The sequence below is a fragment of the Halomonas sp. AOP7-B1-5 genome, from assembly GCF_052353045.1.
Lineage (GTDB): Bacteria > Pseudomonadota > Gammaproteobacteria > Pseudomonadales > Halomonadaceae > Vreelandella > Vreelandella colorata.
Genome location: NZ_JBQTDC010000022.1, coordinates 1 through 57,671, shown reverse-complemented (window position 1 = coordinate 57,671; position 57,671 = coordinate 1). Strand labels below are relative to the sequence as shown.

Annotated in this window: 52 protein-coding genes (1 of these 52 running past the window's edge); 18 read left to right on the top strand and 34 right to left on the bottom strand. The window is 53.8% G+C overall.

The genetic code is table 11. From position 1 onward, the window contains the following. The 26 genes from wecB to ACT3XD_RS11930 form a co-directional block, all read right to left on the bottom strand. A protein-coding gene (wecB, locus tag ACT3XD_RS12055; protein WP_192538906.1) for a non-hydrolyzing UDP-N-acetylglucosamine 2-epimerase crosses the window boundary here: on the bottom strand, positions 1-504 show its beginning. Its footprint begins 615 nt before the window's first position; only the first 504 of its 1,119 coding nucleotides appear in the window; it begins with the start codon at positions 502-504; its stop codon lies off the left edge, out of view. Positions 505-587: 83 nt separating this feature from the next. Next, positions 588-878: a hypothetical protein gene (locus ACT3XD_RS12050; RefSeq protein ID WP_192538907.1), complete on the bottom strand. Its 291-nt coding sequence runs from the start codon at positions 876-878 to the stop codon at positions 588-590. 56 nt (positions 879-934) lie between these two features. Further along, complete coding sequence (locus ACT3XD_RS12045) at positions 935-2,725, bottom strand: hypothetical protein (RefSeq protein WP_192538908.1); 1,791 nt, start codon at positions 2,723-2,725, stop codon at positions 935-937. Next, a complete protein-coding gene (locus tag ACT3XD_RS12040) occupies positions 2,722-4,509 on the bottom strand; it encodes a hypothetical protein (protein WP_263974122.1) in 1,788 nt (595 codons plus the stop codon). Before ACT3XD_RS12040 ends, ACT3XD_RS12045 begins: the two co-directional genes overlap by 4 nt. Before the next feature lie 199 nt (positions 4,510-4,708). Then, positions 4,709-6,031, bottom strand: coding sequence for a UDP-glucose dehydrogenase family protein (locus ACT3XD_RS12035; protein WP_192538909.1), 1,323 nt, complete (start codon positions 6,029-6,031; stop codon positions 4,709-4,711). A 67-nt stretch (positions 6,032-6,098) separates the two neighbouring features. Then, positions 6,099-6,641, bottom strand: a complete 543-nt coding sequence (gene rfbC / locus ACT3XD_RS12030) for a dTDP-4-dehydrorhamnose 3,5-epimerase (protein WP_192538910.1) — start codon at positions 6,639-6,641, stop codon at positions 6,099-6,101. A 105-nt stretch (positions 6,642-6,746) separates the two neighbouring features. Continuing rightward, positions 6,747-7,661, bottom strand: a complete 915-nt coding sequence (rfbA, locus tag ACT3XD_RS12025; protein WP_192538911.1) for a glucose-1-phosphate thymidylyltransferase RfbA — start codon at positions 7,659-7,661, stop codon at positions 6,747-6,749. A 78-nt stretch (positions 7,662-7,739) separates the two neighbouring features. Continuing rightward, complete coding sequence (rfbD, locus tag ACT3XD_RS12020; RefSeq protein ID WP_192538912.1) at positions 7,740-8,654, bottom strand: dTDP-4-dehydrorhamnose reductase; 915 nt, start codon at positions 8,652-8,654, stop codon at positions 7,740-7,742. Positions 8,655-8,876: 222 nt separating this feature from the next. Beyond that, entirely contained in the window at positions 8,877-10,046 is a 1,170-nt protein-coding gene (gene rfbB, locus ACT3XD_RS12015; RefSeq protein WP_192538913.1) for a dTDP-glucose 4,6-dehydratase, read from the bottom strand. Positions 10,047-10,095: 49 nt separating this feature from the next. Further along, on the bottom strand, positions 10,096-11,010 hold the full coding sequence (locus ACT3XD_RS12010) for an ABC transporter ATP-binding protein (protein WP_192538914.1): 915 nt from the start codon (positions 11,008-11,010) through the stop codon (positions 10,096-10,098). 82 nt (positions 11,011-11,092) lie between these two features. Beyond that, entirely contained in the window at positions 11,093-11,443 is a 351-nt protein-coding gene (locus ACT3XD_RS12005) for a four helix bundle protein (RefSeq protein ID WP_192538915.1), read from the bottom strand. A 39-nt stretch (positions 11,444-11,482) separates the two neighbouring features. Continuing rightward, complete coding sequence (locus ACT3XD_RS12000; RefSeq protein ID WP_192538916.1) at positions 11,483-12,880, bottom strand: MBL fold metallo-hydrolase; 1,398 nt, start codon at positions 12,878-12,880, stop codon at positions 11,483-11,485. A 230-nt stretch (positions 12,881-13,110) separates the two neighbouring features. After that, complete coding sequence (locus tag ACT3XD_RS11995; protein WP_192538917.1) at positions 13,111-13,302, bottom strand: DUF2283 domain-containing protein; 192 nt, start codon at positions 13,300-13,302, stop codon at positions 13,111-13,113. After that, on the bottom strand, positions 13,302-13,559 hold the full coding sequence (locus tag ACT3XD_RS11990; RefSeq protein ID WP_192538918.1) for a DUF4258 domain-containing protein: 258 nt from the start codon (positions 13,557-13,559) through the stop codon (positions 13,302-13,304). Before ACT3XD_RS11990 ends, ACT3XD_RS11995 begins: the two co-directional genes overlap by 1 nt. 264 nt (positions 13,560-13,823) lie before the next feature. After that, positions 13,824-14,924, bottom strand: a complete 1,101-nt coding sequence (locus tag ACT3XD_RS11985; RefSeq protein ID WP_192538919.1) for a chain-length determining protein — start codon at positions 14,922-14,924, stop codon at positions 13,824-13,826. A gap of 3 nt (positions 14,925-14,927) precedes the next feature. Beyond that, complete coding sequence (locus ACT3XD_RS11980; RefSeq protein WP_192538920.1) at positions 14,928-15,737, bottom strand: ABC transporter permease; 810 nt, start codon at positions 15,735-15,737, stop codon at positions 14,928-14,930. Between the two features lie 149 nt (positions 15,738-15,886). Further along, on the bottom strand, positions 15,887-17,611 hold the full coding sequence (locus tag ACT3XD_RS11975; protein WP_192538921.1) for a polysaccharide biosynthesis/export family protein: 1,725 nt from the start codon (positions 17,609-17,611) through the stop codon (positions 15,887-15,889). After that, positions 17,611-18,021, bottom strand: coding sequence for a DVU3141 family protein (locus ACT3XD_RS11970; RefSeq protein WP_192538922.1), 411 nt, complete (start codon positions 18,019-18,021; stop codon positions 17,611-17,613). The genes ACT3XD_RS11975 and ACT3XD_RS11970 overlap by 1 nt, the downstream gene beginning before the upstream one ends. A gap of 419 nt (positions 18,022-18,440) precedes the next feature. Then, entirely contained in the window at positions 18,441-19,472 is a 1,032-nt protein-coding gene (locus tag ACT3XD_RS11965; RefSeq protein ID WP_192538923.1) for a porin, read from the bottom strand. Positions 19,473-19,794: 322 nt separating this feature from the next. Next, positions 19,795-20,886: a porin gene (locus ACT3XD_RS11960; protein ID WP_192538924.1), complete on the bottom strand. Its 1,092-nt coding sequence runs from the start codon at positions 20,884-20,886 to the stop codon at positions 19,795-19,797. A gap of 268 nt (positions 20,887-21,154) precedes the next feature. Next, positions 21,155-21,946 (bottom strand): ProQ/FINO family protein, encoded by a 792-nt coding sequence (locus tag ACT3XD_RS11955; RefSeq protein WP_192538925.1) that lies wholly within the window; start codon positions 21,944-21,946, stop codon positions 21,155-21,157. A 20-nt stretch (positions 21,947-21,966) separates the two neighbouring features. Then, positions 21,967-22,530 carry a dihydrofolate reductase gene (locus ACT3XD_RS11950; RefSeq protein ID WP_192538926.1) on the bottom strand — a complete coding sequence of 188 codons (564 nt, stop codon included), beginning with the start codon at positions 22,528-22,530 and terminating at the stop codon, positions 21,967-21,969. Further along, positions 22,527-23,354 (bottom strand): thymidylate synthase, encoded by an 828-nt coding sequence (locus tag ACT3XD_RS11945; RefSeq protein ID WP_412767949.1) that lies wholly within the window; start codon positions 23,352-23,354, stop codon positions 22,527-22,529. The genes ACT3XD_RS11950 and ACT3XD_RS11945 overlap by 4 nt, the downstream gene beginning before the upstream one ends. A gap of 457 nt (positions 23,355-23,811) precedes the next feature. Next, entirely contained in the window at positions 23,812-24,600 is a 789-nt protein-coding gene (gene lgt, locus ACT3XD_RS11940) for a prolipoprotein diacylglyceryl transferase (RefSeq protein WP_192538927.1), read from the bottom strand. A 54-nt stretch (positions 24,601-24,654) separates the two neighbouring features. Next, positions 24,655-25,452 (bottom strand): sulfite exporter TauE/SafE family protein, encoded by a 798-nt coding sequence (locus ACT3XD_RS11935; protein ID WP_192538928.1) that lies wholly within the window; start codon positions 25,450-25,452, stop codon positions 24,655-24,657. After that, entirely contained in the window at positions 25,449-26,645 is a 1,197-nt protein-coding gene (locus tag ACT3XD_RS11930) for a response regulator (RefSeq protein ID WP_192538929.1), read from the bottom strand. Before ACT3XD_RS11930 ends, ACT3XD_RS11935 begins: the two co-directional genes overlap by 4 nt. 171 nt (positions 26,646-26,816) lie before the next feature. On the opposite strand from ACT3XD_RS11930, the gene ACT3XD_RS11925 reads away from it, so the two are divergent. Continuing rightward, on the top strand, positions 26,817-27,575 hold the full coding sequence (locus tag ACT3XD_RS11925; RefSeq protein WP_192538930.1) for an NRDE family protein: 759 nt from the start codon (positions 26,817-26,819) through the stop codon (positions 27,573-27,575). 17 nt (positions 27,576-27,592) lie between these two features. Here ACT3XD_RS11925 and ptsP read toward each other — a convergent pair whose 3' ends face one another. Together ptsP and ACT3XD_RS11915 are read right to left on the bottom strand one after the other, a co-directional pair. Beyond that, positions 27,593-29,854 carry a phosphoenolpyruvate--protein phosphotransferase gene (gene ptsP, locus ACT3XD_RS11920; RefSeq protein WP_192538934.1) on the bottom strand — a complete coding sequence of 754 codons (2,262 nt, stop codon included), beginning with the start codon at positions 29,852-29,854 and terminating at the stop codon, positions 27,593-27,595. A gap of 86 nt (positions 29,855-29,940) precedes the next feature. After that, a complete protein-coding gene (locus ACT3XD_RS11915) occupies positions 29,941-30,435 on the bottom strand; it encodes an RNA pyrophosphohydrolase (RefSeq protein ID WP_018915529.1) in 495 nt (164 codons plus the stop codon). Between the two features lie 228 nt (positions 30,436-30,663). On the opposite strand from ACT3XD_RS11915, the gene ACT3XD_RS11910 reads away from it, so the two are divergent. Both ACT3XD_RS11910 and ACT3XD_RS11905 read left to right on the top strand, forming a co-directional pair. Then, positions 30,664-31,323, top strand: coding sequence for an HAD family hydrolase (locus ACT3XD_RS11910; protein WP_192538931.1), 660 nt, complete (start codon positions 30,664-30,666; stop codon positions 31,321-31,323). Between the two features lie 56 nt (positions 31,324-31,379). Beyond that, entirely contained in the window at positions 31,380-31,505 is a 126-nt protein-coding gene (locus tag ACT3XD_RS11905) for a hypothetical protein (RefSeq protein ID WP_263974123.1), read from the top strand. A gap of 591 nt (positions 31,506-32,096) precedes the next feature. Here ACT3XD_RS11905 and ACT3XD_RS11900 read toward each other — a convergent pair. Next, complete coding sequence (locus tag ACT3XD_RS11900; RefSeq protein ID WP_018915525.1) at positions 32,097-33,071, bottom strand: malate dehydrogenase; 975 nt, start codon at positions 33,069-33,071, stop codon at positions 32,097-32,099. 204 nt (positions 33,072-33,275) lie between these two features. Here ACT3XD_RS11900 and ACT3XD_RS11895 point away from each other — a divergent pair, with 204 nt between their 5' ends. Both ACT3XD_RS11895 and ACT3XD_RS11890 read left to right on the top strand, forming a co-directional pair. Beyond that, entirely contained in the window at positions 33,276-34,403 is a 1,128-nt protein-coding gene (locus ACT3XD_RS11895) for an efflux RND transporter periplasmic adaptor subunit (protein ID WP_192539850.1), read from the top strand. Then, positions 34,387-37,464 (top strand): efflux RND transporter permease subunit, encoded by a 3,078-nt coding sequence (locus ACT3XD_RS11890; protein WP_192539851.1) that lies wholly within the window; start codon positions 34,387-34,389, stop codon positions 37,462-37,464. Before ACT3XD_RS11895 ends, ACT3XD_RS11890 begins: the two co-directional genes overlap by 17 nt. Positions 37,465-38,186: 722 nt before the next feature. Here ACT3XD_RS11890 and rsd read toward each other — a convergent pair. Further along, complete coding sequence (gene rsd, locus ACT3XD_RS11885) at positions 38,187-38,675, bottom strand: sigma D regulator (RefSeq protein ID WP_192539561.1); 489 nt, start codon at positions 38,673-38,675, stop codon at positions 38,187-38,189. A gap of 329 nt (positions 38,676-39,004) precedes the next feature. On the opposite strand from rsd, the gene ACT3XD_RS11880 reads away from it, so the two are divergent. The 13 genes from ACT3XD_RS11880 (at position 39,005) to ACT3XD_RS11820 (ending at position 51,942) form a co-directional block, all read left to right on the top strand. Next, complete coding sequence (locus ACT3XD_RS11880; RefSeq protein ID WP_192539560.1) at positions 39,005-41,290, top strand: bifunctional salicylyl-CoA 5-hydroxylase/oxidoreductase; 2,286 nt, start codon at positions 39,005-39,007, stop codon at positions 41,288-41,290. Further along, complete coding sequence (locus ACT3XD_RS11875; RefSeq protein WP_225736317.1) at positions 41,287-42,087, top strand: SDR family NAD(P)-dependent oxidoreductase; 801 nt, start codon at positions 41,287-41,289, stop codon at positions 42,085-42,087. Before ACT3XD_RS11880 ends, ACT3XD_RS11875 begins: the two co-directional genes overlap by 4 nt. Continuing rightward, positions 42,084-42,536, top strand: a complete 453-nt coding sequence (locus tag ACT3XD_RS11870) for a MarR family winged helix-turn-helix transcriptional regulator (RefSeq protein WP_192539559.1) — start codon at positions 42,084-42,086, stop codon at positions 42,534-42,536. The genes ACT3XD_RS11875 and ACT3XD_RS11870 overlap by 4 nt, the downstream gene beginning before the upstream one ends. Positions 42,537-42,593: 57 nt before the next feature. Continuing rightward, positions 42,594-43,397, top strand: coding sequence for an enoyl-CoA hydratase family protein (locus ACT3XD_RS11865; protein ID WP_412767952.1), 804 nt, complete (start codon positions 42,594-42,596; stop codon positions 43,395-43,397). Beyond that, positions 43,397-44,533, top strand: a complete 1,137-nt coding sequence (locus tag ACT3XD_RS11860) for an acyl-CoA dehydrogenase family protein (RefSeq protein ID WP_192539557.1) — start codon at positions 43,397-43,399, stop codon at positions 44,531-44,533. Before ACT3XD_RS11865 ends, ACT3XD_RS11860 begins: the two co-directional genes overlap by 1 nt. 186 nt (positions 44,534-44,719) lie before the next feature. Further along, positions 44,720-46,384 (top strand): benzoate-CoA ligase family protein, encoded by a 1,665-nt coding sequence (locus ACT3XD_RS11855; RefSeq protein WP_192539556.1) that lies wholly within the window; start codon positions 44,720-44,722, stop codon positions 46,382-46,384. Positions 46,385-46,417: 33 nt separating this feature from the next. Then, entirely contained in the window at positions 46,418-47,560 is a 1,143-nt protein-coding gene (locus tag ACT3XD_RS11850) for an ABC transporter substrate-binding protein (protein WP_192539555.1), read from the top strand. A gap of 77 nt (positions 47,561-47,637) precedes the next feature. Then, the gene (locus ACT3XD_RS11845; RefSeq protein WP_018915514.1) at positions 47,638-48,558 is read left to right on the top strand and encodes a branched-chain amino acid ABC transporter permease; all 921 of its coding nucleotides are present in this window, start codon (positions 47,638-47,640) and stop codon (positions 48,556-48,558) included. After that, positions 48,551-49,621 (top strand): branched-chain amino acid ABC transporter permease, encoded by a 1,071-nt coding sequence (locus tag ACT3XD_RS11840; protein ID WP_225736316.1) that lies wholly within the window; start codon positions 48,551-48,553, stop codon positions 49,619-49,621. Before ACT3XD_RS11845 ends, ACT3XD_RS11840 begins: the two co-directional genes overlap by 8 nt. After that, complete coding sequence (locus ACT3XD_RS11835; RefSeq protein ID WP_192539554.1) at positions 49,614-50,366, top strand: ABC transporter ATP-binding protein; 753 nt, start codon at positions 49,614-49,616, stop codon at positions 50,364-50,366. The genes ACT3XD_RS11840 and ACT3XD_RS11835 overlap by 8 nt, the downstream gene beginning before the upstream one ends. Continuing rightward, positions 50,359-51,039: an ABC transporter ATP-binding protein gene (locus ACT3XD_RS11830; RefSeq protein ID WP_192539553.1), complete on the top strand. Its 681-nt coding sequence runs from the start codon at positions 50,359-50,361 to the stop codon at positions 51,037-51,039. Before ACT3XD_RS11835 ends, ACT3XD_RS11830 begins: the two co-directional genes overlap by 8 nt. Positions 51,040-51,109: 70 nt before the next feature. Next, positions 51,110-51,517, top strand: a complete 408-nt coding sequence (locus ACT3XD_RS11825) for an acyl-CoA thioesterase (protein WP_018915510.1) — start codon at positions 51,110-51,112, stop codon at positions 51,515-51,517. A gap of 11 nt (positions 51,518-51,528) precedes the next feature. Further along, entirely contained in the window at positions 51,529-51,942 is a 414-nt protein-coding gene (locus ACT3XD_RS11820; protein WP_192539552.1) for a RidA family protein, read from the top strand. Positions 51,943-51,972: 30 nt separating this feature from the next. Here ACT3XD_RS11820 and ACT3XD_RS11815 read toward each other — a convergent pair whose 3' ends face one another. The 4 genes from ACT3XD_RS11815 to ACT3XD_RS11800 form a co-directional block, all read right to left on the bottom strand. Further along, the gene (locus tag ACT3XD_RS11815) at positions 51,973-52,824 is read right to left on the bottom strand and encodes an alpha/beta hydrolase (protein WP_192539551.1); all 852 of its coding nucleotides are present in this window, start codon (positions 52,822-52,824) and stop codon (positions 51,973-51,975) included. A 49-nt stretch (positions 52,825-52,873) separates the two neighbouring features. Continuing rightward, positions 52,874-53,374 carry a disulfide bond formation protein B gene (locus tag ACT3XD_RS11810; protein ID WP_192539550.1) on the bottom strand — a complete coding sequence of 167 codons (501 nt, stop codon included), beginning with the start codon at positions 53,372-53,374 and terminating at the stop codon, positions 52,874-52,876. Further along, positions 53,371-55,011, bottom strand: a complete 1,641-nt coding sequence (gene gshA / locus ACT3XD_RS11805) for a glutamate--cysteine ligase (RefSeq protein ID WP_192539549.1) — start codon at positions 55,009-55,011, stop codon at positions 53,371-53,373. Before gshA ends, ACT3XD_RS11810 begins: the two co-directional genes overlap by 4 nt. A gap of 151 nt (positions 55,012-55,162) precedes the next feature. Continuing rightward, positions 55,163-57,511 (bottom strand): Tex family protein, encoded by a 2,349-nt coding sequence (locus tag ACT3XD_RS11800; RefSeq protein WP_192539548.1) that lies wholly within the window; start codon positions 57,509-57,511, stop codon positions 55,163-55,165. Between the last annotated feature and the right edge of the window lie 160 nt (positions 57,512-57,671).

Below are 57,671 nucleotides of genomic sequence, written 5' to 3'. Positions count from 1 at the left end.
AACATGAATAGTCGTCGGATCAATGCCTTCATTGAGCAAATTTTGCTGCGAGGTAGAGGTGGGGGCAAAGTGAACCGCAGCCAGGGCGCCGGTGAGTTTACGATTGCCCTCTTCGGGCCATGGGGAATAAAGATTGCCGGTACGCAGGCCTGCTTCTACATGCCCTACCGGGATTTGCTGGTAGTAACAAGCTAACGTGGTGGCAAAAGTGGTGGCGGTGTCGCCATGCACTAGAACGATATCGGGTTTGAAGTCTTCCAGCACCGATTTGAGGCCCTGCAAAATACCGCAGGTAACATCGTTCAGATCCTGCCCCGGCTTCATAATATTTAAATCGTATTCGGGTGTCAGCTCAAAAAGGTCAAGCACTTGATCTAACATTTCGCGATGCTGGGCGGTAACGCAAACACGTGCCTCAAAACGCTCATCTATTGCTAACTGCAATGCAAGCGGTGCCATTTTAATGGCTTCTGGACGTGTACCGAATACAGTAAGTACTTTCATTTCTTGCCTTCTTTTTTAATCGGTGCAATGTATGGCTTAAATGCCGCACGTTGACAGCTTCGTAATTCACTAGGCTTGCCGTTTTAGCCTTCATCTTGCAGGCGATATTCCAGTTCCTGGCAGCGCCGATAGTAATGCTCTAAAAGCTCTTGCGTTTCGGCTAGCTGCTGAATGATAGGAATCGATTCAGGGCTTTTAGGGGCGCTACTGATGACTTGATTTGGCTTTTGTAACCGTTGCTCACAGATATTTATATTAACATCGAATAGATGCTGCCCGTATTGGTAAGCCGCCTGCTGATAAAGTGCTATGGCGTTTTGGTAGTCACCTTGGTTAAAGGCGCCATGTGCACGCTTAACAAGATCTTTTTCCATGATGTTGGCTCGTAAAGAATGAGTGGTCAGTTTGCAGGAGGTTGCGAATTGTCTTGTTACTCAAGCCTGAGGCTGTAAGTGTTGGCCAGTTTTAGCCACTGGGCAGTGCGTTGCCGGGTTTCAAGTAAAGCTTCCCAACGGTTGATCAAGTCTCTTTCCTGCGGGCAATGGTTACCTTCTAAAATGATATCCAGTTGCTGAGTAGGCAGCTGTTGCAGCAGTAACGGTAAGGCAATTTCTCGGCTGTGGCCTGCCGTGGCCAGGGTATCTCCGACAATCACCAGTATGCGGGCATTTTCCGGCAGCCATTGATTAAGGCGTTGCAGCGTAGCTTCTGCTGCGTAAAACAGTGCCGTCTGACCATTGGCCTGGCACTCTATCCAGGGAGCGTATACCACATTCACAGCATGACTAAGCTGCTTGTTATCCAAGCGCTTTTTAAGCTCATCGCTAGCTGTCTTCTGATGCTGAACACTGACAATCGTTTGCGGCAAGTCATCATGGGAAAGCGTCACTCCATTGTGTGCTTCCTGATGCTGACTGTTTTGCTGGGTTAGCCGCGGCTGGTCTGATCGGGAGTTGATAATGCTTTGCGCTAGTAGCTCTGTGGTGTCCTGGCTGCCGAAAATCACCACTACATCATGGTGTTGGTTATCATAATGCTCTAATAGAGCCATAGCATAGCCAGGTGCAAGATGTGGGCTAACGGGGCGTTGGCCATGTTGCAAATAATGCGTCAGCGCCTGCTCATCACGTTGTTGCCGAGCGCTACGGGTAACGTGTTGGCCCAAGGCGCTGGTGGTTTGCTGAATGTAGCCTCGCTGTTCACCAAACAGCGATTCCAATTTGCTTTCCAACTGTTCAAAACGCTCAGTACTTTGCTGTAACGCGGCTAGCTGTTCACTGAGGCGGGTAATGGTCGTGTCTTTTTCACTAAGCATTTGCTGTGCGTCGGCCAGCTTTTTTTCTGCTTCCTCATGCTGTTTTTTGCGGTTCGTAAAGTAACGCTGGTAGTTATCGCGTTCTTCGTCGCTAGACGCGAGCTTTTCTTGAAGATTTGCTGCCTGAGCTTGCTGAGCTTCTAAATCCACTCGCAGAGTCTTAATTTGCTCGGCGCTCTCTTCAACCTGCTGCTGGCTAGCTTTGGTCGCCTGGTTAAGCTGCTTCTTCAGTGCGTCGCGCTCTGCAGTTAGCTGGTTGAACTGAGTGTTAAGTGTAGCCAATTGTGTCTGGGTATCTTTCAAACGGCTATATAACGGGCTACGGGTAAAGCCGAGAAGGAAGAAATCGGGATCATCCACATGACCTGCCATTACTTCAAAACCATGCTGCTCACACCATTGAGACAGTTCGTCGTTTGTAGTCATGCCGTCATAAAGTACCAGCGGGCTAGTACGTATCCAAAGATGGGTCAACTTCTCAAGCAAAGCGTTTTGCTCGAATGACTGCAGCAGGCTAAGGGCAATTTCCGGCTGTTCGATAACCAGATGGGTTAATACAGCCTGGCTTAGCCCAGCCTGTTCCAACGCTTGTGGTAACGTTTGGGTATCAATGGGCTGTTGGCAAGCTTCGTTAAGCCCTGGATAAAGGCTAGTTAGCTCATTAGCAGGGGCCAGGCTATTAAAGTCTTTAAGATTATAGGTGTAACATATCGCCTCGCCACCGGCTGGCGTTATCGATTGGTCTGCAGCATGTAAAGCGGGTACGGATTGAGATACTGATTGTTGGCGCGCAGGCATAGGTGAAAGTAATGCCAGTAGCGTGGTCCGTTTGACATCTTTAATTAATGTTTCGCTCTCTTCACGTAGCGGACCAATATGCACTAGCAGGCCGATATCTTGACTCATACGTCAGCCCCCTTTGCTGGTGCGGGTAACTGATGTTGTAACAGATGCGTTTGGCGCTGTTCTGCCATACCGTAGTGCAGATAATGCAGTAAGGGGTGCTGACCGGATGCAGCGACATCCTCATAGTGAGTAAGATAAAACGCAGTGCTGAATAAAGGGCCTGCATGACGGCCATCTATAGCGCCGAACTTGATAAAGTGTTCTGCGGGATTAATTCCCGATTGGGCAACGTCCGGGTAGCTTTCGAGGTACCACTCAGCGTCAAAGAATGGACTGGCTTCTAGCATGGCGACCTGTCTGGGAAGTGCCTTTTTATAACTGCGGCTGTTACGATAAGCTGCTGCTGCATGGCGTTGAGCGTGCACTCGCAGCCACTGTACCAGGCGTTCGAGATGTTGAATGTGTTGTTGGCTATCTGTACGCAATACGTTTAGCTCTTTTTGGCGCTTTTCGTTTTGCCTACGCCAATGCGCTTCATCAAGAGTGCTTTTCTCTAGCTGCTTACGCAAAGCAGTTTGATCAAGGGTGCTCTTATCTAATTGCTCTTGTACCTTGTGTAATTCAGCTACGCGTCGTTCGAGCTTGGTAATGATATTGTCAAGATTCTGTTGCTGGGCATCTATCAAGCGCTGCTGCTGGGAAATCTCGCTGTTTTTACGCTGACCAAGCGCTTGGTATTCTTGGTCCAATACTTCATATGCCTGTTGAGCTTGCTGCAAGGTATCCAACAGCCAAGCGTTTTCTTTTTGTGCTTTGGCCAGTGCCTGGTGGTTTACTTGCTGCGTACCCTGCTCTGCTTTCAAGGCTTTGTCGAGAGTTTCTTTTTCTTGCTGTAGTGTTAGCTGAGCTTTTTTGGCAGCGGCGTAGTCTTGCTCCAACTTAGAGTACCGTTGCTTGTCAGCCTCACTTTGCGTAACCATCTGAGCATTTTCTTTCTGCAGCTTTTCAGCATTCTGTTTCGCCTGCTCAAGGCTTTTTGCGCTTTCTGCACTAAACTTTTCGTTGTGCGCTTTTTGCTCATCAACACGCTCGCTCAGTGCTTCCTGCGCACTCTGAAGCTGTTGAATTACTAAGGCGTACTCTTCACGCGCTGCTGTTAGCTCTCCTTTCAAACGGGCAATATCGTGCTGCTGACGATCAAGGCCAGCATTAGCATGTTGTAACTGCTCACGGTGTTGACGGCTACCCATCTGTGCCGATTGTAGCGTGCAATAATTTTCAAGAACCGCTGCCACTAATGACACGGTACTTTGCTGCTCGGTAGAGCTTACCTGACTGCTAGCCCTAAGATAGTCATAGACTTCATTCACGGTAAGATTTTGACTTATCAATTGAGCAGCCGCTAGTTGGTATACCGGCGGCAGGCGGTCAGTAACTTCCGACATCGTCAATTTTTCTAGCGTGCTGCCTGGCGCATAGCTAACTAAACTAAGCTGGCGTCGTACTGAACGGAAAAGACTCAGGAGCGTTTTGCCTTGTTGCTGCCATTCATCTAATGCTTGCTCGGGATCAGCCCCCTGCGCTAAACGAGCCGCTAACCACATTTGAGGATGCGGCCAGGCAATCGTCAGTTCACGCTGGGTATCCTGCCCCAACCATTGGCGAAGAATGTTTTGGCTTCCCTGGTCTATCTCAGGCAGCAGTATCGGCCCAGTATGATCTAGCGCTGTGCTTTCTTCGCTTGCTGGAAGTGTGTCCAATGCCAGCGGGTTTTCCGCAGATGGAAATAACTGATGCGGCTCGTGCGCGAAGGCTTGCAAGCCCAGATAAATTACCTGCGGCATAAAATGAAAACTCCTTGCTTAAATTTTAATGACATTTTTGCAGACTATTAACGACAGACACCCACGCAATTTTCAAAAACAAAACCTGCACATTGCTATGATGGTGTTTTCCGCGACTATTTAGCCATTTGAATGTTCTTAACGTGTTTCATAGTTTGAGAGAGTTTCGCTAAAAAAGTGCGCTCCCCAACGGCTCTTGTCACATACGACCTACCGAGATGTAGCGTAGATTTACTGCTTTGGCATCTTTGGGGCTGTAAAGATTGCGCCCGTCAATGACTACGCCGCCTTTTAGTTGACTGGCTATCCACGCTAGGTTAACTGCCCTAAACTGTTTCCATTCAGTGCAAATCACCAAGGCATCAGCGCCCGCAACAGCGTCTTCCATGCGCTCACATAACTTTAAATCATCACGATTGCCATAAATATGGCGTGTTTCAGTCATGGCTTCAGGGTCGTAGGCATACACTTGTGCACCAGCTTCCCACAACGATTCCATTAACACTCGGCTAGGCGCTTCGCGCATATCGTCAGTATTCGGTTTGAAGGCTAAGCCCCATACGCCAATTTTTTTCCCTTTAAGCTCGCCATTAAATGCTTTGCTCAGTTTTTCAAACAAGGTGTGTTTCTGCCGTTCATTAATAGCTTCTACGGCTTCTAACATCTCAGCCCTGTAGCCTACTTGCTGAGCGGTACGGCTTAAGGCTTGTACATCCTTAGGAAAGCAGGAACCGCCATAGCCGCAGCCTGGGTAAATAAAGTGATACCCAATACGGGGGTCAGAGCCAATGCCTTGGCGCACCTGCTCAATATCCGCCCCTAAGCGCTCGGCTAAATTGGCCATTTCGTTCATAAAACTGATTTTGGTGGCTAACATGGCGTTAGCGGCGTATTTAGTTAACTCAGCGCTGCGTACATCCATAACCATGATCTTTTCACGGTTACGGTTGTAGGGGGCATAGCATTCACGCATTAGCTTGATGGCTTTTTCACTGTGGGTACCCACCACAATGCGGGCGCCACGCGTAAAGTCTTCAATGGCAGCCCCTTCCTTAAGAAACTCAGGGTTGGAGCAAACATCGTAATCCAGCTCGATCCCTCGCTCTTGAAGGGTTTTCGCTATCTTGGCTTGCACTTTTTCAGCCGTGCCTACAGGGACTGTCGATTTGTTAATGATGACCTTGTAGTCATCCATGTGATGGCCGATGGTTTCAGCTACCTGCAGCACATATTGCAAGTCGGCACTGCCATCTTCCCCGGGCGGTGTACCCACAGCAATAAACTGAAGCGTTCCAAAACGTACTGCTTCCTCGCTTTGTGTGGTGAAAGACAAGCGAGCGCTTTCTACATTCTGACGTACCATCTGTTCCAGGCCCGGCTCGAAGATGGGGATAATACCTTCGTTAAGCCGGTCGATTTTGGCTTTATCGACATCGACACACATGACATGATGCCCCGCATCCGCTAAGCACGTGCCCGTTACCAAGCCAACGTAGCCGGTTCCAAAAATCGTAATATTCATTGTCTTGAGTTACCACTCTTCACGCGCTTGCTCTACGCAAAAGCAAGCTGGAAAATTGCCGAATTTACTAGTTAAAGGTGGGTGCATCAGTGAACGCAACGCCTTGCTGGTCTTTTCCAGAAAGCTGGGGCGCTTGATTAATCGGCCAATTGATATCCAGTTCGGGGTCGTCCCAGCGAAGCGAAACCTCGTCACCTGGAGCGTAATAGTCGGTGCATTTATATTGGAACTCGGCTTCGTCACTCGTAACGTAGAAGCCATGTGCAAAACCGGGAGGCACCCAAAGCATCTGCTTGTTTTCTTCACTTAGCGTGACGCCTACCCACTGACCAAAGGTGGACGAGCTTTTACGCATATCTACCGCTACATCGAACACTTCGCCACGCGTAACGCGCACCAATTTGCCCTGGGGCTGGCTTAACTGGTAATGCAGGCCGCGCAAAATGCCCTGGGCCGATTTGCTGTGGTTATCCTGCACAAATTGGTAGTTACCGCAGTGGTCTTCAAATTCATTTTGGCGGAAGGTTTCCATGAAGAAGCCGCGCTCATCACCAAAGACTTTTGGAGTGAGAAGCACGACATCGGGAATGGCGAGTTGCTGATAGTGCATTGTTATTCCTTTTCGCCACGGACACTCACTGAAAGCACGGAAAAAAACAAATGGTTGGTCCGTGTTTTCTGTGACTTCCGTGGCCCGTTAATTTGCTTATCAAACCTACTTTTTAGGTTTCTGCTTAAGCAGCCGCTGGAGATATTGGCCGTATTGGGTCTTGGCTAGCGGCTTGGCGAGCGTTGCCAATCGCTCATCGCTGATCCAGCCATTTTGCCAGGCGATTTCTTCCAGGCAGGCGATCTTGAGGCCTTGGCGGTGTTCTATGGTTTGCACGTATTGGCTGGCTTCCAGCAGGCTATCGTGGGTGCCGGTATCCAGCCAGGCGAAGCCTCGGCCCAGGCGTTCAACACGCAAATTATCCTGTTGAAGATAAGCGTTGTTAACGCTGGTGATTTCCAGCTCCCCCCGCTCGGAGGGTTCAACCGCTTTAGCTATTTTAACGACATCGTTATCGTAGAAATAAAGGCCTGTGACGGCATAGGCTGACTTGGGCTTTTTAGGTTTCTCTTCGATCGAGATGGCCTTACCCGCTTCATTAAATTCCACGACGCCGAAGCGTTCTGGGTCTTTAACCAAATAGCCAAACACCGTGGCACCGCTGGGCTGTTCACTGGCGCGTTTTAGCTGCTCAGAAAAGTGCTGGCCGTGAAAGATATTATCGCCTAGTACTAAACAAACTGGGCTATTGCCTATAAATTCTTCACCAATGATGAATGCTTGTGCCAAGCCATCGGGGGTGGGTTGTTCGGCATATTCAAAATGCAGGCCGAAGTCTTCACCACTACCCAGCAGGTTTTGATATTGAGGCAGGTCTTCTGGCGTAGAGATAATCAGAATTTCGCGGATGCCAGCTAACATTAATACCGAGATCGGATAATAGATCATCGGTTTGTCGTAAACGGGTAACAGCTGTTTGGATACACCGCGGGTAATGGGGTGCAGGCGCGTGCCGGAACCGCCGGCCAGGATGATGCCCTTTCTTTGTGAAGGGTTAGCTGTGAAGTGTGAGGAGTTCATATTAGTCATCCGTGAGTATTTCTGTGTAAAGCGTTAGTAGTGAGGCGTAAGGGCATCGACACCCTACTCATTTATCCTTCACTCTTCACAGTATTCGCGTAGCGTTAGTGCTAGCTGTTGTTGCCAAGTGGGTAGTATGACCCCGAGAGCCGCTTCAAGTTTCACCAGGCACATACGTGAATTGAGCGGACGCGTTGCAGGTGTTGGATACTCTATGGTGGGTATGCCAACAGTATTATCTGTTGTGATCGCTAGCTGTTCGTTAGCCTCACTGGCCTGTTTGAAAATTTCACATGCAAAGCCGTGCCAGCTGGTTTCACCCTGCGGCGCCAAGTGGTAGATGCCTTGTGGTATGTGAGTGGTGAATCGTGAGTGGTGAGTGGTGAGTGGTGAATTGTGGTGTGTAAATGCTAAAGCGGTTACTTGGGCGATTAGGCGTGCTGGGGTGGGCGCGCCTATTTGGTCATTTACGATGCTTAATGCTTCGCGCTCGCGGCCCAGGCGTAGCATGGTTTTCATGAAGTTATTGCCGCGTGCGGCGTATACCCAGCTGGTACGAAAAATCAGGTGGTTGGCGCCGCTTTCAGTGATGGCGTTATCCCCTTCCAGCTTGGTTTGGCCATAGATGCTTAGTGGGCCAGTGGGGCTGTCTTCTTGCCATGGCGTTTCGCCGTTGCCGGGGTATACGTAGTCGCTTGAGTAATGCACCAGGGTAATATCTTGCTGGGCGGCGTATTGGGCCAATTGCGCGGGTAGCTCTGCGTTTAGGCGCCTTGCCTGCTCGGGTTCGCTTTCGGCTTTATCGACGGCTGTGTAGGCAGCGGCGTTGAGGATTAACGCTGGCTTGTGCTTGGCAAGGTATGTATCGACGGCTTGGGAATCGTTGAGATCAAGCTCATGACGCGTGGGTGCCAGAATGTTGCCGAATAGTGAAAATTGGCGTTGAAGCTCGAAGCCTACCTGGCCGTTGCCACCAGTGATGAAGATATTCATGGGTAAATCCTTTTTGGTGCCCCGCTTCAAGCTATCCCGCGGGTGCGCTAACGCTTACGCCGCGCTACAAAACCTGATATGTGCCTTTTCGTAGCGCGGTGTAACGTAAGCGCGAGGAACGAGCGGTGGAGGCACCCGCGGGGGCGGCGCCAGCCGCCTGGGTTTTGCCACAGGCGGGTATGGTGCGCCAGCTCCATACAGCCTTCCGCATACGTTACTGGTTTATAGGCTGCCTAAGCGTTGGCCTTGGTAGCTGCCGTCTTGTACGCGTTTCCACCAGGTTTCGTTGACTAGGTACCACTGCACGGTTTTGCGTAGGCCGGTCTCAAACGTTTCTTGTGGCACCCAGCCGAGTTCGTGTTCGATCTTGCTAGCGTCGATGGCGTAGCGTACGTCGTGCCCTGGGCGGTCGGTAACGAAGGTTATTAGTTGTTTGTAAGTGGTGAATGGTGAATGGTGAATGGTGGGCGATGAAGCTTGAACGTCCTCGTCTGCTTTTAGGGGCACCAGTTCGTCCAGGATTTCACAGATGGTTTCCACTACGTGCAAATTCGTTTGCTCGTTGTGGCCGCCGATGTTGTAGGTTTCGCCTACTTTACCTTCCGTGGCTACTTTAATAAGCGCGCGGGCGTGGTCTTCAACAAAAAGCCAATCGCGGATTTGCTGGCCGTCGCCGTATACCGGCAGGGGCTTGCCTGCCAGGGCATTGAGGATCATCAGCGGGATGAGCTTTTCAGGGAAGTGGTACGGGCCGTAGTTGTTGGAGCAGTTAGTCACTAATGTGGGCAGGCCGTAGGTGCGCTGCCATGCGCGTACTAAATGGTCAGAGCTGGCTTTACTTGCTGAGTAAGGTGAACTGGGCGCGTAAGGGGTTTGTTCGGTGAATAGTGAATGGTGAGTAGTAAGTGGTGAGGCGTTTTCCTGACTTTTTACTACTAGCGCTTCATTCTCAGCCAGGTCGCCATACACTTCATCGGTACTGATATGATGGAAGCGGAACGCTTCGGCTTTTGGGGCATCTTGCTGCTGAAGGCTTTTCCAGTAAGCGCGGGCGGCTTCCAGCAGCACGGCGGTGCCTACCACGTTGGTTTGGATAAACTCGGCGGGGCCATCGATAGAGCGGTCTACATGGCTTTCTGCTGCCAAGTGCATCACAACATCAGGCTGATACGTCTCAAATAGCCGCTGCATGGCCTGCGCATCGCAAATATCAGCTTGCTCGAAGGTATAGCGGTCACTGTTTTCAACACTGGCAAGCGATTCCAAATTACCGGCATAGGTAAGCTTATCTATATTGATAACATTGTGTTGAGTATTTTGAATCAGTTCACGCACCACTGCAGAGCCAATAAAACCAGCGCCGCCGGTGATTAAAAAAGTTTTTATATCCATATTTTTCATTTACTTCGCGCTTATTAAACAGTGGCGTTCGGTGTGTGGCTTAAGCTGGCTTCTGCTTGGCGTTGCGCTGTTTTTCTTCCAACGCCTCTATGTGCAGGCGTGCTTCTTTTGCGGCGGCGCCAGCAGTGTGTACTTCCTGCCTGGCGGCTTTAATTTGTTCCTTGGGCGCGTCCTCTTCCACCAAGTCGTTCAAGGTAGCTTGGGCGCCTTTCAAAATCTGATGGCATTCCGCCAGGTAGCGCCGTGCACCATTTACATCACTGGGTAAGTCGCTTTCACCGGCTTTTTTCTTGGCATCGACATCGGCGTGATAGGCAGCTATCGCTTCGTTGATATCGTCATACCAGTAAGCACTGCCCTCCTTGAGATACAAACCAGCCTGGCAAAGATCTTTTAAGATGCCTTCCGAGTGAGACACCATAATTAAAGAGGCTTTGCCAATTTTAGATTCAAAAAGCGCTTTGGCTTTCGCTTTAAACGCGCGGTCGCCAACAGCAGTGGCTTCATCGGAAATATAGACATCAAAATCGAATGCCAGCGATAAGCCAAAAGATATGCGCGAGCGCATACCCGAGGAATAAGTACGAATAGGTTCGTCGAAGGCTTGACCTATTTCAGCGAAATCCTCTACAAAATTAATAACACGCTGAACTTCTTTAGGGCTACTACCCTGTACGCGAGCTACAAACTTAGCATTTTGGCGACCTGTCATATTACTCTGCATACCGCCGGAAAGACCAATGGGCCATGAGACGCGGCTATGACGAATAACCTCACCACGCTCGGGCGAATCCATACCCGCGATTAGACGCAAAAGTGTAGATTTACCGGCGCCGTTGGCACCGATCAAGCCTACCCCTACCCCGGTTGGAATAGTGACGTTGATATCTTTAAGCACCCAGTCGCTGCCATGGTGGTTGTGGTAGCGCTTGTAGAGGTTCTTGATTTCGATCATTTGGGGTTCGTGAGTGGTGAATGGTGAGTGGTGAATAGTGAGTGGTAAATGGTGAATAGACGTTTTGTGTAATAGATCATTATCACCGACTCTTTAAATGTTTGATCAGGCCGCCTAGCTGGGCTGAGGCTTGGTTAATTGCTGATAACGTGACTGATATATTTTCTAAATATTTAAGGCGCTGAGCGATAAGTAATTGGGTTTCTAGTTCACTGAAAGAGCCTTGAGATATATAGAGAAAACGAATGAATTCTTGTGTGCTTCCTCTAGCTGCACCTTCTGCAATATTGCTGGGAACAGAAACAGCGCAGCGGCGCATTTGGCTGATGAGCCCATAGCGCTCGTCGTCTGGGAATAGTTTGGTTATACCGTAGACCTGTTCAACCAGATCCATCACCTGCTGCCATACACGCAACTCTTGATGCTTCCTCATCCCCCCTCCACTCACCATTCACTACTCACTACTCACTACTCACCATTCACTACTAACCACTTCCACGTCTTTGCCTTTACGTGCATATAGCGCTTCTAGCTCACTCTTGAGCGCTTCACGAGCACCTTGATCGCCGTGTACCAAGCGTATGGTGTGGGGCCAGCGGTGCATGCGTTTTACAAAGTTGAGTAAATCTTGCTGATCGGCATGGGCGGAGTAACCGCTAACGGAGGTAACTCCGGCTTTAATGTCTATGCGTTCGCCGTCGATTTCCACCCAGCCGCCTTTTGGGCCGTATTGCTGAATATCGCGACCTGGGGTGCCTGCGCCTTGGTAACCTACAAACAGCACTTGATGGCGGGCGTCGCTTAGCATGGCTTTTAGGTAGTTCATAATGCGCCCGCCTGCACACATACCGCTGGCGGCAATGACAATGGCGGGCCTGCCCGTTTTGGCTAAGTACTCAACCGTTTGCTCATGCTCTACGTGGCTATCTACTGTGTAGAGATTGGCGAAGTTGAGCGGGTGGCGACCGCTACGTAGGCGGGCCTGGGCTTCTTTATCCCAGTAAGGTTTTAGCTCGCGGTAAACCTTGGTAAAGCGTGCGGCTAGCGGTGAATCGACAATAATTTCTAGGTCTTTCCACTGGCTTCTTTTAGCACCGGCAATAATACCTTCAAGCTCGTAAAGCAATTCTTGGGTACGGCCAATGCTAAATGCGGGCACCATCACGGTGCCGCCATTAGCGAGCGCTTGTTCTATCGCATTCTTTAATACTGATTGGCGCTGGCGGCGGTCAGGGTGAGTGCGATTACCGTAAGTGCTTTCCAGCACTAGCTGATCGCAACCATATGGCGATTGTGGTGCAGGTAACAGTGGTGCATGAGGGGCACCCAGGTCGCCAGAAAATACTACACGCTCTTTTTCACGGGTTGCGGCATCCTGATAAGCCACTTCAACGTAGCAAGAACCTAAAATGTGCCCTGCCCGCTTAAGTTTTATGTGTGTTGTGCCGATAGGATCATTAACAACGCTGTGCCATTTGCCATAGGGCACGCTAACAATCTGCGATTCAAGTTGGGCCTGGAAACGGTTTATAAGATCAGCATTGCGGGTAAAGCCAATTTTAAGCGCGTCTTCAATGACCAGCGGCAGTAGTTTGGCAGAAGGCTCGGAGCAAATAATCGGCCCTTTAAAACCCGCCGCCAGCAAATACGGTAACCGCCCTACGTGGTCAATATGCACGTGGGTGATGACCAGGGCTTTAACCGTTGCGATATCAAATTCGATTTGTAGCTGTTCGAAGCTGTCTTTGGCGGCGTCTTCGCCTTGGAAAAGGCCGCAATCGATAAGGAGTGAATGCTCGCTGTTGAGTATCAGCTGGTGACAGCTGCCTGTAACACCGGTAGCGCCGCCATGGTGGAGAATATTGAGCATGAAGCTCCTTCGTTTTGATCAGTTACGTGGCCGTATCTGGAAGCCGCTGCGCGTCTTCTCCCGCGGGTGCCTCATTCGCTCGTTCCTCGCAAATTCGTTACCACGCGCTACAAGTACACAGACCCAATCGTTTGTGTGAATAATTTCGTAGCGCGGCGTAAGTCCAGTCTTATGATAAGAGACTTAACTACTACGGACACCCCGCGCGATAGCAGCGCGTAAGGATTGAGTTACGCGGCATAGCTTTTCAAAAGCGGCCATGCTCCTTGCTTAGAAGCTTCAAGAATGACGATCTCTGTAATCGTGCCGTCTTCAGCGTAACTAATATGCGTATTCCAGTCTTGGGAAACCTCTTTCACGGTCCGTTTTTCTGATAGGTGCAGAACGAGAATGTCATCTGCTTCATCATAAGTAGTTCGCATTACTCATTCTCCCACTCAAAGTGATGCATAACAGTTTTGACTACTAATTTTTCTTCTAGAACTGCTGCGACAGATAAAAGGTTGTCTTGACGATTTTCGAAATGTCTTGCTATCCAAAACCGGATATCGTCTTTGTACTTTTCTGTACCCTGTTCTATCAATTCTAGCAGCTCGCTTTCTGTAATGTTTCTACTAGCCATACGCTCTCTGGCATGACGGGTAATATGAATATCTATATTGAAGCGGTGGCTGTACATATTTCAGGCTACATCGTTAGTTTGGATGGTCATTCGTCTAGGGCTAAGCATGTAGCTGGCTTGAGTTAAGCGGTACAGCGTGTCATACCGCGTTGGGCGGCGGAGTGCATAAACATCGGTTTTGTGGCGCGGCCAGGGCGGCTTCGCAGCCGCCTTTCGCGGGTGCCTCATTCGCTCGTTCCTCGCGAATTCGTTACCACGCGCTACAAAACCTCACCACTCACCACTCACCACTCACCACTCACCACTCACCACTCACCACTTTTAGTCTCGGTGATCTTTCACGATCATCAATATCATGCTGAAGATAAAGGCGAGGAAGATGGTGATGATGGCAAAGACACTGCTGTTATAAAGCCGATTGGGCTCTGTGGGGTACTCGGGATAGAGCGGGCTTTGCAGCACGCTTACCTGTTTGAGTTGGCGGGCGGCTTCCAACCGGGTGTTTTCGAGAGATGCCAGGGCGCTGGAGTAGGTTTCCTGGGCAAACTGGGCCTGAAGCTCCAACGTTTCATATTCAGCGGAGACGCGGTTTAGGGCGCCGCCTGCTGCTTGAGCTAGGCGTTCGCTTTGCTCGCTGATTTGATCGCGCAGCGCGGTGATATTGCGCTCTACCTGGCGCAGCTCAGCGGATTGCGAACTCTGAAAGCTTGCGAGTGCATCGCGCTGGGCTTGCAGGCGGGCCAAGTCCCCTTCCAGCGTGGCCACTACCTGGTTAAGGCTTTCCACTGTAGCGGTTGGAGATATCAGGCCATACTCGTTCTGGAAATCAAGCAGCTCGGCGCGCGTCTCGCGAAAGCGCTCTTCCAAACGGACCATCTGCTGTTCCAGAAAGCGTACTTGTTCATCTGCCAATCGGTGGCCCATCTGGTTCATATGGTCTTCGCCAGCTTCCAACAGCATTTGGGCCATATCGTGGGCAAACTCAGGTGTATAGCCTTGCACCTCAACATTGAGTACGCCAGCGTACTCATCCAGCTCGATGTTGACCCGGCGCAGGTAGTATTTGTGCAGCTCTTCTATGGGGGCGTCGGCGTTCCATAGCGTGGCGAAGATATCGCCGTGCTCGCTGTAGTGTTCGCGAAAGCCGAGCGAGTCATCCAGGCGGCGTAGCATATCCACGGAAAGCAGGTGCTCACGCAGCAGCAGTAGGTCGTGAGTGTTGCCGCCGCCACCGCTGCCCATTAGTGAAGAGAGACTGAATTCCGGCGTGGCCACTTGAGGGCTATCCAGTACAACCGTCGCGCGAGATACATAGCGGTCTTGTGCCCAAATAAACCAGTAAAAGGAGACCAAAATAATCGCAATAAAGGCCAGCGTCCAGTGTGGCGATTTCTTAACAAAACGAGAGAGTGAACCTTGCATGATTTAGCTTGCCTTTAACCGGTCAATAAAGCGCAGGTGCATAATAAGCCCCAGGGCGATGAGCGAGAGCGTAAATAGCCAGAAATAGAGCATATCGGTACCCGGTACCACATGGTAGTTTTCAAAGAACCCAAGGCGCAGCGTTTCTAGCCCATGAGGAATGGGGTTTAGCATCAGGTACTCAAGTAACCAGTGCGGCAAACTGTTTAACGGAAGAATAACCCCCGACAAAATAAGCAAAGGTATGGAAAGCATTCTTATTACTTTGCCCACCTCCGGTACCAATGTAGCAGCCACGGACGTGAAGAGCCCTAACCCCAGCCCCAGACTCCAGAGTGAAAACCAGGCCGCCATAACGCGAATAGCATTATCTGGGTACATATCCTGGCCGAGCATCAATCCACCCACGATAAAGATCAGAAAGACGAACGTGCGCAACATGCCTTCCAGGAAGTTACGCGTAAGTACGGGGTCTACAGGCTGAACCTGGCGATAGGCAAAAAGTGCTTTATTGGCATTTATCGCTCCCATGCCCAGCATCATTCCTTCTCGCACTAGAAAAAACCCCATCAATCCTGCAATAAGCCAGGGAATAAATTCTGCGTTGACGACTAGTCGATCACCACGAATAAAACTTCGAACGCCCACCATAATGGCTACAAAGGCCACCGGTTCAAAAATCATCCAGAACCAGCCCATGCGGTCGGCCATGGTGCGCGAGATGGCTTCGCGCATAAACATGGCGTACCACACGCTGCGGGTTACTTGCCAGGGCGAACGGGCGCCACGGGGTGCCGTTGGGTTATCGGCCATTGGTGTGTCCTACGTTTGTTACTTATGCAGGTTTGGGGCGGCTAGCGCCGCCCACCCGCGGGTGCCTCGCTGCGCTCGTTACCACGCGCTACAAGGCCCCGCACTTACCATTCACTACTCACCACTCACCACTAACTATTCACCATTCACTACAAATCAACGGCTACACGGGTGGCAACGGCTACTTGATAAAGGATCTGCGTGAGTGTGGCGGCTAGCTGCAGGTTGTGCGTAGGCGCGGCGGGCATGACGAGGATCTCATCGCCTGGGCGCAGGTTTACCTTGCGGGCGTTTTCTACCGCACCGTTTTGACGAACGATCAGAATGTGGTCTTCATCAGCCCGCTGGGTGAAGCCCCCGGCGCTTTCGATATAGTCGATCACGTTCATGCCCGGGCGATATACGGCGGCTTGGGGCACTAGCACTTCGCCGCTTATCAGCATTGAGTCGCTAATTTCAGGAATGGTGATCACATCGCCGTCTTGCAAACGAATATCCGAAATTCGGCCATCGTACGCCACGACCATCCGCCCGCTGGGCTCAAGCTCGCGGGCACGCTCAACAAAGTTTTGAATTAGCTCGGCTTCTTGAGCACGCACCTGGGCTTCTTCATTGGTGCTAGAGGGGGCGCTTAGGTAGGTGGTTTCCAAACGGCGCAGGCTATCTTCCATGGACTGCTGCTGCTGTTCTTTTACGCTTTCGCGCTGCAGGGAAATACTCTCTACCGCTGTCATGCGCTCCGGTACGGCTATCGCATCCAGCAGTTCGCTTAAGCGCGCATTGCGCGGTAGCGCATAACGCGATGGGCCATAGTAACTGCCTTCCACTTCGACCACGATGGTTTCGCTGCGCTGGTCGGCGCTGAACATGACTTCATCACCGCTGCGAACGGTCTGGCCATAGAACATGTCGATCGGGAAATATTGTGCAATGGGGCCGCTTTCTCGGTTGCCACGCAGCAACACATGAGAAACCCCACTTTTTAATCGCGCCAGATTAACAAGCTCGGCACCGCTTAACTGGTTGCCCAATAGCTCGTAACGGTGTTCACGATGGACATCGCCACCCACCGCAATCGCGGGGCCGCGTTCTTCGACCACAATGGTGTCGCCATCCTGGAACTGCGGGCGGGCAATGGTGCCGTTTATCAGGAAGTCGTAGAGGTCGACGGTGGCTACGCTGCGCTCATTACGCATTACGCGAATTTGGCGGTAGCTGCCCAGGTCCTGGTCAATACCGCCCGCCTGGTCGAGGAAATACAGCAGGGAGTCATTGGGGGTGCCAGCGTAACGGCCGGGGCTATCCACATAGCCGGTTACAAATACGGCCACGGGCTGAACGCCCTGCAGATTGGTGTAAACCTCTACGTTGTCCGGATACACCGAGGTAATCGCGCGGCGCACGCTGTTATCTACCTGCTGGCTATTTTGACCTTCAATGTTAAGCGGGCCTGAACCGGGTATAAAAATATTGCCTTGGGCGTCTACCGGGAGTACGCGGTCAAACTCAAACGCGCCCCAGGCGCGTACGGTTACCTGATCGCCCGGTTTCACTTGGTAATCAGAGTTAAGGCCATCGCCCATCGCGCCACGAAACCCACCTGTAAACAAGTTGGCGCCAAACGGCGGCAATGCATCCGGGTTTTGCATGGGCGCTGACACGGGGCCATAGGTGCCGCTGCGCCAGTCGGCTCTGGGCGTATCGTTGACCTGCTCTTGCTGAGCGCGGGCCTGGTCTTCAGGCAGAATGGTATTAGGTAGGCTAATGCTTTGCGCCCAGCTAGCACTGCTTAACGCACTGCCAAGTAAGGCAAAAGATAGAATAGCTAAAGGGCGCTTGGGTGAAAATCGCTTAAATAGGCGTGAAACGTTCATTAATAGCGCCCTTGTAATGGAGTATCCGTTTGGGTAATGGCACGTTGATTCACCCAGCCGTTAGGTGTTTCGCATACTAATGCTGAACGAGCGCTACTGCCTGCTTCTACAACCCGCAGTTTTCGGCATTCACGACCGCTCGCCGCCAGGTACGATGCATCGGCGACGACTTCAACGTTATTGCCCCAGGGGCTTGTGGCCAGGTTAATCACGGAACCGGCAGGTGCCTGAGAAAGAAAGCCATTCAGGGTGTCATCGTTCAATAGCTTGGCAGGGTCATTATTTAGTACGTATTGCGCTTGCTGCTGAGTGCCGTTCGGGTAGGTAGCGCAACCGCTAATCACGGCAACGCTAAACGCGACCAGCAGCATACGAGCCGGCCGTGCCATCGATAAAGAGGTATTTGACATAGTGATAATTCCAGAAAAAAGGCACGCTACCGCCCAGGGATTAATACGGGCGCATTCCCTTGCCCTATCCTTTTGCGGGATGAAAGCTGGCCAAACCCCTACTGTAAAAAAGCCAGCCGCCATTGTAGGGGATTCGCGAGTGAGTCTCCATACCAATAAGCCACCACGATTTTCTATTTAGGGGTGACTTACTAACGAGCCTATGCTCTTGTTTACATTTGGCCCATTACTAAGCAATGAATCTCTTGAAATACTTATCTTCATTATGGCAACACAAAAACCTATACACGTAATGCTAATTAAGAAGCATTGCAATGATGCTTAATAAAACAGGCTAGATGCCAATTAAATAGGAAAACGCCTTACAAAATGCAAGGCGTTTTAAACTTGAATTTACTATCTCTGAATTTAATGATTGTTTAGAACAAGTAACGAGCCCCGGTTAACCAATACACGTTGTCGGTCAGCTCGCCCAAGGTAGTACCTCGGTTAACGCTAGGCGCATCGCCATCGGCGACTTCTACAAATACATCAAACGCTGAGGAGACTTTATAATAAGTGCCTGCGGCCCAGGCATTGCTATTATCCTGGCTATCGCGCTCAACATTGTAATAGTCGGCAGTGAATGCCCAAGGCCCTGTCGAGTATGTACCGCCTAAGCCTACGGTATCAAAGCCGCCGCCATAAACATCGCTTTCATCTTGCGTTTCATACCCCAGGCGCGCCGCAAATTGATCTGTGATTTGATAACTGCCGATCAGACCATAAAGCATTTCGCCATTGCCGCCACCACGCACGACGCCTTCAACAGCCCCAAACCCAACGCTGAGCGGGCCCTGCTGATAGCGCACACCACCTTGAGCGGCGACTACACTGCCCTCTCCGCTTTGCTCTCCAGCCGCTAACCCACGCTCACTGTAATGCTTGAGCTGCACAAAGGTAGTGAAGCCATTGAGCTCTGGCGTGTAGTAGCCGATAGAGTCACCACGCGACTGTATACCCGATGACTTGAACAGCAGCCCACGGTCCAGGTAGACGTCAAACGGCAAGGAAACGAACTGCGCATAAAAGCTATCGAAGCTACCTGCCTGGAACGTTCCGTATTGCTTGCTTGCCAGACCAAGGTAGCTTTGGCGAATTTCATTAAAGCCTTGGTTTGTATTGCGCTCATCGCCGGTAAAGCGCCACTCCAGCCGACCAAATGCGGTTAGATCGGAGGTGACCTCATGGCCCATTCGAAAGCCCAGGCGCGAATACACATCAACGAACTCTGCGCCGTCATCAATTTTATTGCCACTGCTATCGAAATCAGCTCCGCCACCGGCGATACCCATGGAAATACGCCCATAGATATCTAACTTTGTACCATCCTGATCATAAACCGTGGTTGCCTGGGCAGCGCCGGCCCACAGGGTGCCTGCTACAGCGGTTGCCAATAATGCTTTCTTCATCTTGTTCCCTTATTTACTTTCAATGACCCAGTGGCTAATAACCTGGCAGCTAACAACCTGGCAGCTAACAACCTGGCAGCTAACAACTTAGCCGCGATTAGCCCTACGCTTTTAATATGCTCAAATAAAATTTAGTAATGAAAATCATTTAAACAATATAAGCGACACGAATGTTATAAAATAACGATTTAAATTGAAAGCAAAATGTCATCTAAATGCTGTTTTGGTTACCTATAAACCAAAAAAAACCGGCCTCAAAAGAGGCCGGTTCTATTAGATCTGCTAGGCAGGTTACCTTTAAAGCGTGGCAGTTAAGCCAGGCTTAGAAGTGGTAACGAGCGCCTGTCAGCCAGTATACGTCGTCAGTCAGGTCACCAAGAGTGGTGTCACGGTTAACAGACGGTGCATCAGCGTCAGCGACTTCTAGGAAAACGTCAAAAGCGCTGGAAACTTTGTAGTAACCACCAGCTGACCAAGCTTTGCTGGTGTCGTCGTTGTCACGCTCGATGTTATAGTAGTCAGCAGTGAACGCCCAAGGACCCGTGGTGAAAGTACCACCCAGACCGACTGTATCGTAGCCGCCACCAACAGAGCTGCTGTCTTCACGAGTTTCGTAACCCAGACGCGCAGAGAGTTGATCAGTGAACTCATACTGACCAATCAGGCCGTACAGCATTTCGCCATTGCCGCCGCCGTTACCGCCACTGTTCAGGTCAACACGACGAACGTCTTCAACAAAACCCAGACCAACAGTTACCGGTCCTTGTGCGTAACGAACACCACCTTGCGGTGCGATTACATTACCTTCACCGCTTGTACCTACGACTTCACCATCTTCATTGAAACGATCTACACCTTCGCGCAAACCGCGCTCACTGTAGTGCTTCAGCTGCAGGAAGGCAGTGAAACCTTCGAGGTCAGGCGTGTAGTAACCGATAGAGTCACCACGTGACTGCTTGCGGTGACCAGCAAAGTTCAGACCGCGATCAATGTAAACATCGAACGGCAGAGAAACAAACTGGTTGTAGAAGCTGTCGAAGTTACCAGCTTGAAAAGTACCGAACTGGTCGCTTTGCAAACCGATATAGCTCTGACGTATTTCGTTGAAGCCGCCGTCAGTTTCGTTCTCATCGCCGCTAAAGCGCCATTCAAGACGACCAAAAGCAGTCAGGTCGCGAGTAACTTCGTGGCTCATACGCAGACCAAGACGCGAGAAAACGTCTACGAAATCAGCGCTGTTGTCGATTGCACGATCTTGGCTATCGAACTCAGGGCCGCCGCCGGAGATACCCATGGCAATACGGCCATAGATGTCCAGCTTGGTGCCTTCCTGGTCATATACAGTGGCGGCTTGGGCAGCAGCAGAAGCGCCCAGGGCACCAATGATAGCAGTCGCTAAAAGTGTCTTTTTCATGATGTAGGTTCCTTTACTAGCTTACTGTTTCGATCGTAGCTGCCGGGCTTTTTTAAAGAGCCTTCAGCAGTTGGCCTGTGGGCTATGCTCGTTTTACCATTCGCTGGTTTTTCCCAGCGATATGTGGCATATCCTCAATCAAACCTTGTTATAGTCCAATGCTCGCAGGTCAAACTCTATACCGGGATTCCAGGGAACGCAATAGAAAAAAACAGTGTTCTCTTACGATTTATGCTTTTTTATGGAACCCAAGGTAGCAAAACAGGTCTCAGCGGCCTTCGAATTTTTGCTGCAACCCTTTTAATTTATCTCCCAGGCTTTGCGGCTTTTCTTGTTTAATCTTCTGATCTCTTACCTGACGAGGCGCTTGGAACTCACGCTTTTCCTGCACATCAGGTAAATTAGTTCTTTCTTCTAAAGGCTCTTTTTTAGTTACATCCGGTGCGCTTTTAAGCGGCACCTCGCCCTGCTTTTCTTTACGCTTTTTGGCGGCATGCATAGAGGCTTCTTTATCGACCTTTCCCGCTGGCTGACCGTCCAAATCGATACGATCGACCCCTTCACGCACTGATTTCAGATACCGCGGCAGGTTAACGTAGTTGGCCAATGTACGGCGAATCAGCTTTCCAGACCAAGGTTCTCGAGCGGCAAGGTCCTGATGAATACCTATTTTTAAAGGCTTTGTATGCCCTTTAAAGAAAGCCTGCGGGTAACGTTGGTACCACTCTTTCAAAAGGCTATGGGGTGAGGGCTGATCAACAACAGGGGCTTGAGGCGCCGCTTTTTGCTCTTGCGTCTCCTGCGTTTGCGTAAGATCTACAGACTCAAAAGCGACCTGCTCCGCTGCGTTTGGCTCAGGCCTGGCGGGTTCTGCTTCAGGCGCAAGCGCCTCTTGGGCAGGTATGCCAGGCTCTTCGAGTGTTTTTTGTAGCGTTACGGCTTGCTCTACTAACTGCTGTTTTAGCTGCGCGTTTTCGTTACGCAAGTTTTGTAATTCGCCTTGAGCCTGCTCAAGGCGCGACTCTAGGCTGTCTAGTAGATGCATTACACTGGCGGTCATACCCTCTCCTTTGACCTTTTTCAGTCAGCGTTGCGCTCATAAACCACAAAATCGTACGGTGGCTTGCCTTCGGAGGGTGTTCCAGCGACACGCTGTACTTCCCGCCACTCATCTGCTTTCAATTCAGGGAACTCAGCGTCACCGTTCACTTCGATATCGACTTCGGTAATATAAAGCCGCTGGGCGTACGGTAACGCCTGACGATAAATCTCTCCCCCGCCCATTACCATAATTTCTTCAGCAGCATCTATTGTTGCCTGCTGGTCGGCTAGCGCTAATGCAGCGGGTAAATCATGACAGACCCGCACACCGTCGGGCGCAAAGTCTTTATTACGCGTTACGACTATATTAAGCCGGTTAGGCAAGGGCTTGCCAATGGAGGTGTATGTTTTACGTCCCATTACCAGCGGTTTTGCCTGGGTCATGCGTTTGAAGAACTTAAGATCTTCAGGCAGGTGCCAGGGCAGATTACCTTCAACACCGATCACTCGGTTTTTCGACATTGCCACAATCATGGCAACGGGCACCAGAGGTTCGATCTCGCTGTTGTAAGAACTGTCGTAAGAATCGTTATAAGAACTCATACCGCTACCTTGGCTTTTATATGAGGGTGAGCGTCATACGCTTCTATCTGAATATCATCAAAGCTGAATTCGAACAGATCACTTACCTGAGGATTCAGCACCAGCTGGGGTGCTGTTTTTGGCTCACGTGTCAGCTGTTCTTTCGCTTGCTCAAAGTGGTTACTATAAAGGTGCGCATCACCCAGCGTATGAATAAACTCGCCCGGCTCAAGCCCTGTTACCTGCGCGACCATGCTTAATAACAGTGCATAGCTTGCGATATTAAACGGCACGCCAAGGAAAATATCAGCACTGCGCTGATAAAGCTGACATGACAGCCGGCCATTCGCCACATAGAACTGGAACAAGCAGTGGCAAGGCGGCAGCTGCATTTCATCGACCTGAGCGGGGTTCCAGGCGGACACAATCAGACGGCGCGATTGAGGCGTCGTGCGAATCTGCTCCAGCACTTTGGCAATCTGGTCGACACCTCCCCCTTTGGGGTCCGGCCAGCTGCGCCATTGATAACCGTACACGGGGCCCAGGTTGCCGTTTTCATCGGCCCACTCATCCCAGATGCGCACACCATTTTCCTGAAGATAGGCAATGTTGGTGTCGCCTTTCAAGAACCACAGAAGCTCGTGAATGATAGAGCGCAAATGCAGCTTTTTGGTCGTTAACAGTGGAAAGCCACGTGATAAGTCAAACCGCATTTGGTGCCCAAACACCGAACGGGTACCCACACCGGTGCGGTCGTTGCGGTCCACTCCGTGCTCCAATACGGTGCGCATTAGATCCAAATACGGCTGTTCAAGCGCGGGCTGGGCGCTGGCGTTCATCGTCATATTTGACGTAGGCGTTGTCACGGTCACAAGGTTTCCAAAAATTGCAGGCGATATGGAGAGGTATTCTAGGCTGCCAGCCTGCGAGGGTCTAGCGTGGGGAGTTAATGGCGGGTGGTAGCGCGTGGTAACGAACGCATAGGTCGTATGAACATAGGTCGTATGAAGATAGGGCACATGAATAAGACATCCGCGCTGTTTTCGGTGCCGGCGGCCATTCGCGGGTGCCCTGACGCTTACACCGCGCTACGATTCATGCATTCTTAAGCGATGGAGAACCCTCATATAAGGGGGATCCTCATAGGTAGCGCGTGGTAACGAACCTTGCGAGGCACGAGCAAATGAGGCACCCGCGGATGGCGGCGTCAAGCCGCCCTGACCGGTGCCACCCACAACCCCGGCAGTGTTTCGCGTTACATCGGGGTTTGGGTGTTGGTGGCGCGTGGTAATGAATAAAATCTTATCGCTTAGCATCTACTGGCTGTGAACGAGACCACGCCATAAGTACTAAGCCTAGCGCAATCATGGGCAGGGTTAGCAGCATTCCCATGGTGACCCAACCAAACGCGATAAAGCCGATATGCGCATCCGGCATGCGCACAAATTCGACCATAAAGCGGAAGATGCCGTAGAAGAGCAGGAACAGGCCGGAGACGAAGCCGCGGGCGCGCGGCTTGGCAGAAACCCACCAAAGAATAACAAACAGCACTAAGCCTTCAAGCACCGCTTCATAAAGTGCGGAAGGATGGCGAGGCTCCGGCCCCATGCCGGGAAAAGGCATGCCCCAGGGTAGCGAGGTAACACGCCCCGGCAGTTCGTGATTAATGAAATTGCCAATTCGGCCAGCCCCCAAACCAATGGGCACGAGCGGTGCGATAAAGTCGGTAAGCGCAAAGAAGGCAAGCTGCTTGCGGCGCGCAAACCACCAGGCGGCTAAGAGCACCCCTAACAACCCGCCGTGGAAGCTCATGCCGCCATCCCACACTTTGAAAATCCATAGCGGGTCAGCGGACCACTGCCCTAAACCATAAAAAAGCGCATACCCAAGCCGCCCGCCCGCTACAACGCCGATAGCGCAATAGAATAGTAAATCGCTAATATCATCTTTGGTAAGCCCGATGCGGGCAGCACGCCTGCAACCCAACCACCAGGCGGCTACAAATCCCACCACATACATCAAGCCATACCAATGCACTTGCAGTGGCCCAAGAGAGAACACCACGGGGTCAATTGTTGGGTAGTTAATCATCGAAATACTCTAATTAATCAGGAAGAAGAAAATTTAACGCGGTTATGGCGCCCATTAGGCTAATACAAAGCGTAAGCCGACCACTGTTAACAGCAGCGCGAAGCATAGCCTTAATACGTGGGCAGGTAAGACGTGGGCAAGGCGAACACCAATGCGTGCAAACGGTACGCTGGTTAACACAATGCCAAAAAAGGCTGGCCACATAACAAACCCGGTGGCCCAGGCAGGCAAGAGTGGATTACCCCATCCCATGATAATAAAGGTGATCGCCCCGACCACGGCAATGGGTAACCCGCAGGCGGCAGAAGTACCCACGGCCTGGGTCATCGTCGCGCCACACCGGGATAGCCACGGCACCGTCATAGCGCCACCGCCAATGCCAAATAATGCAGAAATAGTCCCCACCACTGCACCGGCCACCGACATAGCAATTTTGCCCGGCGCAACGAACCCTGGCTTGGGAGATAAACCAAACACCATTTTGGCGGCCAAGAGCAGAACGAAGATTCCAAACAGCATGCCCAAGACGGTGCCGGAGAGATTACCTGCAATAAACACGCCGCCAATCGCGCCCATCATAAGACCTGGTAATAATGCCAAAAACCATGCGCGATGAACGCTGCCTTTGCGATAGTGCCCAAGTGCTGAGGACGCCCCGGTCACTACAATGGTGGCAAGCGATGTACCTACCGCCAGATGCATGGTGATCTCTGAAGAAATATTCTGCAGGCCAAACGCAAACATCAGTACGGGAACGATAATAATACCGCCACCGACACCGAATAACCCTGCCATGGTGCCCGCCGCCGCACCCAGCCCCAGGTAGCCTAACAACATTGCCAGTGCGCTCATTGGTTAGGCGCCTTAATGGGCGCGCCGGGCAGCCATTTTGAAATCATTCCGAGTAACTTTTCAGGTTGGTACGGCTTGGTAAGCAAGTCATCCATGCCCACTTCTTCGCATTCAGCAATCCCGGCATTGTCTGCATTGGCCGTTAGGGCAACGAGGATGCTGCGATGCTTGCCGCTTTTCTGCTCATAGGCACGCCAGCGACGGGTGGTTTCCAGACCGTCCAGAGTGGGCATAAAAATATCCATAAAGACTAAATCAAATGACGTGGTTTGTTGGCGTTCGAGCGCTTGCTCTCCACTGCTCACCCCTTCCACGTTCAGACCATGTGCTTCCAGCATTTGCCGCGCCAGCATCAGATTGACAGGACCGTCATCAACGACCAGTACGCGCAACGGGCGGTTTTGCGTTGTTGCCACGGCGGGCGTGGGATCATCATCATTGACGCTTTGATACACCAGATTGACGAGCAACGCGCGCACGTCCGCCAGACGCTCACGCATATTCAGAACCTGTTGACGGCATGCCTGGCACTCGTCATTTTCCAGGATATGACCTAAATGATCACTGAGATCATGCGTCTCACGCTGAAGCAACGCCAGGTAACCTGACTTTAAGCGCGACTCTTCTCTGGCACGGTCACGCCCGGCAACGAGATGTTTAAGCTGCTGCTGTTGGTGGTGAAGGTCGTCTAGCAACGCCTGCTCGTGATCATCTTTGGCATGTTCGACGGGATTACTTAACCGCTGGGCGCCGCTAATAGTGTGCTCAAGCCCTGAGAGCAACTCGTTAACTCGCGTCAGGCGTTTCAATGGCCGAACGTAGCTTATAGCGATGGCGGGAGTGGTAAGCGCGTTATCCGGCAGCATTTGCGCTATGGCGAGCCGCAGTGCTTCACTGTGACGCTCAAGCCCTTGTAACTCTTGCATAAAATGCGCATCTTTCTGTTTGGCACGCGCTTTCACCAGCATCAGAAACGCACATACGTTCATTGAGCTGCCCAGCAGCAGCGCAAGCGCCAACCACAAGGTAGTGCTCCACGAAACTTGGCTGGGTGACATCCACCAAACGGCGAGACCTACCAAAAGGCACAGCACGATCAACGTGGTCTGGATAAGTAGCATTGGCCAGAGAATGGGCCAGAGAATGGGCCAGATGATGGCATTCCAGAAATGCTCTTCGCGATTGCGTTGCATGCGTTCGCGCCTTCCTAATTGGCTTAAGTCAATTCACACCGATGAGGTGATGAGCGTTACGTTACATGCGCAAGTGTACGACTATCTCAAGTGTACGACCATGCCCTTTAGCTGTCATGCTGCGCTTGTAGATGGAGATAATGACCCATGTTGGCAGTTTGAGGACACGATATGTGCTTAATGGCTTTCGCCTGGCACCCTGGCACAGAGCTCCCCTTGCGCTTGGCGGGGAATCGCGATGAGCGCCATGCCCGACCCACCGCAGCGTTACATCACTGGGTAGATAACCCATCCATTCTAGGCGGGCGTGACCTTGAAGCGGGCGGTTCGTGGCTTGCTGGCATAAAGGGTGGCCGCGTGGCCGCGCTGACCAATGTTCGCGATATGGCGCTAATCACCCCCACCGAGGCGCCCAGCCGAGGTGAGCTCGTTGCCAACGCACTTCAATGCGATGATATTGACCAGTGGCTGACAGACCTTGCCCAACAAAAGGCTGATCGTTATGCCGGGTTTAATTTACTGGTCGCCACACCCCACCGCCTTTGGCACCTTCACCGTGGCCGGAATGGGGTTACGCTTAGCGATGTGCCTCCTGGCGTGCACGGCCTCTCCAACGCGGACTTAAACTCCCCCTGGCCCAAGCTTCAAAGCGTACGCGAAGCACTCGAGCAAAGCTCACTAGATAGCTGGCGTGGCGGCGTGGGCCATGCGCTGCATAATTCCCAACAAGCGCCAGACGCCCTGCTACCTGATACAGGCGTTGAGCTGGCACTTGAGCGCCAGCTCTCAGCTGCCTTTATTATCGGTGAGACCTATGGCACGCGGGCAACGACCTGGTTAACGCTCGATCACCAGGGAGATATCGTCATCACGGAGCAACGCTTTGGCCCGCAGGGTCGGTTTGAAGGCGAAACGACCCTTGGCGTATAGATGCTTAATCCTGTTGCTTAATCCCTTGGGGGGAGCAAGTGAGAAAGCTGCCACTCGTCCATGCGCTTGTTGATATGCTCATGTACCTGGGCGGGAGTGTCCAGGGCCATGATTTCAGCTAACAGCGCCTTGGCATCGTGAAGCGTTACCCGACGAATGGCGGCACGCACCTTGGGCAAGCTTGGTGCATTCATTGAAAGCCCGGTAAAGCCCATCGCCATGAGCAGCAAAGCACCGGCAGGATCACCCGCCAGCTCACCGCACAGCGAAATAGGCTTATTCAGGCGCTTTGCATCCTGCGAAAGCTCCTGCAAAGCACCTAACAGCGCAGGATGCAGGGCGTCGTAAAGGCTGGATACCCTGGGGTTATTGCGATCAACCGCGAGCAAATACTGGGTCAGGTCGTTACTGCCGACAGAGAAGAAGTCGACCCGCTTGGCCAAGGCATCCATCTGGTAGATAGTCGCTGGGACCTCGATCATCACGCCCACCTTGGGGCGCTCGATGGCTATGCCCTCTTCTCCCAGCTCAAGAATCGCACGATCCAGCAGTCTTAATGCCTCATCGACCTCCTCGACATTGGTAATCATCGGGAAAAGCACATAAAGGTTATTAAGACCGTGGGAGGCTTTCAGCATAGCGCGTAGCTGCACCATAAGCACTTCGGGATGATCCAGCGTTACGCGCATGCCTCGCCAGCCAAGGAAGGGGTTGGCTTCTTCGATCGGGAAGTATGGCAGGTCTTTATCACCACCAATATCGAGCGTACGCATGACAACCGGCAGCGGCGCGAATCCTTCCAACTGCTCGCGATACATACGCATCTGCTCTTTCTCACCGGGAAAGCGCTCGGTGATCATAAACGGCACTTCGGTACGATAGAGCCCTACGCCCGCAATCCGGTTTTTAAGCAGCGCGGCAGCATCGACGGCCAAGCCCGTATTGACCAACAGCGGCATTTCGTAGCCGTCTTGAGTAACGCTAGGCAGATCCTGCTCGTGCTCGAGAAGCTCACTGAGCGCCTGCTCTTCGGCAATCAGGCTTTCATAGCGTGATTTAAGATCGGCCGCCGGGCGCACAAATAGTCGGCCACGATGTCCATCCAGCACCACCGGGGCACCATTGAGGCGCGGCAGCGGCAAATCGACCATGCCCAGCACCGTGGGAATGCCCATGGCGCGGGCCACAATGGCCACATGCGAGGTGCTTGAACCACGCACTGACACCAGCCCTTTCAGCTTATCGCGGGGCACTTCTCCCAGCATGGCAACGCTAATCTCATCGCCGACCAAAATGGCGTTATCAGGATAGGTTTCCGGTGTCGAGGGGGTATCTTCTTGCAGGTGGGCCAGTACCCGGCGGCCGAGGTCGCGGATATCAGCGGCACGCTCGCGCAGGTAGTCATCATCCACCCGCTCTAGGTATTGCACGTGGCGCCTTACAACATCGGCTAGCGCCCCAGGAGCCCACTGGCCTTCGCGAATGCGCTTTTCAACTTCTTCGGAAAGCGCCGCTTCGCCCAGCATCTGCTGGTAGACATCGAAAAGCGCCAGCTCCTGGGAGGAAATACGATTTGCCAGACGCTCTGCCGCCGAACGAATTTCATCTCGCGTTTTCCCAATCGCTTCTTTTAGCCGGGCAATCTCGTAGGCTTCATCGCTGGGTATCAGGTCGGGCACGCTATTAAGGTCAGCGGGCGGTGTAATAACCACGGCTTCGCCCATGGCAACACCCGGGGAAGCCGCCACCCCTTTGAACATCGCCTGCCCGCCAGGCAATGCTGGGCGCGCCAGGTTCCCCGTTGCCAGAGCGTGGGCTAAAACGCCCGCCAACTGGGCCGCCATGGTGACCAAAAAGGCTTCGTCTTCGTCATCGTAGCGACGCTTTTCGGCTTGCTGAACAACCAATACGCCCAGCATATGGCGCTGGTGAATAATCGGCACACCCAGAAAGCTTGAATAGCGCTCCTCGCCAGTGGCTTCAAAATAGCGAAAGAGCGGATGCGTCCGAGCATCTTCAAGGTTTAAAGGCTCGCTACGCTTGGCGACCATGCCGACCAGCCCTTCGCCTAGCGGTAGCACGACACGGCCGACCGCCTGCGTACGTAACCCAATGGTTTCCATCAGCACTAGCGACTCAAGCTCCTTATCATAAAGATAAAAAGAGCATACATCGGTCTGCATAGCCTTACGGATACGGCGTACCATCGTCGATAGCGCGGCGTCTAGGGTGCGGGCGCCGTTCACTTCCTGAATAACACGACGCAGTACCTCAAGCATGGACGTTTTACTTTTCACTATTGTTTGCCTCGCTGAGGATCTTTTCGACAGACTTTCACGGCTCATCCAGAGCCGTGGAGCACGCGTTATCCTTCGTCATTTTGTGCCAGACGCTGAACCCGGGGAGAAAGCTCCCTTAGTGCGCGTCGATACACCTCTCGTTTGAACGGTACCACTTGACCAAGCGGGTACCAATAGCTCACCCATCGCCACCCATCAAACTCCGGTTTGGGTGTGGCCGTCATACAAATCTGATTTTCCTGGCAGCGAATCTTCAGCAAGTACCATTTTTGTTTCTGGCCAATACACACTGGCCGCGAATGTGTGCGAATCATGCGTCGTGGCAGACGGTAGCGTAGCCAACCCCGGGTACAGGCAACAATATCAACATCGTCGGCGGTCAGGCCGATCTCCTCAAAAAGCTCACGAAAAAGGGCTTGTTGTGGTGTCTCGCTTGCTTTAATGCCCCCCTGGGGAAATTGCCACGCATTTTGTCCTACACGACGCGCCCAAAGCAGTTGTCCCTGGCTGTTGGTAATAATGATGCCAACATTGGGACGAAAGCCGTCAGCGTCGATCACGGACGTCACCTTATTAAATTTTCAGTTGTCCCCATTTTTCCACAAGGGTGACAAGCGTATCAATACAATATAACGCTAAGTGATTAATGCTTGCCCGCTTTGGTGGGAAAGGACTTAGGACTCTGCGATAATCCGCCCTTTTGTTTCACCGTCCATACTTATCCATTTCTACCTATTCCTTCATACCTATAAATTAACGACGACTATCGACTATATAAGGGGAGCGCCGTGAGTCTGGCTATTTTCGACCTGGATAATACGCTGATATCCACCGACAGCGATCATGCCTGGGGGGAGTTCTTGCTTGAGCAAGGCGCGGTGGACCCGATTGCCTATCGTGAAGCCAATGAACGGTTTATGGCCGATTACAAGGCCGGCACGCTGGATATGGCGGCTTTTCTGGAAGTAGCGCTAAAGCCTCTGGCAGACAACACGCCTGAACAGCTGACCGCTTGGCACCAACAGTTTATGGTCAGTAAAATTGAGCCGCATATTTTACCCAAAGCCGAAGAGCTGCTGGCTCGCCACCGCACTAAAGGCGATACACTGCTGATCATCACCGCGACCAACCGCTTTATTACCGCCCCGATTGCCGAGCGTTTAGGCGTTGATTATTTGATAGCGGTCAATCCGGAAGTGGCAAACGGCCGTTATACCGGTCGCGTCTCCGGCGTTCCCAGCTACCGGGAAGGCAAAATTACCCGTTTGCATGAATGGCTAGAAGACAAGGACTTTACGCTGGACGGAGCGTGGTTCTATAGCGACTCGCACAATGACCTTCCCCTGCTTGAAGAGGTCGACCACCCGGTAGCCGTCGACCCGGACGATACCCTTCGCCAAGTAGCCGAAGAGCGCCAATGGCGGATTATGAGCCTGCGCGGCGAATGAACAGACCACTGACCATGTTCGCTTTACCCGTTAGCACCCATGCGGAGTGATCCGGCATGGCCTTCGACCCACCTCCCATACTCACCCTGACCATTGCGATTGCCGCGGGTGCGCTGGCGCTTACCACTCGCTACATGTTCATCCAATTACGTCAGGGTTTGAGCACTCGTAGCGCTTGGTAACGTTTTGCGAGGGACGAGCAAATGAGGCACCCGCGAATGGCGGCGCCAAGCCGCCCTGGCCGTGGCACCTATGCTCGCCTTTTGCACCATATCGCCCAACCCCAGCACCGCTTCGCGCTGCTCCCGCGGGTGCGCTGGCGCTTACCACGCGCTACATGTCATCGCGTTACGCCGATGTTCATCCCCATAATTTGGCACCGCATCAAGTTTTGGCGATAAACCTGTAGCGCGTGGTAACGTTTTGCGAGGGACGAGCAAATGAGGCACCCGCGAATGGCGGCTGTTAAGACGCCTTGGCCGTGGCACCTAAGCTCGACTTTTACACCATATTGCCCAACCCCTGCACCGCTTCGCGCTGCTCCCGCGGGTGCGCTGACGCTTACCACGCGCTACGATTTGGCACCGCACCACGTTTTGGCGATAAACCTGTAGCGCGTGGTAACATTTTGCGAGGGACGAGCAAATGAGGCACCCGCGAATGGCGGCTGTTAAGACGCCTTGGCCGTGGCACCCAGCAAGATTTGGCAATAAAAAAACCTCGCAGGCGTGGCTTGCGAGGTTTTTTGTTACTGGCAGAGCCAGCAAACGCGTTTAGCCGAGCAGGTGCTCAACGGCTGCGCGCTCTTCACGCAGTTCTTTCTCGGTGGCTTTCATCTTCTCTTGGCTGAATTCGTCAAGCTCGAAGCCTTGAACGATTTCGTACTTGCCACCCTGGCAACGAACCGGGTAGGAGTAGATGATGCCTTCTTCGATGCCGTAGCTGCCGTCAGACGGAATCGCCATGCTGACGATACCATCGGTGCCCAGCGCCCAATCACGTACGTGATCGATGGCGGAAGAAGCGGCAGAGGCTGCAGAAGACGCACCGCGGGCCTTGATAATTGCCGCACCGCGTTGCTGAACGGTGGGGATAAAGTCGTTTTCGTACCAGTCACGCTCGACCAGGTCTGTGGCGGCTTTGCCGTCAACTTTGCACTGTGCAATGTCCGGGTACTGAGTGGCGCTGTGGTTACCCCAGATAATCATGTTTTCAATGTCAGTAACATGCTTACCGGTTTTCTGAGCCAGCTGCGTCAGCGCGCGGTTGTGGTCCAGGCGCGTCATCGCCGTGAACTGGCCTTTATCAAGATCCGGCGCGTTTGCAGATGCAATCAGCGCGTTGGTGTTGGCCGGGTTACCCACTACCAGCACTTTAACGTCACGGCTGGCGTGGTCGTTCAATGCCTTACCTTGTACAGAGAAGATCGCCGCGTTCGCTTCCAGCAGATCTTTACGCTCCATACCCGGACCACGCGGACGAGCACCCACTAACAGCGCGAAGTCAGCATCTTTGAACGCAACGTTTGGATCATCGGTGGCAACAATATCTTGCACCAGCGGGAAGGCACAGTCGTTGACTTCCATTACCACGCCGCCCAGTGCATCCATTGCCTGCGGAATTTCTAGCAGTTGAAGAATGACGGGCTGATCCGGTCCCAGCATGTCGCCAGCGGCAATGCGGAAAATTAAAGAGTAGCTGATCTGGCCGGCACCGCCGGTAATCGCAATACGTACGGGATCTTTCATCATTGCTCCTTGGTTGGTTCGCCTTAGGATGGGTCGACAGAACTCAAGATGCCAAGATGTTATGCTCAGTTATGCAAAAACTCAATCATACATACGATGAGTTCTGCCATTCAAACGTTCGCTTGGCACTCGCCGCCAGCCATGAGTTACGTTATGGTGTGATGCGTTAGCTCATCCTTGTGTTAATACGGACATAGACACCTCATGCGACGTATCCCCTACTCTTACGCCCTCGCCAGCGCCTTGGTATTGGCGCTGGTTATTTGGTTAGCACTTGGTGATTTTCAGCGTTTTCAAACCACCGCACCGGAAGCCTCTTCCACCGCTAATGATAGCGCCCTGCGTGTGGAAGTAATGGAGCAGCAAAGTACGCCGTTTATTCCCCAACAGGTGATTCAGGGACAACTAACCGCTGAGCGCGAAACGACGCTGCGCGCTAATGTAGCGGGCTACGTAGTGGAAAAACCGATTGCGCAAGGACGTAGCGTCGCTGCCGGCGATACGCTACTGGTACTGGATAACGACGCGCTTCCCGAACGTCTGCAACAAGCCCGAGACGAGCTTGCCGTTGCTCAGTCCGAATACTCTGGGGCGCAGAGTTTGCGCCAGCGCCAGCTTATCTCCCAGCCGGAGCTCTTGCGTTTACAGAGTGCGCTTAGCGCGAGTACTGCGGCAGTTGCGCAATTAGAAAAGCAGTTAAATGATAGCCGACCCTCAGCGCCTTTTGCAGGCGTCCTCGACAGAGTCCAGGTAGAGCTTGGTGACCTGCTGCAACCTGGCGAAGAGTGGGGACGGCTAATCGATGATCGGCGTTTGACCGGCGCGGCCTGGGTCTCGCAACAGCAGGTAGGCGAGCTTACCGTTGGCCTGCCGGTTACCGCGCGTTTATTAAACGGCGATCATCTGGAGGGCACGCTGACCCATGTCAGCCATCGCGCGGATGAATCAACGCGCACCTTTTATATCGAGGCAACACTTGATAATCCCCGCCAGTTGCACTTGGCCGGCGGCAGTGCTGAACTCACGATTACCCTTCCGCCTCGCCAGGTGCATACGCTTTCACCGGCACTGTTGAGTTTAAACGAGGAGGGCCAGCTTGCGGTCAAGCATGTAGATGAGCAGGACCGGGTTCAGCAAACACAAGTGCAGCTCATAAGCGCCGACATTCAACGCGCTTATGTTACGGGTCTGCCTGATCCGCTACGCCTGATTACCCTGGGCGCCGGACTAGCCAACGTAGGCCAACAGGTAACGCCTGTGGAAGTCGACCGCGCCACCATCATGGATGACACCGCCGCTAGCCAGGAAAGCGTTCATGCGCCCACTCATTAATGCCGCGTTAACGCATACCCGCACCACTCTCTTACTGCTGGTAGGCTTGGTTTTTGCGGGCGTCGCCGCGTGGCAGGCGATTCCCAAAGAAGCCAATCCGGATGTCACCATCCCGATGATTTACGTCTCGCTGACACTTGAAGGCGTAAGCCCGGAAGATGGCGAGCGGCTGCTGATACGCCCCATGGAACAGGAACTGCGCGGCATTGAAGGACTGCGCAAGTTCACCGCCCAGTCCAGCGAAGGCCACGGTTCGATCACGCTTGAGTTTGATGCAGGCTTTGACCCAAACACAGCTCTTTCCGATGTACGCGAACGGGTAGATATAGCGCGCAGCAGCCTGCCTAATGAGGCGGAAGAACCTCGCGTTATGGAGGTCAACGTTTCCGAGTTTCCGGTGCTTACCATTGGCCTTTCGGGGCGCCTGGATACTCGCGAACGGCTTACCATTGCCCGGCGCCTGCAGGAAGAAATCGAAGGCATCGCTGACGTTCTGGAAGTGGATATTGCCGGTGATCAGGAAGACCTGCTGGAAATTGTCGTCGACCCGCTGGTACTGGAAAGCTACGGCGTGGACTTTGACGCGCTCTTTAATCAGGTGTCGCGCAATAACCGGCTGGTAGCCGCAGGTAGCCTGGATACCGGCGCGGGCCGTCTGGCGTTAAAAGTACCAGGCATCATCGAGTCGTTAAACGATGTGATGAATATGCCGGTTAAAGTTGATGGTGACCAGGTTGTCACGTTTGGCGACGTGGCCTGGATTCATCCCACCTATAAAGAGCCCCAGGGCTTTGCGCGTATTGATGGTCAGCCTGCAGTCGTGCTGGAAATTTCTAAGCGCGCTGGTGCCAATATTATTGCCACCATTGAAGCGGTACATGAGCGCATTGCCCAGGCGGGTGACCTGCTGCCCGAAGAACTCCGCCTGACCACGATTCTAGATGAGTCGACCACCGTACAAAATATGCTCTCCGAGCTATTAAATAACGTGCTTACGGCGGTGGTGCTGGTATTAATTGTGGTGGTGGCCGTGATGGGCTGGCGCATGGCGCTGCTGGTAGGCTTGACCATCCCTGGCGCTTTTTTGACCGGCATTCTACTGGTCTGGATGTTTGGCTTTACCCTCAACATTGTGGTGCTGTTTGCACTGATTTTAGTCGCTGGCATGCTGGTTGATGGGGCGATTGTGGTGAGTGAGCTGGCTGACCGACACTTGCATGACGGCCAGCCACCCCATGAGGCTTGGCTAAACGCGGCGTCGCGTATGAGTTGGCCCGTTATTGCGTCTACTGCCACTACGCTTGCAGTGTTTATCCCGCTGCTGTTCTGGCCGGGCGTCGTTGGCCAGTTTATGAAATATCTGCCCGCCACGGTTATTTTGTGCCTGCTGGCTTCGCTGGCCATGGCGCTGGTGTTTCTTCCCACGCTTGGTCGGCTGTTTACCCGCACATCGCCCAAAAACAAGGGCGCCACGCTTCCCGATGCCACCACATCGCTGGGGCGTGGCTACCGCCGCTTGCTGGGCAGGCTGTTAAAGCACCCGGCCTGGGTGCTGCTGTTTTCCGTATTGACCATCATGCTGCTTTATACGGGCTACGCTCGCTTTAATCATGGCATCGACTTCTTCCCCAACGTTGAGCCCGATAGCGCTCAGGTACTGGTGCGGGCGCGGGGAGACTTTTCAGCCACCGAAACCGACGCAATTTTACAGCGAGTTGAGGCGAGGCTTGGCAATATGAGCGAGGTCGAAGCGCTTTACGCCCGCTCTTTTGCGGTGTCAGACCAGCAGCTAGGCAATGATGTGATCGGCATGCTGCAATTTCAATTTATCGACTGGTACCAGCGCCGCCCTTCCCGGGCCATTTTAAATGAGATGGCAGAGCGTACCCAGGATATTCCCGGCATCGTGATGGAGTTTCAGGAACAGGAAATGGGCCCAGGGGGCGGCAAGCCTATCGTGCTTGAAGTTAGCGCGACCGATCCGGCGATTGCCGAAGCTGGCGTCGAGCAGTTGCATGGCTTAATGCGCGAACTGGGCGGCTTTGTGGATATTCAGGATAACCGCAGCTTGCCCGGTGTGGAGTGGGAGATTAACGTAGACCGTGAAGCTGCCGCCCGTATGGGCACTGACATCACCACGATCGGCAGTGCGGTTCAGCTATTAACCACCGGCCTGGAAGTTGCCAACTATCGCCCCCCGACCGTAAGTGACGAAGTGGATATCCGCGTCAGGCTACCCGAGAATTGGCGCACCCTTGATCAGCTTGGGCGTTTAACCATTAACACCGAGCGCGGCCAGGTGCCTATCTCTCACTTTGTGACCATGACACCAGCGCCCAAGGTCGGCACCCTTAACCGGATTGATGGACGGCGGGCGATTACCGTTGAAGCTGACCTGGCTCCCGGCTACCTTGCCGACGAACGGCTGCGCGCACTGTTTGCCGCAGGCAGTGAACAGCTGCCGGATGGTCTGATGGTCAACGTCGCTGGCGAACAGGAAGACCAGCAGGAGTCGATGCAGTTTTTGGTTGGCGCCTTTTTGATCGCGATTGCATTAATGTCGCTGATACTGGTTACCCAGTTTAATAGCTACTATCAAGCGCTGCTGGTGCTCTCGGCCATTGTGTTTTCAACGGCTGGGGTATTGATGGGCTTGCTGATCACCGGCCAAGCATTCGGCATCGTGATGGTCGGCATGGGGGTGATCGCGCTGGCGGGCATTGTGGTGAACAATAATATTGTCTTGATCGATACCTATAACGAGCTGCGCACCGAAGGGATGACCCCCGCAACCGCAGCGCTGGAGGCGGGCTGTTTACGCCTACGCCCGGTCTTGCTCACGGCCATTACCACGGTATTAGGATTAATGCCCATGGTGCTGGGTATTAATGTGAATCTCTTCGCCCCTGCGCTGGGCTTCAACGCGCCCTCGGCCCAATGGTGGACACAGATGTCGAGCGCCATCGCCGGTGGCTTAACCTTTGCCACCGCCCTTACCCTGTTGCTTACGCCGTGCATGCTGGTAATTGGAGGGAAGCTACACCGTAAAGGCAAAGCGTAAAAATAGCTTGGCTAGGCGGCTTCGCCGCCACCCGCGGGTGCCGCACCGCTCGTTCCTCGCGATGCGTTACCACGCGCTACGATAGGTGCCAGTGTTTTGGATGGGTGGTTTTCGTAGCGCGGTATAAGCGTTAGCGCACCCGCGAGAAAGGCCAACCACAGTAGCCCGGCGCGAACGCACTGTTTAGCGGTACCAGAATTTGATTAGGCGTCATATCAGGCGGCTTCGCCGCCATCCGCGGGTGCCTCGCCGTTCGTTCCTCACCGCTCGTTACCACGCGCTACGATAGGCGCCAATGTTTTGGATAAGCAGTTTTAGTAGCGCGGTGTAAGCGTTAGCGCACCCGCGAGAAAGGCCAACCACAGTAGCCCGGCGCGAACGCACTGTTTAGCGGTGCCAGAATTTGATTAGGCGTCATATCAGGCGGCTTCGCCGCCATCCGCGGGTGCCTCGCCGTTCGTTCCTCACCGCTCGTTACCACGCGCTACGATAGGCGCCAATGTTTTGTGGATGGGCGGTTTTCGTAGCGCAGTGTAAGCGTTAGCGCACCCGCGAGGAAGGCAAATTACTGTAGCCCGGCGCGAACGCACTGTTTAGCGGTACCAGAATTTGATTAGGCGTCATATCAGGCGGCTTCGCCGCCACCCGCGGGTGCCGCACCGCTCGTTCCTCGCGATGCGTTACCACGCGCTACAATTTGTGCAAACTCGTCAGATAAAGTATCAGGCAAGTGTTTTATTACTCTGCGGGCTATTGGCCGCATGTAGGCGGGCGATCAGCTGGTCTTCTAACGCAAAACGCTCGGTCAGACCTTTTGCCAGGCGATCAATCCAGGCTGGAAGCCGCGCCAGATGTTGCTGGCAGCGCACGGTGGAGGCGTAGTCAGTATCGAACTCAAGCACCATTTCGGTGGACATTTCCAGACGCTCCAGCAGCTGCGAGGCAATCTGCAAAGCGCTTTCATCATTGAAGGCCCGGGCCTCTTCAGCCAGCTGCGGATAAATTTCAAAATGACCGGCGCTAATATAATCCATCAGCGTTTCGCTGAAAGTATCGATGCGCGCCTTGCTAACCGCTTCCAGCTCGCTATCGCACGCCTCTTTTAGCTCAATAAAGCTGACCAAAAGAGAGCGGCGCTGATCAAGCCAGCGGTCGATCAGGCTGTGAACGCCTCCCCAGCGCTCCAGGGCATTTTTACAATCTTCGAGCATGGGGCTTTCTCCTTGCTAATAGCCACCTACAACAAAGCAAGCCTCACCTTTCCGACTTGCGCTGTCAATCCCGCCATAGACGGTTTCCGTGGTATTAATTATTCACAAATCGTCATACTTTATGATGATTTGCGCTAAGCGATTCAATGCTTAAAAAAATCCTGCCTCGCTTCATGCTCTCACCTTCTTGCAGTGATTGCGAGTTTGCGGAGATCAATAAAGATTAAACGCGAGCGAAAAAATACTTTAGGCTTAAAAAATTTAAACTTGAATATTATTCGGTTATTTTCTATCTTCAAGCGAGAATAGAGTCTACGGGGAGAATAACAATGAGAATCGCCTGCCTGGGTGGAGGGCCTGCCGGCCTGTATTTTGCCATTAGCATGAAGCTGCATAATCCAGCCCATGAAATTGTGGTGTTTGAACGCAATCGAGCAGACGATACCTTCGGGTGGGGCGTGGTCTTATCCGATGAAACCCTGGACAACCTGGCAGCCAACGACCCGGTTAGCGCCGAGCGCATTCGTGAGCATTTTGCTTATTGGGATGACGTTGCGGTTATTCATAAAGGGGTAAAGACCGTTTCGACCGGCCATGGTTTCTGTGGCATTGGCCGCCGCCAGTTACTCATCTTACTGCAAGAGCGCGCGCGTGAACTGGGCGTGGAAATGCGCTTTGAAACCGACGTCACCGACACCAGCATTGATGACTACCGGCGCGAATTTGACCTGGTACTCGCCGCCGACGGCCTTAACTCCCGTACCCGGCAAACCTATGCCGAACATTTCAAACCCGATATTGACGTGCGGGCGTGCAAATTCGTATGGCTGGGCACGCACCAGACCTTTAATGACGCTTTCACGTTTATTTTCGAAAAAACCGAGCATGGCTGGGTATGGGCGCACGCTTATCAGTTCGATAACGACACGGCGACGTTTATCGTCGAGTGTAGCGAGGCCACTTGGCAGGCGTTTGGCTTTGGAGAGCTTAGCCAGCAGGAATCGATTGCGATCTGCGAACGGATCTTTGCCAAACATCTTGGCGGGCATTCATTAATGACCAATGCCAACCACGTGCGCGGCTCGGCCTGGATCAACTTCCCCCGCGTACTCTGCGAGAAGTGGAGTTTCGAAAACGTAGTGCTGATGGGCGATGCGGCTGCTACGGCGCATTTTTCGATTGGCTCGGGCTCCAAGCTTGCTCTGGAAAGTGCGATCGCGCTGGCCAAGTACCTGCACAGCGAAACCCGCATGGCCGATGCGCTGGCCCGCTACGAAGAAGAACGCCGCTTCGAGGTGCTGCGTTTACAGTCCGCCGCGCGCAACTCGACCGAGTGGTTTGAGCAGATTGAGCGGTATCTGGATCTGGACCCGGTTCAGTTTAACTACTCGTTACTGACCCGCTCGCAACGCATTAGCCACGAGAATTTACGCGTGCGCGACCCGCAGTGGCTGGCGAGTGCAGAGCGTTGGTTTCAAGCCCAGTCAGGCAATGAAGGCAGTTCACGGGCACCGATGTTTGCGCCTTACCAGCTTCGCGATATGCGGCTGGTCAATCGCGTGGTGGTATCCCCAATGGCGCAGTATAAAGCGGTGGATGGCTGCCCGACCGATTGGCATTTTATCCATTATGCCGAGCGTGCCAAAGGCGGTGCCGGCCTGGTGTACACCGAGATGACCTGCGTAAGCCCAACGGGCAGGATCACCCCCGGCTGCCCCGGCCTCTACACACCAGAACACGAAGCCGCCTGGAAACGCCTATGTGATTTCGTACATGCAGAAACCCCCGCCAAGCTGTGCGCTCAAATCGGCCACTCTGGTCCGAAAGGCTCTACTCAGCTGGGTTGGCAGGAAATGGATGCCCCCTTGGCTGAAGAAAACTGGCCGTTACTAGCAGCCTCTGCCCAGCCTTGGTCAGAGCGAAACCAATCGCCCAAAGCCATGACTCGCGACGATATGGATCAGGTGCGCGACGAATTTGTCAGCGCCGCGCAAATGGCTGAGCGTGCCGGTTTTGACATGATCGAGATTCACGCCGCCCACGGCTATTTGCTCTCATCCTTTATTACCCCGCTGACCAACCACCGTGATGACGAGTATGGCGGCTCTTTGGATAATCGCCTGCGCTACCCGCTTGAGGTTATCCGCGCCGTGCGCAGCGCCTGGCCTGCCCATAAACCGTTATCGGTGCGCATATCCGCCAATGACTGGCGCGGTGATGAAGGCATTACCCCTGACGATGCAGTGGAAATCGCCAAGCGGCTACGCACCGCAGACGTGGACATTATTGATGTTTCGGCCGGACAAACCTCGACGCAAGCTCAGCCGGTTTACGGACGTATGTTCCAAACGCCCTTCTCTGACCGGATTCGTAATGAGACGCCTATTCCCACCATAGCGGTGGGCAATATTTATCAGGCCGACCACGTCAACTCGATCCTGATCGCCGGACGTGCTGACTTAGTGTGTATCGCTCGCCCTCACCTCGCCGACCCTTACTGGTTGCTGCACGTTGCCGCGGGCCTGGGCGATCACGACGTTGAGTGGCCAGCCCCCTACCGGGCAGGTGCCGATCAGCTACAGCGCTTGGCAGAACGTGGCGAGGGCTGGATATGAGCGCGGTAGACGAAAACGTAGTAGGCAAAGACATGGTAGGCAAAGACATAGTAGTCAAAAACATGGCAGGCAAACGGGTAGTGATTACCGGTGGCGGCAGCGGTATCGGCGCCGATATGGCCCTGGCTTTTGCTGAAGCGGGGGCAGAAGTGACGATTACCGGACGCCGAGAAGCTGCCCTTCAAAGCGTTGCCGAGCAGCATGCAAGCATCCACTGCGCAGTGGTCGATGTTACCGACGAAGCCACCGTGGTGGCGCTGTTCGAGCAGCTGGGTAGCGTTGATATTGTGATTGCCAACGCCGGCGCTGCCGAAAGTGCGCCGTTCGCTAAAACTTCTTTTGAGCAGTGGCAGCGCATGCTGAACGTTAACCTGAGCGGGGTGTTTTTGACCCTTCGGGAAGGCTTAAAACAGCTAAACGACGGCGGCAGATTGATTGCCGTTGCCTCAACCGCAGGCCTTAAAGGCTACGCCTACGTAGGCGCCTACTGCGCGGCAAAACACGGGGTGGTCGGGCTCGTGCGTTCACTGGCAGCCGAGACGGCCACCCGCAATATTACCGTTAACGCGCTGTGCCCCGGTTTTACCGACACGCCCCTCTTAGCGGCCAGCATTGAGACCATTGTGACCAAGACAGGACAGTCTGCCGAGCAGGCAAGCACCCATTTTAAATCCACGAACCCCACCGGCCGCCTGATAACGCCTTCAGAAGTAACCGCGACCGCCCTGTGGCTATGCGGCCCGTATAGCGGCGCCATCAATGGTCAGGCGATCTCGATTTCAGGAGGCGAAGTATGACGGCAGAGCGCTTGAGCAAAGAACGCCTGCGGTTATGGCTGCGCATGTTACGCGTTACTCGCCAGGTGGAATCCACGCTGCGCGAGCGCCTGCGTACCGAGCATGACACGACGCTACCGCGTTTTGACGTCATGGCGGCGCTGTATGCCGATGGGGATGGCCTGAAGATGAATGAGCTATCTCGACGCCTCCGGGTATCCAATGGCAACGTGACCGGCATTATTGATCGCCTGGTAGAAGATGGCTGCGTTGAGCGCATTGCCATTGAGGGTGACCGGCGTGCCACCCGGGTCTGTTTGACGGATGCGGGCCGCTCAAGCTTCAGCAAAATGGCGGCGGAGCATGAACGCTGGATCAACGCGCTGTTTGAAGGAGTCGCTGAAGAGGACGCCCACCACATCGGTGAGCTGCTCCACCGGCTACCCACGCCGCTTAGCGATGCGACCTGATCACACGGCTTGATACCCGACTAACCACTGACCGACGAGAACAATAAGATGACAAGCATGGCTGAATTAGCCCCCGAACATTTTATCTGGGAAATGCGTGGCAACGTCGCCGTTATTCGGTTGAATCGCCCAGAGCGCAAAAACCCGCTGACCTTTGAAAGCTATGCCGAGCTGCGCAATACCTTTCGCGACTTGGTGTACGCCACCGATGTGAGCGCGGTGGTATTTACGTCCAACGGCGATAACTTCTGCTCCGGCGGTGATGTGCATGAAATTATCGGCCCGCTGGTGGGCCGGGACATGAAAGGCCTGCTGGAATTCACCCGCATGACGGGGGATCTGGTAAAAGCCATGCTGAACTGCGGCAAACCGATTATTACCGCCATCGACGGCATTTGCGTGGGGGCGGGAGCGATTATCGCCATGTCCTCGGATATTCGCTTTGCCACGCCTCGCGCCAGCACGGCGTTTCTGTTTACCCGCGTGGGCTTAGCCGGTTGTGATATGGGCGCCTGCGCGATGCTACCGCGCATTATCGGCCAGGGCCGAGCGGCAGATTTGCTTTATAGCGGCCGCAGCATGAGCGCCGAAGAAGGCCTGCAATGGGGCTTTTATAACCGTGTAGTCGAACCTGACTCCCTTGAAGAAGACGCTATCGCCTACGCCACCCGGCTGGCGCAGGGCCCTACCTTTGCGCACAGCATTACCAAGACCCAGCTGAATCAGGAGTGGTCGATGAGCCTTGAACAGGCCATTGAATCAGAAGCCCAGGCGCAAGCGATCTGCATGCAGACCAACGACTTTGCACGTGCCTACCACGCCTTCGTAGCCAAACAAAAACCCGAGTTCAAGGGGGATTAATGAGCGACCAGCAATTTCTTGAGTGGCCCTTCTTTGAGGACCGGCATCGCGATCTTTCCGCGCGCCTGGAAGCGTGGTGCAACAAAGAACTGCCTCGCGGGCACGCCGATGTGGATGCGACCTGCGTTCAGCTCGTCCGCGACCTGGGCAAGGCAGGTTTTCTGGAAGGCACGGCAGGCGAGCATATCGATGTACGCAGCTTGTGCCTGATCCGCGAAACCCTCGCCCGTCATGATGGGCTGGCGGATTTTGCGTTTGCCATGCAGGGGCTGGGCACCGGCGCGATCAGCCTGTTTGGCAGCGATGAACAGAAGCAGTGGCTGGATAAAACCCGCCGAGGTGAAGCGCTCTCGGCGTTTGCGCTTAGCGAGCCTCGCTCAGGCTCTGACGTGGCGCAGCTGGATACCACGGCCAAACGCGAGGGCGACGGCTACCGTTTGAATGGCGAAAAAACGTGGATTTCTAACGGCGGGATTGCCGATATCTATACGGTTTTCGCGCGCACCGGCGAAGGCCCGGGCGCTAAAGGGCTCTCGGCTTTTTTAGTGCCTGCCACGACGCCAGGCCTGGAGATTTTAGAACGCCTGGAAACGGTTGCCCCTCATCCGCTGGCGCGCCTGGGTTTTAACGATATGTACTTGCCGGAAAGCGCGTTAATCGGCAAGCCGGGCCAGGGGTTTCGTATCGCTATGGCGGTGCTGGATGTGTTTCGTTCAACCGTTGGGGCAGCGGCGCTGGGCTTCGCCCGCCGGGCGCTGGATGAATCATTATCCCGCAGCCGCTCGCGTGAGCTATTTGGCGCATCGCTTTCCGATCTACAAATGGTTCAGGGTCACCTGGCTGATATGGCGCTGAATGTGGATGCCGCCGCTTTATTGGTTTACCGCGCAGCCTGGACCAAGGACCAGGGTGCTGCGCGCGTTACCCGGGAAGCGGCCATGGCCAAGCTATTTGCGACCGACAAGGCGCAAGAGGTCATTGATCAGGCCGTGCAGCTACACGGCGGCGATGGGGTGCGCAAAGGCCATATTATTGAAAGCCTTTACCGTGAAATCCGCGCGCTGCGTATTTATGAAGGCGCTTCAGACGTACAAAAGGTCGTGATCGCCCGCAGCCTGCTCGCCGAGGTGAACTGATACCAGTAAACGCGACACGTTACTCAACACGAGTTTGCTCAATACGACATTACTTAATACGAAATTGCTAAACGCTACATTGCCAAAAAACAAAAATAACGCATAACGCCAGACACCGTATCCCTGACAGCGCCTTCGTTGAGACGTCGTCAGGAATAAACAACGACACTAAATACGGAGGTTGGTATGTACTTTCAGTCGGCCCATGTGGACACGTTTACGCGGGATAACCTGCCACCCACTGATGGACAGCCAGAATTTCTGCTTTCAGGCTTTGATTACCCCGAGCGGCTAAACGCGGGTGTGGAACTCTGTGACCGCTTGGTCGCCAACGGATTCGGCGAACGCATTGCCCTGGCAGGCAATGGGCGACGGCGCACTTATCGAGAACTCGCTGAGTGGACCAATCGTCTTGCCAATGTCTTGGTAGATGATTTGGGCGTAATTCCCGGCCAGCGGGTGTTGATTCGCTCAGCCAATAACCCGGCAATGGTGGCCTGTTGGATAGCGGCGACCAAAGCAGGTGCCGTGGTAGTTAACACCATGCCCATGCTGCGCAGCAAAGAATTGAACCAGGTGATCGATAAGGCGGAAATCAGTTTAGCCTTATGCGATACCCGCCTGCTTGAAGAACTCGTGGAAAGCCAGGCCCAAAGCCAATTTCTCAAACGGGTGGTCGGCTTTGATGGCACAGCGAACCATGACGCAGAACTGGACCGTATGGCATTAGACAAGCCGATAACGTTTGATGCCGTGGATACCGCGGCCGATGACGTAGCACTGTTGGGCTTCACTTCCGGCACTACCGGTTCACCTAAAGCCACCATGCATTTTCAGCGTGACCTACTGATCATTGCCGATGGCTACGCTCAAGAAGTGCTGCAGGTAACCCCGGACGATGTGTTTGTCGGCTCTCCCCCACTGGCGTTTACCTTTGGGCTGGGCGGGCTTGCCATCTTCCCTTTACGTTTTGGCGCAACGGCCGTGCTGCTTGAGCATGCCTCCCCACCCAACATGATGGAAATCATCCGCGAATATCAGGCAACGGTGGTGTTCACAGCGCCTACCGCCTATCGCGCCATGCTGTCCGCGCCCACTAGCCGTACCGACTTGAGTAGCTTGCGCATTGCGGTTTCTGCTGGCGAAACGCTACCAGCGCCGATCTATCACGACTGGATCAAACAAACGGGGGTTCCAATACTCGACGGTATCGGCGCCACTGAGATGTTGCACATCTTTATCACCAACCGCCTGGACGACCACCGGCCTAACTGCACGGGCAAACCGGTGGCTGGCTATCAGGCGCGCATTGTAGATGACGCCATGGGTGATGTGGCGCGTGGCACGGTCGGTAAACTAGCGGTGCGGGGGCCTACCGGCTGTCGCTATTTAGCCGATAAGCGTCAGCGCAATTACGTCGCCGATGGCTGGAACATTACCGGCGATGCTTTTTATCAGGACGAAGAAGGCTACTTCCATTTCGCCGCCCGCAATGACGACATGATTATCTCTGCAGGCTACAACATTGCCGGACCTGAGGTGGAGTCAGCGTTGCTTGCCCACCCCGCCGTCAAGGAGTGTGCCGTGATTGGGGCGCCGCACCAGGAACGCGGCCAGATTGTTGAGGCATTTGTGGTTTTAAACGATGGATTTGAGGAAGATGATGTTTGCCGACAAATGCTGCAAGATTTTGTTAAGCAAACGATTGCGCCGTATAAATATCCTCGCTCAATACGCTTTATCGATACGCTGCCCAAAACCACCACTGGTAAAGTCCAGCGTTTCCGGTTGAATCAGGCGTATTACGCGGATAACGGCCTTCCTGGCACTAACGTACCTACCTCTAAGTGATAACAACGCCATAAATACATTGAGGGAATGATTATGAAAAACATGACTCGCTTAGGCCTTGGCCTTCTGCTCTCTTCAAGCGTCGCGATGGCTCAGGCTGAGGACGTCAAAATCGGCATGATTACGACGCTTTCAGGCGGTGGCTCTCACTTGGGTGTCGATGTGCGCGATGGCTTTATGCTGGCGATGGAGCAGTCGGGACAGGATGAGGTTGAAGTGCTCATTCAGGATGATGCTAACCGTCCTGACCTGGCGCGCAGCCTGGCCAATGAGTTTATGCAGCGTGACGATGTTGACATTCTTACCGGCATTATCTGGTCCAACCTTGCCATGGCAGTAGTGCCTTCCGTCACACGCCAGGGCACTTTTTACCTGTCCCCTAATGCAGGGCCTTCCGATTTAGCCGGCCGTATGTGTCACGAAAACTACTTTAACGTGGCCTACCAGAACGACAACCTGCACGGCGCCATGGGCGCTTACATGCGCGAAGAAGGCTATGAACGGCCCATCATCATGGCGCCTAACTATCCGGCTGGTACCGACGCTCTGGCGGGTTTCAAGCACCTTTACGAAGGTGAAGTAGTCGACGAGCTCTACACCCAGATGGGCCAAACCGACTATGCGGCTGAAATTGCTCAGATCCGCGCCAGCGATGCCGACAGCCTGTTCTTCTTTCTACCCGGCGGCATGGGCATCTCGTTTATGAAGCAGTGGGAAAGCTCGGGCGTGGATATTCCCATTTTCGGCGCGGCGTTCTCGTTTGATGAGATTTTGATCAAGGCGGTGGGCAGCGCGGCCATTGGCGCGCGTAACACGTCGCTCTGGGCTTATGATCTGGATAATGAAACCAATCATCGCTTTGTAGACAGCTTCCGAGAAGCCTACGGCCGGACACCGACCCTTTACGCAGCACAGGGTTTTGACACCGCGAACCTGATTTTAAGCGCCCTGGAAGTCGCCCATCCTGATGATCAAGACGCCTTCCGTGAAGCACTGCGTGCCGCCGACTTTGACAGCGTACGCGGCGAATTCCGGTTCGGCCCCAATCACCATCCCATCCAGGATATTTACGTTCGTGAAGTAGTAGAAGGTGATGATGGTCAACCTACCAACCGCCTGCTGGGTATCGCAATCGAAGATATTCAGGACGTTTATTTCGAACAGTGCCAGATGTGAGATCAGCATGGCTGGGTGACTTCACCCAGCCTATCTCTAATTCCATCTCCACTTTCCTTCGTTAAAGGATGCCCAACGTGTCCGTTACTCTGCTAATTGAGCAATTACTCAACGGCGTGCAGCTTGGCACCATGCTGTTTCTGATGGCCAGCGGCCTCACGCTAATATTCGGGGTGATGGGTCTTATCAACCTCGCCCACGGCTCATTTTATATGGTGGGCGCCTACGCGACAGCGGCGGTGACCGCATCGACAGGCTCTTTTCTGATTGGGCTGGGCGCGGGTATTACCGCGGCTGCCTTGGTAGGCGCGCTGGTTGAACTCCTGGTGATACGCCGCCTGTATCATCGCCCTCACCTTGATCAGGTGCTGGCAACCTTTGCACTTATATTGATCTTCTCGGAAGGTACACGCTGGATTTTCGGCTCATCTCCACTCTGGCTAAGCCCACCTTCCTGGTTAACCGGATTCGTCACGCTACCGGGAGGTACCCGCTACCCCCTTTACCGCCTGATGCTGATTGGCGTGGGGGTGAGTATTTCGATTGCTCTTTACCTGCTGATTTCCCGAACGCGGTTAGGCATGCGCATTCGCGCAGGGGAAAGTGACCGTGAAATGATTGGCGCGTTAGGGGTGAATATCGCGCGGCTGTATACCGTGGTATTTGCCTTGGGGGCAGCACTTGCGGGCTTGGCGGGTGCGCTGGTCGGCGCATTGCAGTCCGTACAGGTAGGCATGGGCGAGCCGGTGTTGATTCTCGCCTTTGTGGTCATCGTCATCGGTGGAATCGGCTCTATCAAAGGGGCTCTCTTCGGTGCCCTGCTGGTAGGTGTTGTCGATACGCTTGGCCGGGTTTATTTGCCTATTTTCTTCCGCGCCTTTATGCCGCCATCCGAGGCAACCGGCACCGGGGCGGCGCTGGCCGCGATGCTGATCTATATCCTCATGGCCGTTATTCTCGCGTTCAAGCCGAAGGGATTGTTCTCTGCCCATGACTAATTACACACCTGTGTCCAAGAACACGCCGATGCCGAGCCAAGGCACTGCCGAGGTTGCGCCAGCTACCCAGGTAGATAGCCACTTTGGGCGTAAGGGCATCGTGCAGATGATTCTGCTCGGCCTACTCCTACTATTACCCATAGCCGCTTACTTTCTGGGCCATCTTTATTACGTTAATTTGGCGTCCAGAATCACGATTATTGCCATGGCGGCCGTAGGCCTTAACTTAGCCATTGGCTACGGCGGCATGGTGAGTTTTGGTCACGCCGCGTATTTCGGCCTGGGTGGCTATATCGCGGGGATCAGTGCTTACCACGCCTTTGATATGACACCGTTTATGACCTGGCCATTTAACGTACCGGGCAGCGATAGCCTGCTGGTGGTATGGCTGGCAGCTATTGTGCTGTGCGGGCTTCTGGCGCTGGCCATCGGGGCTATTTCACTGCGCACCACCGGGGTGTACTTCATCATGATCACTCTGGCCTTTGCGCAGATGATTTATTACTTTGCCAACTCCTGGCCAACCTATGGTGGCGAAGATGGCTTGCCTATTTATTTGCGCAATAGTCTCCCCATAGTCGATACCACTAACGCATTAACCTACTTTCTTATCTGCTTTACCGGCCTTGTTTTAGCGATGGCGATTACCTCACGTCTGATGAAATCACGCTTTGGCGCCGCGTTGACTATGGCGCGATTAAACGATGTACGCTTGGCGACAGCAGGTATTAGCCCCTACCCCATTCGCTTGGTAGCGTTTGTGATTTCCGCCGCGATTACCGGGCTTGCTGGCGCACTGTATGCGGATTTGAACGGGTTTGTCAGCCCAACGATGCTCAGTTGGCACTTCTCCGGCGAGCTGATGGTTATCGTTATTTTAGGCGGTGTTGGGCGCCTTTATGGCCCGCTTGCTGGCGCTATCTTGTTTGTGATGATGGAAATGCTGCTAGGCGGGATTACCGAGTATTGGCAGCTCTTCCTTGGGCTGGTGCTATTGGGCGTTGTGCTGTTTGCCAAGCACGGCGTGATGGGCTGGCTTGCCGGGAGGGAGCGCAATGAGTGATGTAATCCTTTCGCTGCAACATTTGCACAAGCGCTTTGGCGCCCTGCAGGCGACTCATGATGTCTCACTGGAACTGCATCAAGGCGAGATTCATGCGCTTATCGGGCCTAACGGGGCGGGCAAATCCACCCTGATTGGGCAGATTGCCGGTAACTTACGCCCTGATGAGGGCAGCGTCTTTCTGGCGGGTACCGAAATCACCCATATGAGCATTGCCCAGCGTGCAAGGCTTGGCCTGGGACGCAGCTTTCAGGTCTCGTCTCTGGCAGAGCCGTTATCGGTCATGCGCAACGTGATGATGGGCGTTCAGGCGCTGCAAAGTCATAGCTTCCGTTTCTGGAAACCCGTTGCCCGCGACAAGGCGCTTTTGGAACCTGCCTATGAGGCGCTTGAGCGTATGCAGCTGAGCCACCGTGCGTGGACGCCGGTATCGGAGCTTTCGCATGGCGAACGCCGCCAGGTAGAAGTCGCCTGCGCTTTGGCGCTCAAACCGCGTGCCCTACTGTTGGATGAACCCATGGCAGGCCTGGGCCCTGAAGGTTCAGCCAAGCTTACCGAGCTGCTTGAAGCGTTAAAACACGAAGTGCCTATCCTGCTGATTGAGCATGACATGGAGGCTGTCTTCCGGCTGGCTGATCGGATTTCTGTTCTGGTATCGGGTAGCGTGATCGCCCATGGGGATAGCCATGCTATCAAACAGGACCCTCGCGTTCGGGAAGCTTACCTGGGGAATGATGATGCTTAAAGTTGCCGATATTGAAACCTTCTACGGGCCTTCCCAGGCGCTATTTGGCGTTAATCTGGAAGTCAACGCCGGTGAAATGGTCGCGCTGATGGGCCGCAACGGTATGGGCAAAACCACGACCATTCGCTCGATATTCGGGCTGACCCCGGCAAGTAAAGGCAGTATCGAGTTTGATGCTCAAAATTTACGCCGCTTACCCGCTTATCGAATCGCCAAAGCGGGACTGGGCCTGGTTCCCGAAGGCCGACGCTGCTTTGCTAATCTCACCGTGCGCGAAAACCTGATGGTGACCGCACGGCTCGGCGAGTGGACGTTAAATAAAGTCGAAACCCTCTTTCCACGCCTGGAAGAACGCCGCGCACAAATGGCCAAGACGCTTTCGGGTGGCGAACAGCAGATGTTAGCCATTGGCCGTGCATTAATGACCAACCCTCGCCTTCTGGTGCTCGATGAAGCCACCGAAGGCCTGGCACCGGTTATTCGCCAGGAGATCTGGCGAGCGATTCGCCTGCTCAAGGAGCAAGGCCAGGCCACCCTGCTGGTGGATAAGTCATTAAGTGAAATACTCCCCATTGCTGATCGCTGCACCATCCTGGAAAAAGGCTGCACGGTGTGGGATGGCAAGCCAGCCTTTCTGGATAACACGCTTCGAGACCGTTATCTGGGCGTGTAGCTAATAATTTAGTTAAGAACCTAGTTAAAACCCTAGTTAACAAAACAGCTGAGAATAAACAGGAGGAGCAATGGCGTTTACGACACAGCGAAAGGTTCGTTTTCAGCATTGCGACCCCGCGGGTATCGTTTTTTATCCGCGCTATTTTGAGCTGATTAACTCTGTGGTAGAGGACTGGTTCGAAGAGGTTCTGCACCACGACTTTAACCAGCTGCACGTGGAAAATGGTACGGGGGTTCCTACTGTTTCTATCGAGACCCAGTTCCACGCGCCTAGCCGACTAGGCGAACGACTTATGTTTGAATTGAGTGTTCAGGCCGTAGGGCGAAGCAGCCTAAACCTTCAGATTATTGCTTACTGCGGTGAGCAGAAACGCTTAACCAGTTGTTTAACGCTTGTATTCATGGAGTTAAGTAGCGGTAAGTCTATGCCATGGAACGATGCGATACGCCAGCATATTACCGTCGACAACCAATAAGGACAGCCAACATGAGTGACGCCACTTTTCATCAGCTTCTCCATCCCTCTTCCTGGAAAGCAGCCGCTGGCTACGCCAACGGTGTGCTTGCTTCGGGCCAGACCGTTTTTGTAGGCGGGCAGATCGGCTGGAATGCCGACCAGATATTTGAAAGCGATGACTTTGTCGCTCAAGTGAATCAGGCACTGCAAAATATTGTGGCGGTCTTGAAAGAGGCTAACGCAGGCCCTGAGCATCTTGTGCGATTAACGTGGTATGTGACGGATAAACGGGAGTATCTGGCGCGACTCAAAGACGTCGGTGCTGCCTACCGCGAAGTATTGGGTAAGCATTTTCCGGCGATGACCATGGTTCAGGTGGCAGGGCTGGTCGAAGACCAGGCCAAGGTGGAAATCGAAGCTACCGCGATGATTCCTGGCGCCTAGAGATATGAAAGCGCCCCAGACGGGGCGCTGCTAAACCTTATGAAACGCCTTGATCCACTCAACAAAACACCCCCCTTCAAGATAGTGCTCAAGAATTGAAAAGTGGTCGGCTTCATGGAGTAAATGTTGCTCTACCTGTTGGCCGTCGCGCAGTAATTGCTCGCCATAAGTCGTCATTTGCCGTTCAAACTCGGCAGGCTCTTGGCCACCCACGGCTAACTGCATTGGCGCCGATACCCGGCACGGCAGCCATAACGGGCTGAATTCCTGAACATCTCGCCCGCTTAACTGTAGCTTCGGCTGTAGCCACGACCATGGAAATGGCCGCAGATCGTATAAACCACTGATGCACAGCGCGCCGCGAATCAACTGGTTGGGCAAGCCAAAGCCGCCTTCCCAGTCGGTCGCAACGAGCATGGCCGACAAATGCCCGCCGGCTGAATGCCCTGAAATGCTCAGTTGAGAAGGATCGACCCCTAACGCTTTTGCATGCCGGTAGACATAAGCAACCGCTGCCTGACTTTGCCGAACCAGCTCGCTAAAGCGCACCTCGGGACACAGGGCGTAATTGACCACGGCTACCGTAATGCCTGCCTTAACGAGACCATCGACAATAAAGCTGAACTCACGATGGCTTAATGAGCGCCAATAGCCGCCATGATAGAAAACATGCACAGGAGCATCCGCGCTTTGTGCATGGAAGATATCCATGCGCTCGGCAGTGGAAGGACCATAGGCAAGATCCAGCGTCACCCGGTGTTTTGCGCGTGACGCTTCACTACGCTGTTGCCAATCTTGGACTAAAACCTGAGGGTCACGACCGAGCATTGGATCGTAGGCCCGGTCGATCTCTTCTTGTGTGGCGAAGTGTCGATAAAGCACGTCGTGCTCCTATTTATTGTTTTTGAGTAATAGCCGACAGCTTAAAACATTAGCGTTTGATGGCTAACCACAACATACGCAGCGGCACGAGTGCGAGTATCACGAAACCAAGCAGCGTCCAGGCAGGCAGTGAGAAGCCCAGGAACATGAAGTCGATCTCAGCACACTCACCTGAGCTATTCAGCACCATGGAAATGACGTCTCTCATGGGCAGCACATCCATCATGTAATCAAGACCAGGCCCACAGGAAGGTACCTGATCGGCAGGCAGGCTTTGCAGCCAGACGTGGCGTCCGGCAATAAAGGCGCCCGTTCCTACTGCCGCTAGCCCCAGCGCGCCATAAATGCCTGCGCCTACCTTGCCGCCGGGGTTATGAATAGCCGCTACCGCAAAGATTAACCCTGCGACGATCACCGCTACGCGCTGAAACACACATAGTGGGCAGGGTTCAAACCCGCCAATATGCTCAAGGCCGAGCGCTACCGCCATCATCAATACACAAAATACCAGGCCCGCGAGGGCGACTGGACGAAGTGCTGCCTGGTTCATTGGCTATCCTCAGGTGGTAACGCCGACAGAGCACGGGATTCACGCGCTTTGGTAAAGTAGGTTTCTAAAAATTCGGCAAAACTTACCTGATCTGCCGCTTCGATATCGCGCTGTTGCTGATGCGAGGTTTCGATCAACTGCGCAAGCAAGGCTTCGCGTGAGCGCAGCATAGGCGTGTTCTTAAGCTTTTCGCCCTGCTCTTTAGCCAAGGCAAGCAGGGTATCGCTTAACGAGCCGTTGCCCTCTTTGATACGCATCAGCATCTGAGCAGACGGCGTAAGCGATGGGTCTTTCAAACGTGGGGCCAACTCGTTCAGCGCCGCTGCATAAGGCGCGTCATCTTCGACCGCATCCAGCAGGCGGGCTACTTCGTGCATTTCGGCAATGATTTGCTCGCCCCACTCACGTACCGAAGTGGTCTGGCCCTGACGAATCAACGTCAATTCAGGATCGCGTCCGCGCTCCACCACCCAGCGCCGGTTATCGTCCAGGCGGTCGCACTCTTCATCGGAAATCCATGGGCTATCGCTGAGTAGACACCACATCAGGAAGGTATCGACGAAACGCATTTGGGCTTCAGTGACGCCTAAAGGATCAAACGGGTTCAAATCCAGGCAGCGCACTTCAATATATTCAACACCCCGCGCTTCAAGCGCCTGGCTGGGCGTTTCATTGTGCTTGGCGACCCGCTTGGGGCGTATATCGCTGTAGTACTCGTTCTCGATTTGCAGGATATTGGCGTTTAGCTGCTGCCAGTCACCGCCCTCGTTAACGCCCAGTTTTTGATAATCCGGCCAAGGCGATGAGATCGCATGGCGCAGCGTATTCACATAGTTGGATAGCGAATTGAAGCAAATTTTAAGCTGCGACTGGACTTTATTCTGGTAGCCCAGATCAGACATGCGCAGCGTGGTGGCGTAAGGCGCATAGAAGGTATCGTCGTTCAGCGCCTGCAGCTTCTCGGGTACGTTACCTTCGGGTAGAAAGCTTTTATCTATCGCGGGCGAGGCGCCAAACAGATAAAGCAGCAGCCAGCTATGGCGGCGGAAATTACGGATCAGGCCAAAATAACGCGTGGAACGGTAGTCGTTAAACGGGATATTGCTCGCGCCTTCCATCTCGCGCAGGGCGTGCCACATATCTTCGGGTAGCGAGACGTTGTAATGCACGCCGGCAATGGCCTGCATGATACGCCCGTAGCGCACGTCCAGCCCCTTGCGGTACACGTGCTTCATGGTACCCACGTTAGACGTGCCGTAGTCGGCAATCGGAATGCTGTCGTTACCCGAAAGGCGCGACGGCATGCTGCCCGGCCAGATCCACTCTTGATCGAGATGCTGGTAGGTAAACGTATGCAGGTCGGACAAAAACGCTAGCGCTTCGCGCGGCTGCGAATACACCGGCGTGATGTATTCAATCAATGACTCGGAATAATCGGTCGTGATATGCGGGTGCGTTAATTTAGAGCCCAGGGCACTGGGATGCGGTGTTTGAGCGATATGCCCTTGGGCGTCAACGCGCAGCCCTTCTTTTTCTACACCGCGGCGTAGACGGCCTAATCTTCCCAGACGGGCGCTGGGCAGCAAACGCTCAACCTGGGCGGTTAACGCGGTTGGCACAGTGAGTGGTTCAAGCAAGGTGAACACTCCTTGTCAGTAAGGCCCGCGCTGCGGGCCTTGGTGAAATCAGGTGGCATCGCCAGCATTTCCATAAACAGTTTTATAAACCATTTCATAAACAATAAGAGGCAGGATATGGCGGCAACCATTAAATATTCAAGACATGCGGCTATTTACCTTTGCGCGCCTTTAACAGCGCAGCGCCTAAAGCGCCCATCGGAGCAGGCGCTTCATTGGATTTATTCCCTTGGCGTTGGCTGCGCGCGGGCTTGCGCGTATCACTGCGGGAGGCCTTGCCTGGCGCACTTTGCTCTTGCTCAGGCTCATCATCCAGGCGCATGGAAAGGCCGATACGCTTACGGGGAATATCCACGCTCATTACCTTGACCGATACAATATCGCCCGCTTTGACCACGCTGCGCGGGTCATCGATAAAGCGGTCAGACAGCGCGGAAATATGCACCAAGCCGTCCTGGTGAACGCCAATATCCACAAAAGCACCAAAAGGCGTCACATTGGTTACCGTACCTTCCAATACCATACCCAGCTTGAGATCCTTTAGGGTTTCCACCCCTTCTCGAAACTCAGCGGCCTTGAACTCAGGGCGTGGGTCACGCCCCGGCTTATCCAGTTCGCTCAAAATATCGCTGACGGTCGGAATACCGAAGCGCTCATCAGCGAAATCAGCGGGCTTCAAGGCTTTCAGCGCCGCGCTATCGCCAATCAAGCCTTTTACTTCGCGGCCGTTTTGCTTGGCAATACGCTCAACCAGGGTGTACGCCTCGGGGTGCACAGCGCTGGCATCCAGCGGGTTTTCGGCGTTATGGATACGCAGGAAGCCAGCGCACTGCTCAAAGGTTTTGGGCCCTAAGCGGCTCACTTCGAGTAACGCTTTACGACTTTTGAACGCGCCCTGAATATTACGCTGCGCCACGATGTTTTCCGCAATGGCGGCGCTTAATCCAGCCACACGCGAAAGCAAGGCGCTGGAGGCAGTATTAAGATCGACGCCGACGGCGTTAACACAGTCTTCAATCACGGCTTCCAGGCTACGTGATAGCTGCACCTGGGAAACGTCATGCTGATACTGGCCGACACCAATCGACTTGGGCTCAATTTTAACCAGCTCAGCCAGCGGGTCCTGCAAACGGCGTGCAATGGATACCGCGCCGCGTATCGTCACATCGAGATCAGGCAGTTCGCGGGAAGCGTATTCAGACGCGGAATATACCGAAGCGCCGGCTTCAGACACCATTACTTTGCTTAACCGATGCGCTGGCGCCAGCGCTTTAAGCAGCTCAATGGCCAGCTTGTCGGTTTCACGGCTGGCGGTGCCGTTACCCACCGCAATAAGCTCTACACCATGCTGCTTAACCAGCTTCGAGAGGACGTTGAGTGATTCATCCCAACGGTTTTGCGGCGCATGGGGATAGATCGTCGCCTGGTCAATAAACTGCCCGGTGGCATCGACAACGGCGACCTTGCACCCCGTACGCAGACCCGGATCCAGCGCCAGAGTGACTTTCTGCCCTGCCGGAGCGGCCAGTAGCAGGTCTTTTAGATTCGCCGCAAACACATCAATGGCGGTTTGTTCGGCCTGCTCGCGTAGGCGGCCAAGAAGCTCGGTTTCAAGCGCCGTATAGAGTTTGACGCGCCAGGTCCAGCGCACCACTTCACCCAGCCACTTATCGGCAGCCCGGCCCTCGTCACTAATGCCAATGCCGACCTGCTTGGCAATCGCGACCTGGGCGGGATGAATGGGCGCTTCGTCTTCACCCGGCAGGCGAATGGCCAGGCTCAATACGCCCTCGTTACGGCCCCGGAACATGGCAAGCGCGCGGTGCGAGGGCACCTTGGCAAGCTTCTCATCGTGTTCGAAGTAATCCGCAAACTTAGCACCTTCCTGCTGTTTGCCTTCCAACACGCGGGCACTCAGTTCGCCTTCCTGCCAGAGCCGCTCGCGCAGCCGCCCGATTAGCTCGGGGTCTTCAGCAAAGCGCTCCATGAGGATTTGCTTGGCGCCATCCAGTGCCGCTTTGGCATCTTCAACCGCCGGGAGATCGCCCTCTGCCGGGCGCAGGTAGCCCTCGGCCTCAGCTTCCGGGTCAAGCGCTGGGTTGGCCAGCAGCGCATCTGCGAGAGGCTCAAGGCCCGCCTCACGCGCAATTTGCGCTTTGGTACGGCGTTTTTTCTTAAAGGGAAGATACAGATCTTCAAGACGCTGCTTGGTTTCTGCCGCCTGGATTGCCGCTTTTAACGGCGCATCCAGCTTGCCCTGCTCGTCAATCGCCAGCAGTACCGCTTCACGGCGCTCTTCAAGCTCGCGCAAATAGCGCAGCCGTTCGTCTAACTGACGCAGCTGGACATCGTCCAGTGCCCCGGTGATCTCTTTACGGTAACGGGCGATAAAAGGCACCGTTGCGCCACCATCCAATAACTCGACCGTGGCCGCCACTTGCTGTGTACGCACGCCTAGCTCATCGGCTAGACGGGAAATAATTCGCTGATTGACATCCATAAATTGCAACTAACTCATGCAGCATTTTTAAGTGCTCACAAGGTATCACAATCAGTCTATAACCGCTTTACCTGGGCACGACGTAAAAGCCAGAACGGGGCGTTCAAACACCCAGATAGCAGAAAGCCGCCCGGGGGCGGCCTTCTGGCATGGCTTGCTC

What these genes read in the sequence shown, in the direction of transcription:
- ACT3XD_RS12050 (WP_192538907.1), bottom strand. Translation starts at nt 878, where the DNA reads ATGGAAAAAGATCTTGTTAAGCGTGCACATGGCGCCTTTAACCAAGGT.
- ACT3XD_RS12045 (WP_192538908.1), bottom strand. Translation starts at nt 2,725, where the DNA reads ATGAGTCAAGATATCGGCCTGCTAGTGCATATTGGTCCGCTACGTGAA.
- ACT3XD_RS12040 (WP_263974122.1), bottom strand. Translation starts at nt 4,509, where the DNA reads ATGCCGCAGGTAATTTATCTGGGCTTGCAAGCCTTCGCGCACGAGCCG.
- ACT3XD_RS12035 (WP_192538909.1), bottom strand. Translation starts at nt 6,031, where the DNA reads ATGAATATTACGATTTTTGGAACCGGCTACGTTGGCTTGGTAACGGGC.
- rfbC (WP_192538910.1), bottom strand. Translation starts at nt 6,641, where the DNA reads ATGCACTATCAGCAACTCGCCATTCCCGATGTCGTGCTTCTCACTCCA.
- rfbA (WP_192538911.1), bottom strand. Translation starts at nt 7,661, where the DNA reads ATGAACTCCTCACACTTCACAGCTAACCCTTCACAAAGAAAGGGCATC.
- rfbD (WP_192538912.1), bottom strand. Translation starts at nt 8,654, where the DNA reads ATGAATATCTTCATCACTGGTGGCAACGGCCAGGTAGGCTTCGAGCTT.
- rfbB (WP_192538913.1), bottom strand. Translation starts at nt 10,046, where the DNA reads ATGGATATAAAAACTTTTTTAATCACCGGCGGCGCTGGTTTTATTGGC.
- ACT3XD_RS12010 (WP_192538914.1), bottom strand. Translation starts at nt 11,010, where the DNA reads ATGATCGAAATCAAGAACCTCTACAAGCGCTACCACAACCACCATGGC.
- ACT3XD_RS12005 (WP_192538915.1), bottom strand. Translation starts at nt 11,443, where the DNA reads ATGAGGAAGCATCAAGAGTTGCGTGTATGGCAGCAGGTGATGGATCTG.
- ACT3XD_RS12000 (WP_192538916.1), bottom strand. Translation starts at nt 12,880, where the DNA reads ATGCTCAATATTCTCCACCATGGCGGCGCTACCGGTGTTACAGGCAGC.
- ACT3XD_RS11995 (WP_192538917.1), bottom strand. Translation starts at nt 13,302, where the DNA reads ATGCGAACTACTTATGATGAAGCAGATGACATTCTCGTTCTGCACCTA.
- ACT3XD_RS11990 (WP_192538918.1), bottom strand. Translation starts at nt 13,559, where the DNA reads ATGTACAGCCACCGCTTCAATATAGATATTCATATTACCCGTCATGCC.
- ACT3XD_RS11985 (WP_192538919.1), bottom strand. Translation starts at nt 14,924, where the DNA reads ATGCAAGGTTCACTCTCTCGTTTTGTTAAGAAATCGCCACACTGGACG.
- ACT3XD_RS11980 (WP_192538920.1), bottom strand. Translation starts at nt 15,737, where the DNA reads ATGGCCGATAACCCAACGGCACCCCGTGGCGCCCGTTCGCCCTGGCAA.
- ACT3XD_RS11975 (WP_192538921.1), bottom strand. Translation starts at nt 17,611, where the DNA reads ATGAACGTTTCACGCCTATTTAAGCGATTTTCACCCAAGCGCCCTTTA.
- ACT3XD_RS11970 (WP_192538922.1), bottom strand. Translation starts at nt 18,021, where the DNA reads ATGTCAAATACCTCTTTATCGATGGCACGGCCGGCTCGTATGCTGCTG.
- ACT3XD_RS11965 (WP_192538923.1), bottom strand. Translation starts at nt 19,472, where the DNA reads ATGAAGAAAGCATTATTGGCAACCGCTGTAGCAGGCACCCTGTGGGCC.
- ACT3XD_RS11960 (WP_192538924.1), bottom strand. Translation starts at nt 20,886, where the DNA reads ATGAAAAAGACACTTTTAGCGACTGCTATCATTGGTGCCCTGGGCGCT.
- ACT3XD_RS11955 (WP_192538925.1), bottom strand. Translation starts at nt 21,946, where the DNA reads ATGACCGCCAGTGTAATGCATCTACTAGACAGCCTAGAGTCGCGCCTT.
- ACT3XD_RS11950 (WP_192538926.1), bottom strand. Translation starts at nt 22,530, where the DNA reads ATGAGTTCTTATAACGATTCTTACGACAGTTCTTACAACAGCGAGATC.
- ACT3XD_RS11945 (WP_412767949.1), bottom strand. Translation starts at nt 23,354, where the DNA reads ATGACGATGAACGCCAGCGCCCAGCCCGCGCTTGAACAGCCGTATTTG.
- lgt (WP_192538927.1), bottom strand. Translation starts at nt 24,600, where the DNA reads ATGATTAACTACCCAACAATTGACCCCGTGGTGTTCTCTCTTGGGCCA.
- ACT3XD_RS11935 (WP_192538928.1), bottom strand. Translation starts at nt 25,452, where the DNA reads ATGAGCGCACTGGCAATGTTGTTAGGCTACCTGGGGCTGGGTGCGGCG.
- ACT3XD_RS11930 (WP_192538929.1), bottom strand. Translation starts at nt 26,645, where the DNA reads ATGCAACGCAATCGCGAAGAGCATTTCTGGAATGCCATCATCTGGCCC.
- ACT3XD_RS11925 (WP_192538930.1), top strand. Translation starts at nt 26,817, where the DNA reads ATGTGCTTAATGGCTTTCGCCTGGCACCCTGGCACAGAGCTCCCCTTG.
- ptsP (WP_192538934.1), bottom strand. Translation starts at nt 29,854, where the DNA reads ATGCTTGAGGTACTGCGTCGTGTTATTCAGGAAGTGAACGGCGCCCGC.
- ACT3XD_RS11905 (WP_263974123.1), top strand. Translation starts at nt 31,380, where the DNA reads ATGGCCTTCGACCCACCTCCCATACTCACCCTGACCATTGCGATTGCC.
- ACT3XD_RS11900 (WP_018915525.1), bottom strand. Translation starts at nt 33,071, where the DNA reads ATGAAAGATCCCGTACGTATTGCGATTACCGGCGGTGCCGGCCAGATC.
- ACT3XD_RS11895 (WP_192539850.1), top strand. Translation starts at nt 33,276, where the DNA reads ATGCGACGTATCCCCTACTCTTACGCCCTCGCCAGCGCCTTGGTATTG.
- ACT3XD_RS11890 (WP_192539851.1), top strand. Translation starts at nt 34,387, where the DNA reads ATGCGCCCACTCATTAATGCCGCGTTAACGCATACCCGCACCACTCTC.
- rsd (WP_192539561.1), bottom strand. Translation starts at nt 38,675, where the DNA reads ATGCTCGAAGATTGTAAAAATGCCCTGGAGCGCTGGGGAGGCGTTCAC.
- ACT3XD_RS11880 (WP_192539560.1), top strand. Translation starts at nt 39,005, where the DNA reads ATGAGAATCGCCTGCCTGGGTGGAGGGCCTGCCGGCCTGTATTTTGCC.
- ACT3XD_RS11875 (WP_225736317.1), top strand. Translation starts at nt 41,287, where the DNA reads ATGAGCGCGGTAGACGAAAACGTAGTAGGCAAAGACATGGTAGGCAAA.
- ACT3XD_RS11870 (WP_192539559.1), top strand. Translation starts at nt 42,084, where the DNA reads ATGACGGCAGAGCGCTTGAGCAAAGAACGCCTGCGGTTATGGCTGCGC.
- ACT3XD_RS11865 (WP_412767952.1), top strand. Translation starts at nt 42,594, where the DNA reads ATGGCTGAATTAGCCCCCGAACATTTTATCTGGGAAATGCGTGGCAAC.
- ACT3XD_RS11860 (WP_192539557.1), top strand. Translation starts at nt 43,397, where the DNA reads ATGAGCGACCAGCAATTTCTTGAGTGGCCCTTCTTTGAGGACCGGCAT.
- ACT3XD_RS11855 (WP_192539556.1), top strand. Translation starts at nt 44,720, where the DNA reads ATGTACTTTCAGTCGGCCCATGTGGACACGTTTACGCGGGATAACCTG.
- ACT3XD_RS11850 (WP_192539555.1), top strand. Translation starts at nt 46,418, where the DNA reads ATGAAAAACATGACTCGCTTAGGCCTTGGCCTTCTGCTCTCTTCAAGC.
- ACT3XD_RS11840 (WP_225736316.1), top strand. Translation starts at nt 48,551, where the DNA reads ATGACTAATTACACACCTGTGTCCAAGAACACGCCGATGCCGAGCCAA.
- ACT3XD_RS11835 (WP_192539554.1), top strand. Translation starts at nt 49,614, where the DNA reads ATGAGTGATGTAATCCTTTCGCTGCAACATTTGCACAAGCGCTTTGGC.
- ACT3XD_RS11830 (WP_192539553.1), top strand. Translation starts at nt 50,359, where the DNA reads ATGCTTAAAGTTGCCGATATTGAAACCTTCTACGGGCCTTCCCAGGCG.
- ACT3XD_RS11825 (WP_018915510.1), top strand. Translation starts at nt 51,110, where the DNA reads ATGGCGTTTACGACACAGCGAAAGGTTCGTTTTCAGCATTGCGACCCC.
- ACT3XD_RS11820 (WP_192539552.1), top strand. Translation starts at nt 51,529, where the DNA reads ATGAGTGACGCCACTTTTCATCAGCTTCTCCATCCCTCTTCCTGGAAA.
- ACT3XD_RS11810 (WP_192539550.1), bottom strand. Translation starts at nt 53,374, where the DNA reads ATGAACCAGGCAGCACTTCGTCCAGTCGCCCTCGCGGGCCTGGTATTT.
- ACT3XD_RS11800 (WP_192539548.1), bottom strand. Translation starts at nt 57,511, where the DNA reads ATGGATGTCAATCAGCGAATTATTTCCCGTCTAGCCGATGAGCTAGGC.